General features: G+C 69.9%; 54 protein-coding genes, 2 tRNA genes and 1 pseudogene (1 of these 57 cut by a window edge). 44 read left to right on the top strand and 13 right to left on the bottom strand.

From position 1 onward, the window contains the following. From ABD716_RS06095 to fgd, 4 genes are all read left to right on the top strand, one after another. A protein-coding gene (locus ABD716_RS06095; protein ID WP_344774874.1) for a thymidine kinase crosses the window boundary here: on the top strand, positions 1–573 show its 3' portion. Its footprint begins 126 nt before the window's first position; only the last 573 of its 699 coding nucleotides appear in the window; its start codon lies off the left edge, out of view; the stop codon is at positions 571–573. A gap of 189 nt (positions 574–762) precedes the next feature. Continuing rightward, on the top strand, positions 763–921 hold the full coding sequence (locus ABD716_RS06090) for a hypothetical protein (RefSeq protein ID WP_344774872.1): 159 nt from the start codon (positions 763–765) through the stop codon (positions 919–921). 39 nt (positions 922–960) lie between these two features. Then, positions 961–2,526, top strand: a complete 1,566-nt coding sequence (locus tag ABD716_RS06085) for a LuxR C-terminal-related transcriptional regulator (RefSeq protein ID WP_344774870.1) — start codon at positions 961–963, stop codon at positions 2,524–2,526. Between the two features lie 501 nt (positions 2,527–3,027). Next, positions 3,028–4,044, top strand: a complete 1,017-nt coding sequence (fgd, locus tag ABD716_RS06080; protein ID WP_344774868.1) for a glucose-6-phosphate dehydrogenase (coenzyme-F420) — start codon at positions 3,028–3,030, stop codon at positions 4,042–4,044. A gap of 30 nt (positions 4,045–4,074) precedes the next feature. On the opposite strand, the gene ABD716_RS06075 is transcribed toward fgd, so the two are convergent. Continuing rightward, positions 4,075–4,722, bottom strand: coding sequence for a CPBP family intramembrane glutamic endopeptidase (locus ABD716_RS06075; RefSeq protein WP_344774866.1), 648 nt, complete (start codon positions 4,720–4,722; stop codon positions 4,075–4,077). Between the two features lie 111 nt (positions 4,723–4,833). Here ABD716_RS06075 and ABD716_RS06070 point away from each other — a divergent pair, with 111 nt between their 5' ends. The 8 genes and pseudogenes from ABD716_RS06070 (at position 4,834) to ABD716_RS06035 (ending at position 14,352) form a co-directional block, all read left to right on the top strand. Beyond that, positions 4,834–6,321 (top strand): tyrosine-protein kinase domain-containing protein, encoded by a 1,488-nt coding sequence (locus ABD716_RS06070; RefSeq protein WP_344774864.1) that lies wholly within the window; start codon positions 4,834–4,836, stop codon positions 6,319–6,321. Continuing rightward, on the top strand, positions 6,318–7,004 hold the full coding sequence (locus ABD716_RS06065) for an arsenate reductase/protein-tyrosine-phosphatase family protein (protein ID WP_344774862.1): 687 nt from the start codon (positions 6,318–6,320) through the stop codon (positions 7,002–7,004). The genes ABD716_RS06070 and ABD716_RS06065 overlap by 4 nt, the downstream gene beginning before the upstream one ends. Positions 7,005–7,149: 145 nt before the next feature. Continuing rightward, positions 7,150–8,634 (top strand): sugar transferase, encoded by a 1,485-nt coding sequence (locus tag ABD716_RS06060; protein ID WP_344774860.1) that lies wholly within the window; start codon positions 7,150–7,152, stop codon positions 8,632–8,634. A gap of 58 nt (positions 8,635–8,692) precedes the next feature. Next, the gene (locus ABD716_RS06055) at positions 8,693–9,907 is read left to right on the top strand and encodes a glycosyltransferase (protein ID WP_344774858.1); all 1,215 of its coding nucleotides are present in this window, start codon (positions 8,693–8,695) and stop codon (positions 9,905–9,907) included. Further along, the gene (locus ABD716_RS06050; RefSeq protein ID WP_344774856.1) at positions 9,907–11,001 is read left to right on the top strand and encodes a glycosyltransferase family 4 protein; all 1,095 of its coding nucleotides are present in this window, start codon (positions 9,907–9,909) and stop codon (positions 10,999–11,001) included. The genes ABD716_RS06055 and ABD716_RS06050 overlap by 1 nt, the downstream gene beginning before the upstream one ends. A 569-nt stretch (positions 11,002–11,570) precedes the next feature. Beyond that, positions 11,571–11,738 (top strand): annotated as a pseudogene (locus tag ABD716_RS16375) (DapH/DapD/GlmU-related protein); the annotation flags it as partial. Beyond that, a complete protein-coding gene (locus tag ABD716_RS06040) occupies positions 11,735–12,844 on the top strand; it encodes a glycosyltransferase family 4 protein (RefSeq protein WP_344774851.1) in 1,110 nt (369 codons plus the stop codon). The pseudogene ABD716_RS16375 and the gene ABD716_RS06040, both read left to right, overlap by 4 nt. Next, positions 12,841–14,352 (top strand): hypothetical protein, encoded by a 1,512-nt coding sequence (locus ABD716_RS06035; RefSeq protein ID WP_344774849.1) that lies wholly within the window; start codon positions 12,841–12,843, stop codon positions 14,350–14,352. The genes ABD716_RS06040 and ABD716_RS06035 overlap by 4 nt, the downstream gene beginning before the upstream one ends. Here the strand turns inward: ABD716_RS06035 and ABD716_RS06030 are convergent. Together ABD716_RS06030 and ABD716_RS06025 are read right to left on the bottom strand one after the other, a co-directional pair. Continuing rightward, a complete protein-coding gene (locus ABD716_RS06030; protein WP_344774847.1) occupies positions 14,301–15,413 on the bottom strand; it encodes a glycosyltransferase in 1,113 nt (370 codons plus the stop codon). The genes ABD716_RS06035 and ABD716_RS06030 overlap by 52 nt on opposite strands. Next, positions 15,410–16,330, bottom strand: a complete 921-nt coding sequence (locus ABD716_RS06025) for a polysaccharide pyruvyl transferase family protein (RefSeq protein WP_344774845.1) — start codon at positions 16,328–16,330, stop codon at positions 15,410–15,412. Before ABD716_RS06025 ends, ABD716_RS06030 begins: the two co-directional genes overlap by 4 nt. A gap of 218 nt (positions 16,331–16,548) precedes the next feature. Between ABD716_RS06025 and ABD716_RS06020 the strand changes: the two genes are divergently transcribed. The 9 genes from ABD716_RS06020 to ABD716_RS05980 all read left to right on the top strand — a co-directional run bounded on the left by ABD716_RS06020 (position 16,549) and on the right by ABD716_RS05980 (position 25,788). After that, complete coding sequence (locus ABD716_RS06020) at positions 16,549–17,601, top strand: polysaccharide pyruvyl transferase family protein (protein WP_344774843.1); 1,053 nt, start codon at positions 16,549–16,551, stop codon at positions 17,599–17,601. Beyond that, positions 17,601–18,482, top strand: a complete 882-nt coding sequence (locus ABD716_RS06015; RefSeq protein WP_344774841.1) for a hypothetical protein — start codon at positions 17,601–17,603, stop codon at positions 18,480–18,482. Before ABD716_RS06020 ends, ABD716_RS06015 begins: the two co-directional genes overlap by 1 nt. Positions 18,483–18,494: 12 nt before the next feature. Beyond that, on the top strand, positions 18,495–20,216 hold the full coding sequence (locus ABD716_RS06010; RefSeq protein WP_344774839.1) for an ATP-binding cassette domain-containing protein: 1,722 nt from the start codon (positions 18,495–18,497) through the stop codon (positions 20,214–20,216). 193 nt (positions 20,217–20,409) lie between these two features. Continuing rightward, complete coding sequence (locus ABD716_RS06005) at positions 20,410–21,153, top strand: hypothetical protein (protein WP_344774837.1); 744 nt, start codon at positions 20,410–20,412, stop codon at positions 21,151–21,153. 104 nt (positions 21,154–21,257) lie between these two features. Next, complete coding sequence (locus ABD716_RS06000; RefSeq protein ID WP_344774835.1) at positions 21,258–23,078, top strand: DUF4012 domain-containing protein; 1,821 nt, start codon at positions 21,258–21,260, stop codon at positions 23,076–23,078. Further along, positions 23,075–23,245, top strand: a complete 171-nt coding sequence (locus tag ABD716_RS05995; RefSeq protein ID WP_344774833.1) for a hypothetical protein — start codon at positions 23,075–23,077, stop codon at positions 23,243–23,245. Before ABD716_RS06000 ends, ABD716_RS05995 begins: the two co-directional genes overlap by 4 nt. 304 nt (positions 23,246–23,549) lie before the next feature. Beyond that, on the top strand, positions 23,550–24,029 hold the full coding sequence (locus ABD716_RS05990) for a hypothetical protein (protein WP_344774831.1): 480 nt from the start codon (positions 23,550–23,552) through the stop codon (positions 24,027–24,029). A gap of 122 nt (positions 24,030–24,151) precedes the next feature. Beyond that, positions 24,152–24,706 carry a hypothetical protein gene (locus tag ABD716_RS05985; protein WP_344774829.1) on the top strand — a complete coding sequence of 185 codons (555 nt, stop codon included), beginning with the start codon at positions 24,152–24,154 and terminating at the stop codon, positions 24,704–24,706. 59 nt (positions 24,707–24,765) lie between these two features. Further along, positions 24,766–25,788, top strand: a complete 1,023-nt coding sequence (locus ABD716_RS05980) for an LLM class flavin-dependent oxidoreductase (RefSeq protein ID WP_344774827.1) — start codon at positions 24,766–24,768, stop codon at positions 25,786–25,788. 43 nt (positions 25,789–25,831) lie between these two features. Here ABD716_RS05980 and ABD716_RS05975 read toward each other — a convergent pair whose 3' ends face one another. Beyond that, positions 25,832–26,281, bottom strand: a complete 450-nt coding sequence (locus tag ABD716_RS05975) for a MarR family winged helix-turn-helix transcriptional regulator (protein WP_344774825.1) — start codon at positions 26,279–26,281, stop codon at positions 25,832–25,834. Between the two features lie 185 nt (positions 26,282–26,466). Here ABD716_RS05975 and ABD716_RS05970 point away from each other — a divergent pair, with 185 nt between their 5' ends. Further along, a complete protein-coding gene (locus tag ABD716_RS05970) occupies positions 26,467–27,576 on the top strand; it encodes an IS1249 family transposase (RefSeq protein ID WP_344774823.1) in 1,110 nt (369 codons plus the stop codon). A gap of 129 nt (positions 27,577–27,705) precedes the next feature. Here the strand turns inward: ABD716_RS05970 and ABD716_RS05965 are convergent. From ABD716_RS05965 to ABD716_RS05950, 4 genes are all read right to left on the bottom strand, one after another. Continuing rightward, positions 27,706–27,779: transfer RNA gene (locus ABD716_RS05965), tRNA-Pro, on the bottom strand. Between the two features lie 58 nt (positions 27,780–27,837). After that, positions 27,838–30,228, bottom strand: coding sequence for a transglycosylase domain-containing protein (locus tag ABD716_RS05960; protein WP_344774821.1), 2,391 nt, complete (start codon positions 30,226–30,228; stop codon positions 27,838–27,840). Positions 30,229–30,319: 91 nt separating this feature from the next. Then, the gene (locus tag ABD716_RS05955) at positions 30,320–31,261 is read right to left on the bottom strand and encodes a metallophosphoesterase (protein WP_344774819.1); all 942 of its coding nucleotides are present in this window, start codon (positions 31,259–31,261) and stop codon (positions 30,320–30,322) included. A 2-nt stretch (positions 31,262–31,263) separates the two neighbouring features. Then, the gene (locus ABD716_RS05950) at positions 31,264–33,996 is read right to left on the bottom strand and encodes a transglycosylase domain-containing protein (protein WP_344774817.1); all 2,733 of its coding nucleotides are present in this window, start codon (positions 33,994–33,996) and stop codon (positions 31,264–31,266) included. Between the two features lie 87 nt (positions 33,997–34,083). On the opposite strand from ABD716_RS05950, the gene sp36 reads away from it, so the two are divergent. Together sp36 and ABD716_RS05940 are read left to right on the top strand one after the other, a co-directional pair. Continuing rightward, a complete protein-coding gene (sp36, locus tag ABD716_RS05945) occupies positions 34,084–34,242 on the top strand; it encodes a Sp36 family protein (protein WP_344774815.1) in 159 nt (52 codons plus the stop codon). Positions 34,243–34,245: 3 nt separating this feature from the next. Then, positions 34,246–34,716: a RidA family protein gene (locus ABD716_RS05940; protein WP_344774813.1), complete on the top strand. Its 471-nt coding sequence runs from the start codon at positions 34,246–34,248 to the stop codon at positions 34,714–34,716. Positions 34,717–35,131: 415 nt separating this feature from the next. Here the strand turns inward: ABD716_RS05940 and acs are convergent, their stop codons facing one another. Then, the gene (gene acs, locus ABD716_RS05935) at positions 35,132–37,105 is read right to left on the bottom strand and encodes an acetate--CoA ligase (protein ID WP_344774811.1); all 1,974 of its coding nucleotides are present in this window, start codon (positions 37,103–37,105) and stop codon (positions 35,132–35,134) included. A gap of 392 nt (positions 37,106–37,497) precedes the next feature. Between acs and ABD716_RS05930 the strand changes: the two genes are divergently transcribed. The 5 genes from ABD716_RS05930 (at position 37,498) to ABD716_RS05910 (ending at position 40,757) form a co-directional block, all read left to right on the top strand. Beyond that, positions 37,498–38,664: a TadA family conjugal transfer-associated ATPase gene (locus ABD716_RS05930; protein ID WP_344774809.1), complete on the top strand. Its 1,167-nt coding sequence runs from the start codon at positions 37,498–37,500 to the stop codon at positions 38,662–38,664. Then, positions 38,661–39,689: a type II secretion system F family protein gene (locus ABD716_RS05925; RefSeq protein ID WP_344774807.1), complete on the top strand. Its 1,029-nt coding sequence runs from the start codon at positions 38,661–38,663 to the stop codon at positions 39,687–39,689. Before ABD716_RS05930 ends, ABD716_RS05925 begins: the two co-directional genes overlap by 4 nt. Before the next feature lie 141 nt (positions 39,690–39,830). Beyond that, on the top strand, positions 39,831–40,025 hold the full coding sequence (locus ABD716_RS05920) for a DUF4244 domain-containing protein (protein ID WP_344774805.1): 195 nt from the start codon (positions 39,831–39,833) through the stop codon (positions 40,023–40,025). A gap of 37 nt (positions 40,026–40,062) precedes the next feature. After that, positions 40,063–40,425, top strand: a complete 363-nt coding sequence (locus ABD716_RS05915; protein WP_344774803.1) for a TadE family type IV pilus minor pilin — start codon at positions 40,063–40,065, stop codon at positions 40,423–40,425. Then, the gene (locus ABD716_RS05910; protein WP_344774801.1) at positions 40,422–40,757 is read left to right on the top strand and encodes an Rv3654c family TadE-like protein; all 336 of its coding nucleotides are present in this window, start codon (positions 40,422–40,424) and stop codon (positions 40,755–40,757) included. The genes ABD716_RS05915 and ABD716_RS05910 overlap by 4 nt, the downstream gene beginning before the upstream one ends. Positions 40,758–40,760: 3 nt before the next feature. On the opposite strand, the gene ABD716_RS05905 is transcribed toward ABD716_RS05910, so the two are convergent. Then, on the bottom strand, positions 40,761–41,003 hold the full coding sequence (locus ABD716_RS05905; protein WP_344774799.1) for a hypothetical protein: 243 nt from the start codon (positions 41,001–41,003) through the stop codon (positions 40,761–40,763). 161 nt (positions 41,004–41,164) lie between these two features. Here ABD716_RS05905 and topA point away from each other — a divergent pair, with 161 nt between their 5' ends. The 7 genes from topA to ABD716_RS05870 all read left to right on the top strand — a co-directional run bounded on the left by topA (position 41,165) and on the right by ABD716_RS05870 (position 49,907). Then, the gene (topA, locus tag ABD716_RS05900) at positions 41,165–43,906 is read left to right on the top strand and encodes a type I DNA topoisomerase (protein ID WP_344774797.1); all 2,742 of its coding nucleotides are present in this window, start codon (positions 41,165–41,167) and stop codon (positions 43,904–43,906) included. After that, a complete protein-coding gene (tmk, locus tag ABD716_RS05895) occupies positions 43,903–44,550 on the top strand; it encodes a dTMP kinase (protein WP_344774795.1) in 648 nt (215 codons plus the stop codon). The genes topA and tmk overlap by 4 nt, the downstream gene beginning before the upstream one ends. Positions 44,551–44,560: 10 nt before the next feature. After that, complete coding sequence (locus ABD716_RS05890) at positions 44,561–45,772, top strand: DNA polymerase III subunit delta' (protein ID WP_344774793.1); 1,212 nt, start codon at positions 44,561–44,563, stop codon at positions 45,770–45,772. A 53-nt stretch (positions 45,773–45,825) separates the two neighbouring features. Next, complete coding sequence (locus ABD716_RS05885; protein WP_344774791.1) at positions 45,826–47,382, top strand: alpha/beta hydrolase; 1,557 nt, start codon at positions 45,826–45,828, stop codon at positions 47,380–47,382. Between the two features lie 42 nt (positions 47,383–47,424). Continuing rightward, positions 47,425–48,078, top strand: coding sequence for a TetR family transcriptional regulator (locus ABD716_RS05880; RefSeq protein ID WP_344774789.1), 654 nt, complete (start codon positions 47,425–47,427; stop codon positions 48,076–48,078). Between the two features lie 71 nt (positions 48,079–48,149). Then, positions 48,150–48,222: transfer RNA gene (locus tag ABD716_RS05875), tRNA-Thr, on the top strand. Positions 48,223–48,380: 158 nt separating this feature from the next. Then, positions 48,381–49,907 carry a tyrosine-type recombinase/integrase gene (locus ABD716_RS05870; protein WP_344774787.1) on the top strand — a complete coding sequence of 509 codons (1,527 nt, stop codon included), beginning with the start codon at positions 48,381–48,383 and terminating at the stop codon, positions 49,905–49,907. Here ABD716_RS05870 and ABD716_RS05865 read toward each other — a convergent pair. Next, a complete protein-coding gene (locus ABD716_RS05865) occupies positions 49,904–50,269 on the bottom strand; it encodes a helix-turn-helix domain-containing protein (RefSeq protein WP_344774785.1) in 366 nt (121 codons plus the stop codon). The genes ABD716_RS05870 and ABD716_RS05865 overlap by 4 nt on opposite strands. A gap of 150 nt (positions 50,270–50,419) precedes the next feature. Between ABD716_RS05865 and ABD716_RS05860 the strand changes: the two genes are divergently transcribed. The 7 genes from ABD716_RS05860 to ABD716_RS05830 all read left to right on the top strand — a co-directional run bounded on the left by ABD716_RS05860 (position 50,420) and on the right by ABD716_RS05830 (position 54,476). Further along, the gene (locus ABD716_RS05860; protein ID WP_344774783.1) at positions 50,420–50,968 is read left to right on the top strand and encodes a hypothetical protein; all 549 of its coding nucleotides are present in this window, start codon (positions 50,420–50,422) and stop codon (positions 50,966–50,968) included. A gap of 270 nt (positions 50,969–51,238) precedes the next feature. After that, positions 51,239–51,721: a hypothetical protein gene (locus tag ABD716_RS05855; protein ID WP_344774781.1), complete on the top strand. Its 483-nt coding sequence runs from the start codon at positions 51,239–51,241 to the stop codon at positions 51,719–51,721. Further along, positions 51,714–52,193 carry a hypothetical protein gene (locus ABD716_RS05850; RefSeq protein ID WP_344774779.1) on the top strand — a complete coding sequence of 160 codons (480 nt, stop codon included), beginning with the start codon at positions 51,714–51,716 and terminating at the stop codon, positions 52,191–52,193. Before ABD716_RS05855 ends, ABD716_RS05850 begins: the two co-directional genes overlap by 8 nt. Further along, entirely contained in the window at positions 52,190–52,417 is a 228-nt protein-coding gene (locus tag ABD716_RS05845; RefSeq protein WP_344774777.1) for a hypothetical protein, read from the top strand. Before ABD716_RS05850 ends, ABD716_RS05845 begins: the two co-directional genes overlap by 4 nt. 81 nt (positions 52,418–52,498) lie before the next feature. Then, entirely contained in the window at positions 52,499–53,062 is a 564-nt protein-coding gene (locus tag ABD716_RS05840; protein ID WP_344774775.1) for a 5' nucleotidase, NT5C type, read from the top strand. Between the two features lie 468 nt (positions 53,063–53,530). Beyond that, on the top strand, positions 53,531–53,992 hold the full coding sequence (locus ABD716_RS05835; protein ID WP_344774773.1) for a hypothetical protein: 462 nt from the start codon (positions 53,531–53,533) through the stop codon (positions 53,990–53,992). A 43-nt stretch (positions 53,993–54,035) separates the two neighbouring features. Beyond that, positions 54,036–54,476 carry a hypothetical protein gene (locus ABD716_RS05830; RefSeq protein ID WP_344774771.1) on the top strand — a complete coding sequence of 147 codons (441 nt, stop codon included), beginning with the start codon at positions 54,036–54,038 and terminating at the stop codon, positions 54,474–54,476. On the opposite strand, the gene ABD716_RS05825 is transcribed toward ABD716_RS05830, so the two are convergent. Continuing rightward, a complete protein-coding gene (locus ABD716_RS05825) occupies positions 54,477–55,469 on the bottom strand; it encodes a tyrosine-type recombinase/integrase (protein WP_344774769.1) in 993 nt (330 codons plus the stop codon). 102 nt (positions 55,470–55,571) lie between these two features. On the opposite strand from ABD716_RS05825, the gene ABD716_RS05820 reads away from it, so the two are divergent. Next, positions 55,572–56,093, top strand: coding sequence for a hypothetical protein (locus ABD716_RS05820; RefSeq protein WP_344774767.1), 522 nt, complete (start codon positions 55,572–55,574; stop codon positions 56,091–56,093). 13 nt (positions 56,094–56,106) lie between these two features. Here the strand turns inward: ABD716_RS05820 and ABD716_RS05815 are convergent, their stop codons facing one another. Then, entirely contained in the window at positions 56,107–56,919 is an 813-nt protein-coding gene (locus ABD716_RS05815) for a hypothetical protein (protein WP_344774765.1), read from the bottom strand. Positions 56,920–56,971: the final 52 nt, after the last annotated feature.

Genomic DNA, 56,971 nt, shown 5'->3' with positions numbered 1-56,971 from the left:
AAGGGCGACGACCAGATCGTCAGCAGGCTCGGTCTCACGCGCGAGGTCGACTTCACCGTCGATGCGACCGACGACATCTACCTGCGCTTCCAGCAGCACCGCAGTCGCACCCTGGGCGGCAGCGGGCGGGACGTGAGCGCGCTCCTCATCGACGAGGCGCAGTTCTTCACCGAGGCGCAGGTCGACGATCTGCTGCGCATCGCGCTGCTCGAAGACGTCCCGGTGCTCGCCTACGGCATCCGCACCGACTTCCAGACGGTGGCCTTCCCGGGTAGCCGCCGCCTGCTCGAGATCGCGCACTCGGTCGAAGAGCTCAAGACCATCTGCCGCTGCGGCCGGAAGGCGATCTTCAACGCGCGCGTCGTGGGCGGCGAGTACGTCTTCGACGGGGCGCAGGTCGCGATCGATGAGGGCGCGGGGGAGGGCGCGCCGCAGGCATCCGTCACCTACGAATCGCTGTGCGGGCTCTGCTACCTGCAGGAATCGCACGGCACCCTCAACAACGGCCGCCGCCATTGGCCGGGCGGCGCGGCGCCGGCATACGCCGACGCGCCCGACGCCGACTTCATGTGAGCGCATCGGGCGGGGTGCAGGGGCAGGGGCGAGGGATGCCCGTTCGGACTGCCCCGTTGTGGGGGCACTACTGAGCGCAAAACCCCTGAACTGGGCGCATTTTCAGTATTGACCCGTTCGCACGGCTTTGACTGAATAGACCGAGCGGTACACCTGCTGCCTTCCCCGCTCGTCAGCCCGAGGAGTCCCATGCCGTTCAAGCCCCATGTCGAGGTCTATCTCGGCCGCGACGGCCAGCGCATCGAAGTCTCGTGCACGTGCCCCATCGGCCGTGACCACGACTACTCGCGCTGGGTCGAGCTCGTCGGCGGCGAGCGCTACAAGGGCATCGAAGAGGCCGCGGGCTGAACGCCGCGGTGAGTCGGCTGACGGCGGGATGAGGGCGACGTGTCGGAGCGTTCAGAGCCCGCCCGCGTGGCGTCGCTGATCTATCTCGCGCTCGCCGAGCAGCGCCATGACGATGCGATCGAGCTGGCCGAGACCAACTGGCCCGTGCTGATCAGCCACGACGTGGCTGCGCTGCGCGCGGTGGCCGACCGGCTGTCGCCCGCCGAGCTCGCCGAGCGGCCGGCGTGGGACCGCATCCGCCGCTATCTCGGCTTCCTCATGATCGAGTCCCCGCTGCGGCCCACCGCCTACGTCGAGCCGGTGCTGCCGCACCCGCCGCGCTCGCTCGCCGACACCCTGCTCACGCTCACCACCCGCGGCATCGCGGCGCGCACGGCCGGGCGCTTCTGCGAGGCGGTGCGCCTGGCGCGCAGCGCGCTCGAGCGGCTCGACGAGGCGTGCGACGCCGAGCGCGACGCGGTGCAGCACCGGCTCGCCGACGGCTACCTGCAGTGGGGGCTCTCGTTCGAGTTCGCCGCGCTCGAGACCGAGGCGATCGGTGCGTTCGAGCGCGCCTACGAGCTCGGCATCGCATTCGAGAACCTGAGGGCCGCGACGGATGCCGCGGGCGAGCTCTCCTGGGCGCACGCCGTCGCCGGCCGAGGCGGCGATGCCGATGCGTGGGGCGAGCGGGCACGCCGGCTCGCGGAGTCCGCCCGCTCGTCGGCGACGTGGCGCCGCACCGACATCCTCGCCGCCGCCGTCCGCCTCGCCGACCGGCTGCGACCCGATGCGGCGCTCGAGCTGCTGGCGACACGGCCGGACGGGGCGGTCGACGAGCACCGCCTGCCGGCCCTCGCGCAGTCGGTGAGCTTCCGGCTCACGGCGGGTCGCGCGAGTCCCACTCTGCTGCTCTCCGAACTGCGCCGTGCTGAGACCGTGGATGCCCCGCTGTTCGCCGAGTCGGGCCAGAACCTCGTCTCGTTCCGCTACATCGCCGCGCTCGTGCACCTGGCGGCGCACCGACCTGACCGCGCCGTCGAGCTGCTCGCCGCGCTCGACCAGGAGCGGGGCGGCGCCTGGGCGCTCGGTGTGCGGGCGGCGGCGCAGCTCGCCGTCGGCGCCGATCCTGAGGCGCGGCGCGACGCGGAGCTCGTCGTCGCCCGCTCCGAGCACCGGCCTCGTCAGCTGGTTCCGGCCCTCCTGGTGAAAGCGGTGCTCGCGCGGCAAGCAGGCGCGTCGGGCGCCGCGCTCGATGCGTTCGCGGATGCCTGCGCGCTCGCCGTCGAGCACGGGCTGCTGTCGTCGCTCGTCGTCATCCCGCACGCAGAGTTCCTCGACCTCTTCCGCCTCGCCGGCGACCGGCTCGACGACCCGCAGCTCGCCGATCTCGCCCGCATGCCGCTCGTGTTCGCGCCGCCGCGGCGCACCGCCGTGAAGCTCTCACCGCGCGAGCTCGAGGTGCTGCGCGAGCTGGCCGGCGGTGGCGCGCTGAGCAGTGTCGCAGCCCGGCTGCACCTGTCGGTCAACACGCTCAAGGTGCACAACCACGCGATCTACAAGAAGCTCGGCGTGGACGGCCGCGACCCCGCCGTCGCCGTCGCGCTCGAGCGCGGTCTCATCTGAGGCCCGCACGCCGACGGCCACTCAGGCGCGGGCGGTGGCGGCTGCCATGCACAGGGCTGCGTGGCGCGCGCGGGTTCGACGCGCGCGCCGGCTGCCCTGCCCGCCATCGTGCTGCCTGAGTGGCCGTGGGGGGACGGTGGGTGCCAGGGGGGAGTTCAAGGGGCCGGCACCCGTGGGGGCTGTTCGCCTCATCGGCGCAACCGACGAGGTTTTCGTTCGTGTTGGGGTTGGAGCTCGCCCCGCGTGCACGCGGGTCATCGGGTGGCCCACGTGCTGCACCTGTGCCTTCGGGTGACTCAGGTGATGCGCTCCGGCCGTTCGGGCGGCTCGAGCGCTGCGTGACTACTGAAAGTCTCTCAGCAGTAGAACGATCGGTCTGCCGCGTGGCGGTGAAATAGTCCCGGGGCTAATACTCGCCGGGCCGGAGTGTGCCCCGCTTGCGTGGCCGCGAAGCCGGGCGGATGCCCGAACCCGGCCATTCGGACGTAGAGTCGAATCGATATGACTCTGAAGCTCGGGTACAAGGCATCCGCAGAGCAGTTCGGCGCGCGCGAACTGGTCGAACTCACCGTCGCGGCCGAAGCGCACGGCATGGAGAGCGCGTTCATCTCCGACCACTTCCAGCCCTGGCGGCACGAGGGCGGCCACGCGCCGTTCGCGCTCACGTGGCTCGCCGCCGCGGGGGAGCGCACGCACGACATCGTGCTCGGCACGAGCGTCATGACGCCGCACTACCGCTACAACCCGGCCGTCATTGCGCAGGCGTTCGGCTCGCTCGGCGTGCTGTACCCCGGGCGCATCGTGCTCGGCGTCGGCACGGGCGAGGCGCTCAACGAGGTCGCCACCGGCTGGCAGGGCGCGGGCAACCAGGGCTGGCCCGATTTCAAGGAGCGGTTCGCGCGGCTGCGCGAGTCGGTGCGCCTGATCCGCGCGCTCTGGAAGGACGAGCGCGTCACGTTCGAGGGCGACTACTACTCGACGCATGACGCGTCGATCTACGACAAGCCCGAGACGCCGATCCCGGTGTACATCGCGGCGGGCGGCCCGACGGTGGCGAAGTACGCGGGACGCGCGGGCGACGGCTTCATCTGCACGTCCGGCAAGGGCATGGGGCTGTATGTCGACGAGCTGATCCCCGCCGTCGAAGAGGGCGCCGCGGCGGGCGGCCGCCAGGCATCCGACATCGATCACATGATCGAGATCAAGCTGAGCTACGACCGCGACCCCGAGCAGGCGCTCGAGAACACGCGGTTCTGGTCGCCGCTGTCGCTCAGCAAGGAGCAGAAGCACGACATCACCGACCCGCTCGAGATGGAGAAGGCGGCCGACGCGCTGCCCATCGAGCAGATCGCGAAGCGCTGGATCGTCGGCAGCGACCCCGAGCAGACCGTGGCCGAGATCAAGCAGTACGTCGACGCGGGCTTCACACACCTCGTCTTCCACGCCCCCGGTCAGGACCAGCGGCGCTTCCTCAGCCAGTTCGAAGAGGACCTGGCGCCGCTGCTGCGCGCGCTGTAGGGGTGCGGCGGCGCCGCGCCGCACCCGCGATCACCAGGGCCAGGTGATGAGGGCTGCGAGGCCGTTGAACACCGCGTGGCCGATGATCGCGGGGCCGAGACGCCTCGTGCGCTGCACCGCGTATCCCGCGATGAGCCCGTAGACGAGCATCGTCGCGATCAGGGCGACCGACCAGCCGTCGGCGATCGTGTGCACCAGCGCGAACGCGACGGATGTGACGATGAGCGCGGGCCACGGGCGGATGCCGCGCTCGAGCGAGCCCTGCAGCAGCCCGCGGAAGAACGGCTCCTCGATGAGCGGCGCGATGACGACGGGCGCGACCACGGTCGTGAAGACGTAGATGCCGGTGACATCGCCGACCATGAGGCCCGGCCCGGGCATCCGCCCCGTCATCGCGTACTGCACGAGGATGCCGGCGGCGCGCGCGAGGACGCCCACGATGACACCGAGGTAGACGTCGGCAGTGCGGAAGCGCAGCGACGGCCGCCAGAAGCGGAAGGTCGCAGCGAGCGCGATCACGAGCGGGCCCCACGTGACGAGGTAGCTCGCGGCGACTGCTGCGGGGTAGGTCAGGTGCCCCCGCCAGGACGGGAACGACAGGGCGAGTGCGACCGCCACGGCGAGCGCGCCGACGGCGACGAGCAGCGCGCGAAGCGACCGGTCGGGGGCCTTCGTCATGGCGACCACGCTAGGGCAACCCCTTGTCAGCATGCGACAGAACTGTGCACCATGGTCTGCACGGCCCCTGTTCGGGGTACGACAACTGCTCTTCCGACCAAAGGCAGGTTCGTGGAACTACACGACTACATCCGAGTGCTCCGCAAAGGCTGGCTCATCATCGCCGTCTTCGTCGTCGTGGGGGTGGGCGTCGCGGCGCTCTTCTCCACACTGAAGGCGCCGAGCTACACCGCTGATTCGAAGGTCTTCGTGAACACGCAAGTGGGCGGGAACGCGTCAGACCTCGTGCAGGGGCAGGCGTACTCGCAGGATCGGATCACGTCGTATGCCGGCCTGGTGAACACCCCCGCCGTGCTGCAGCCCGTCATCGTCGACCTGCACCTGAACGCCACCCCCGCCTCGCTGGCGCGCCAGATCTCGGCCTCGGCGCCGGCGAACACGACGCTGCTGCAGATCGAGGCGACCGATCAGGACCCGAAGATGGCGGCGAACCTCGCCAATGCGACGGCCGAGAGCTTGAGCACCGTCGTGCAGTCGCTCGAGACGACCGACGCCGACAACAACGTGTCGCCCGTGAAGCTCAGCCGTGTGCAGGACGCCGTCGTGCCGCTCAAGCCGAGCAGCCCCAACGTGACGCTCAATGTCCTGCTCGGCCTGCTCATCGGCCTCGCGCTCGGTGTCGCCGTGGCCGTCCTGCGCGAGACCCTCGACACCCGCGTGCGCACCGAGCACGACGTCGAGTCGATCAGCGCCGCGCCGATCGTGGGCGGCATCACCTTCGACCCGAAGGCGGCCGTGCGGCCGCTCATCGTGGCCGAGGACCCCTATTCGAACCGCGCCGAGGCCTTCCGCACCCTGCGCACCAACCTGCAGTTCCTCAACATCGGCGACGATGTCGAGCGCGTCGTCGACGAGGGCGACGGGTCGACGCGCCCCGGCCGCAGCTTCGTCGTGACGAGCTCTCTCGCCCAGGAGGGCAAGAGCACCACGACGGCGAACCTCGGCCTCGCGCTCGCGAGCACCTCGAGCAACATCCTCGTCGTCGACGCCGACCTGCGCCGCCCGAAGCTCGCCGGCTATCTCGGCCTCGAGGGCGCCGTGGGCCTCACCGACGTGCTGCTCGGCCGGGTCGACGTCGGCGACGTCGTGCAGCGCTGGGGGAAGACGAACCTCTACGTGCTGCCCGCCGGCCGCATCCCCCCGAACCCCAGCGAGCTGCTCGGCAGCGCGCGCATGAAGAAGCTCATCTCGGTGCTCGAGGAGCAGTTCGACTACGTCCTCTACGACGCCCCGCCGCTGCTGCCCGTGACCGACGCCGCGGTGCTCAGCAAGAGCACGACCGGCTCCCTCGTGATCGTCGCCTCGGGCCGCACGCACAAGAACCAGCTGAAGTCCGCGGTCGCGGCCATCGAGCAGGTGGGCAGCCGCGTGGGCGGCATCGTCATGACGATGGTTCCGACCAAGGGCCCAGACGCCTACGCCTACGGGCGCTACGGCTACGGCTACTACGGCGAGGAGCAGGGCGACGACCGCAAGAAGAAGCGCTCGCGTTCTCGCGCCAAGAAGGCCGAGGCGGCCGGGCACACCGCGAGCGCATGAGCGACGAGGCGCCCGCGGTCCTGCCGTTCCGCGTGCTCGCCGTGTGCTCGGGGAACGTGTGCCGCTCGCCGCTTCTCGAGCTGCTGCTGCGCCGTGCGCTCGGCGCCCGCGCCGACCTCGAGGTCGGCAGCGCGGGCACCATCGCCCGCCCCGGCATGCGCATGACGCGCGAGATGGTGCGGGTCGCGGCGCGCGCAGGTGTGGCCGAGACGGATGCCCGCGCGCATGCCGCCCGCCGCCTGGACGAGCACACGGTCGCGTCAGCCGGGCTGATTCTCGGCCTGACGCGCGAGCACAGGGCGGCGGCGGTCGAGCTGCACCCTGCGGCTCTGCGACGGGCCTTCACGCTGAGCGAGTTCGCGCGCCTCGCCACAGACGCGGCGGCCGAGACGCCGGCCCCGGGCGGCGCGCCCGACGAGCCGCGGCGCACCGCCGCCGAGCTGGTCGCCGAGCTCGCCGCGCGCCGTGGCGGCGCCCCGCCCGTCGCCCCCGAGCGCGACGACATCCGCGACCCCATCGGGCTGCCGCAGGAGGTCTACGACGAGGTCGGCGCCGAGATCGAGGGCGCCGCGCGAGTGGTGGCCGGGGCGCTGCTCGCGACCCGGGCGGGTGCGCCGCAGGCATCCGTTCTCACCCCGCAGAAGCGGGGACCCGCGCTGTCGTTCACGTTCCCGCGGCTGTGATCGGTGGGTCTCGCAACTTAAACCTGCGCGTAACCCGGCCCCATGGAACTGACTCAGCTTCTGTCATAGGCTTGTGCCCCACAAGGGGGGCGCTTCCGGGCACTCTCCCGACCACTGTGACCGACCACACAGAGGCGGAATATCCATGGCTGACCACGTGCTGGTCGGCGTCGAACCTATGGCGTCGTCCAAACGCATGACCGGGGACTGGCGAAAGGGCTATGCCCGCCGCCTGACGATCACCGACGCGCTCGCGTTGGTCTGGGTCGTCTTCGGCGTCCAGATCCTCTGGCTCGGAATCGACACCCGGGCGCAGACCGACGAGCTGCTCGGCTCGCACGCCGGCATCAGCTATTCGCTGATCTCGCTGCTCATCGTCGTGCTCTGGGTCGCCGCCCTCGGCCTCTACGACACCCGCAGCGCGCGCACGATCGGCACGGGAAGCGCCGAGTACACGCGGGTCGTCAATGCGTCGGTGCGTCTGTTCGGCCTCATCGCGATCGTCGCCTTCGTGCTCAAGATCGACCTGGCACGCGGCTACGTGCTGATCGCGCTGCCGGTCGGGGCGCTCGTGCTGCTCGCCATCCGCTGGATGTGGCGGCAGTGGCTGCACGTCCAGCGCGAGCTCGGCGGCTACTCGTCGCGCGTGCTGCTCGTCGGCTCGGCGGCCTCCGTCGCCCAGACCGCAGCCGAGCTCATCAACCAGCCCGACGCCGGCTATCGCGTCGTCGGCGCGTGCCTCTCGCCCAGCGACCGCGTGGCGCCGCTCGCCGAGCACGCGATCCCCGTGGTCGGAACCCTCGACGACGTTCCCGGCGCGATGGAGCTCAGCGACGCCGACACCGTGATCATCACGAGCAGCGACGAGCTGCCGAACGACCGGGTGCGCCGCATCAGCTGGGGGCTGCAGCCCGGCCGCCAGCACCTCGTCGTGGCGCCCAGCATCATCGACGTCGGCGGCCCGCGCATCCACACGCGCCCGGTGGCGGGGCTGCCGCTGATGCACGTCGAGACGCCCCGCTACGAGGGGGCGAAGCTCGTGGCCAAGCGCGCCTTCGACCTCGTCGTCGCGGGGCTGCTCGTCGTGCTGCTGTCGCCCGCCCTGATCGCGATCGCCCTTGCCGTGCGCGTCGACTCGCAGGGCCCGGTGCTGTTCAAGCAGGAGCGCATCGGCCTGAACGGCCGTCCGTTCCGCATGCTCAAGTTCCGCTCGATGGTGCCCGACGCCGAGGCTCGGCTCGCGGCGCTGCGCGGCGAGTCCGAGGGCAACGGCGTGCTGTTCAAGATGAAGCGCGACCCGCGCATCACCCGCGTCGGCCGCGTCCTTCGCCGCTACAGCCTCGACGAGCTGCCCCAGCTGTTCAACGTGCTGGGCGGCTCGATGTCGCTCATCGGGCCCCGCCCGTCGCTCGAGCGCGAGCTCACCCAGTACGAGGAGCACACCCACCGCCGCTTCCTCGTGAAGCCCGGCATCACCGGGCTGTGGCAGGTCAGCGGCCGCTCGAACCTGACGTGGGAGGAATCCGTGCGCCTCGATCTGTACTACGTCGAGAACTGGTCGATGACCGGCGATCTGACCATTCTGTGGCGCACCGCGAAGGCGGTGATCGCCCGCGACGGCGCCTATTGACGACCGAGCTGCGCGCCCGACCGCGCGCAGTGCAACACGGATGTGAGGGAGACGCATCGTGCCTTCTGTTGCCATCATCGGCTCGCGGGGCTACCCGAGCTATTACGGCGGTTTCGAGACGCTCGTGAGGCGGCTCGCGCCGCACCTCGCCGACGCCGGCTGGGATGTGACCGTCTACGGCCGCCCCGGCCTCAAGACCGACGACCCCGACCTCGACCCGCGGGTGCGCTCGCGCGTCACGGCCGGTATCGAGTCGAAGAAGTTCAGCACCCTGTCGTACGGCCTGACCTCGACGGTCGACGCGTTCGTGCGCAAACCCGACGTCGCGCTCGTGCTCAACTGCGCGGTCGGCTACTGGCTGCCCATCCTGAAGGCACGCGGCATCCCCAGCGTCGTGAACGTCGACGGCATCGAGTGGGAGCGCGGCAAGTGGGGCCGGTCGGCGCGCGCCGTGTTCCGTACGGGCGCCAAGCTCACCGCGCGGTACGCAGACGAGCTCGTCTTCGACGCGCGGGCCATCGGCGCCTACTGGCGCGAGAACTTCGGGCGCGACGGCGTCTTCATTCCCTACGGCGGCGACCCGAGCGGCGAGCTGCCCGTCGAGCCCGGGCTCGAGCATGGCAAATACGTGCTGATCGTGGCGCGCTTCGTCGCCGAGAACACGATCAATGAGTTCGTGGATGCCGCACAGCAGCTGGCCGCCGACCACGACGTGGTCTTCGTCGGGTCGTCGGGCTACGGCGGCGAGATCGAGGAGCGCGTCGGCCGGCTCGCGGCCTCGAACCCGCGGGTGCACTGGTTCGGGCACGTGAAGGACGACCGGCGGCTGCACAGCCTGTGGCAGCACGCGGGCGCGTACTTCCACGGGCACAGCGTCGGCGGGACCAACCCCGCACTCGTGCAGGCGATGGCTCTCGGCGCGCCGATCGTCGCCCGCGACACGGTCTACAACCGCGAGGTGCTCGGCGGGTCCGGGCTGCTGGTGCCGCCCGAGCCCGACCGCATCGCCGAGGCCGCCGACCGGCTCGTGCGCAGCAGCGAGCTGCGCGCGCTGCTCGGCGGCAACGCGCTGGCGCGCGCGGCCGATGCCTACACCTGGCAGGGCGTCTGCGAGCGCTACGAGTCGGCGCTCTGGGCGCTCGCGACCCGCACGGCCGGCAGCTCTGGCCGGCCGGTGCCGCAGGTGCCCGCGTCGGCGGCGGCAGACCCGGTGGCCGCCGAGCCTGTATCCGCCGGGCCGGTGCCCGCCGACGACTCGGTCGAGGTGCGCTGATGGGGCTGCGCGTGCTCTACGACGGGTACTGGCTGCACGACGGCCCGCCCTCGGGGCGGAACGTCGGGGCGTCCGTGCTGCGCGCGTGGGCGCAGGAGTTCCCGGGCGACGAGCTCGAAGTCGCCGTTCCGGTGCCCGACGACGTGCCGGTGCCGCTCGTCGACGCGCTGCCCGTGGCCCGCCGCCACGTGCCGACGCCCGTGTCGAACCACCAGCTCTGGGTGCGCACGCGGCTCGGTGCGGCGGCCGCGGGGGCGGACGCGGTCGTCAGCCAGAACTTCCTGCCGGGGCCGCAGCGGCACGGGGTGCCGAGCGTCGTGCTCGTCTACGACCTCATCTTCCGCGAGCACCCCGAGTGGTTCACCCTCGCCGAGCGTGTCTACCTGCGCGGCGTCGCGAGCGCCATGCGCGGCGCGTCCGCCGTGGTCACGATTTCCGAAACCGAGCGCCGCCGCATCCAGCGGCACTACCCGGCCGCGGCCCGCCGCGTTCGGAGCATCGGGCTCGGCCTGCCCTCCGGGCTGGAACACGCTGTCGCCCGGCCGGTGGAGCGCGGCTCCGACCGGCCCTTCCTCCTCTCGGTCGGGCGACTCAATGTACGCAAGAACCTCGGCAGGCTGATCGAGGCGTACACGTCATCGCCGGCGCTGACCGCGGCGTTCGACCTCGTCATCGTCGGCGAGACGAACGGCCGGGCGGCCGAGCTCGGCGCCGCGGCCGCCGGGCCGGGCCGCGTCGACTTCCTCGGCGGGGTCGACGACGCCCAGCTCAAGTGGCTGTATCGCAACACCGCGCTGTTCGCCTTCCCGTCGCTCGACGAGGGGTTCGGGCTGCCGCTGCTCGAGGCCCGCAGCCTCGGCGCACCGAGCGCCGTGAGCGACATCCCGGTGTTCCACGAGCTCGGCTTCGCCGACGCCTACTTCGACCCGAGCGATGTCGCATCGATCCGCGCGGTGCTCGAGGCGCAGCTCGCAGGCGGGCGCCCCGAGGGTGGAACGAAGGGCGACCCGTCGCGCTACGCGTGGGCCAACGTCGCGCGCGGCATGCGCGAGCAGCTCACCGCGGGCCGCGGCGCGCTGGAGGCCGCGTCGTGACCGCCGGAGCCCCGTCGGCGCGCGCCACCCCCTCCGAGGGCGCCGCGGCCCGCGGCATCCGCGCCCTCGTCGACCGCGCATACGGCAGGGAACGCGGCCTCGACGCGGGAATCGACGCAGACGTTCCCGTCGCCGACCTGGCGGGCTGGGTCGCCGAGAAGGCCGTCGCGCGCCTGCGCGCCGAGAGCCGGGGCGTGCGCGGCGGGTACCTCGGGCCCGGTGTGCGGCTGCGCGGGCGCAGCTCGCTGCGGCTCGGCCGCGCGGTGTCCCTGCAGCGCGGCGTCCTCATCGACGCGCGCTCGCGGCAGGGCGTGCAGCTCGGCGACGCGACGACCGTCGACCAGTACGCGGTGCTGCGCGGCAGCGGCGTCATCCGGAACCTCGGCGAGGGCATCCGCATCGGCGATCGCACCGCGATCGGCCTGCGCAACTTCCTGCACGGCGGCGGCGGCATCGAGATCGGCGACGACTGCCTGCTCGGCCCCGACGTGGCCGTCGTCAGCGAGAACCACATCGCCGACGACCCCGACGTGCCCATCCGCGCGCAGGGCGAGCGGCGCGCGCGCATCGTGATCGGCGACGACGTGTGGATCGGCGCCAAGGCGACCGTGCTCGCGGGCGTCACGATCGGCCGCGGCGCGATCGTCGCCGCCGGCGCCGTCGTCACGAAGGACGTCGCGCCCTACACGATCGTCGGCGGCGTGCCGGCGCGCGAGATCGGAAGGCGGAAGGAATGACGCGGGCGCCATCGCCGACCCCTCGGCCCGTCATCGTCGTCACGGGGGCGCCCGTCATGTGGGGAGCCGAGATCAGCCTGCTCGCGATCGCGGGGCTGCTGAAGGGCGCCGTGCCGCTGCGGCTGCTCAGCTCGAATCCGCAGCTCGTCGAGCGCTGGCGCAGCGAGCGGCTCGGCCCCGTCGCGCAGGTCGCGCCGCGCGCGGGGCGCGTCAGCCGCATGATCGGATTCCTCAGGCCGCTGCTGCGCGGCATCCCACGGCACAGCACGCTGCTGGTCTTCGACTTCTACCTGCTTCCGCTCGTCGTCGCGCTGCTTCCGCTCTTCAAGCTCAAGCGCGTGCGGGTCGTCGTCGACCTGCACGACTCCTCGCGCCGCAACCCGAAGCGACTGCCCTACTTCCAGCTGCTGCGGTTCGCCGACGCGGTCATCTGCATCAGCGACTACCTCGCGGGGCAGGTGCCGCCCGGGCCCGCCGTGCACGTCATCCACCGCCCCGTCGGCGACCGGGCGGCGGCGGTGGCCGCTGCGGCTGCCGTGCGCGCTACCGCAGAGGACGTCGACGCGCCCCGACTGCACGTCGGCCTCGTCGGGCAGATCACACCTGACAAGGGCGTCGCCGAGGTCGTCGAGTGGTTCGCGGCCGCGCCGGCCGACGCCGTGCTCCACATCCGCGGTGCGGCCCCGGGCGACGACGGCGGCTTCGCCGAGCGCACGCTCGCCCGTGCCGCCGCGACCCTCGGGCCGCGCTTCGTCTACGACGGCATGGTCGCCCGCGACGAGGTGATGCGCGGGCTCGATGCGGTGGTCGTCGCGAATCCCGACGAGCCGTTCGGGCGCACGGTCATCGAGGCGCAGCTCGCCGGCGTCGTGCCGCTCGTGCCCGACTCTGGCGGCTCGCGCGAGCTCGTCGAGCCCGGCGAGACCGGCCTCGTCTACGGGGCGGGCGACGGCGCGAGCTTCGCGGCGCAGCTCGCGGCTCTGCACGGCGATGCCGGGCTCCGATCGCGGCTGCGGGCCGCGGCGCCGGCCCGCGCGGCACGGCTGGCCGACCCGCATCGCATCTCGCGGCGCTACGCCGCCGCACTGGAAGGGAAGGCCGCATGACGCAGCTCGCACCCCGCCCCGACACGCAGGAGCGCCGACCGGATGCCTCGACGCGGCCCGCCCCCGCGCCGAACCCGCATCGGCGGCCCCCGCGCCGCGCGACGCTCGCCGCGTGGTGGTGGGCCGTCATCAGCGCACTCGCCGTGGTGGGCGCCGTCGCGGGCGGCCTGCCGCAGACGGCCGAGCTCGTGCTCGTCGTCGCCTTCGGCCTCGTGCTCGTCGCCGTCTGCCTCGTCTACGAGGAGATCGCGTGGGCGGCGCTCGTGCTGGCCCTGTCGGCCAACGGCATCAAGTTCCAACTCGGCGGGCTCACGATGCTGCCCGAGCACCTGGCGATCATCCTCGCCGCCGTGCACCTGGTGCTGAACGCCCGCGCGACGAAGGTGCGGCCGCTCAGCGTCGGGAAGGCGGTGCTGGCGGGCGCGGCGCTCATCGTGCTGTGGTGGGTGCTCTCGTTCGGCATCAGCCTCGCCGCGGCGCTGCAGCCCGAGCAGAGCGTGCGCCTGCTCACCTGGGTGCTCGCGAACATCGTCGCCGCCGTGCTGGTCTGCCTGCTGCGCACGCCGACGGTCGCGCTGGTGCGCGTCGGCGTGACGGTGGCGACCGTCGCCGCCGTCATCGACCTCGTGGGCTGGCTCGCCTCGAGCAAGGCGGGCGCCCTCTCGGTGTTCACCGAACGGGACTACGCGAGCAACCAGTTCCGGCTGCAGGGCCTCGGCAGCGAGCCCAACGTCGCTGCGGCGTTCTTCGTCATCTGGCTGTGCGTCGCCTACGCGGCGTCGAAGCGGATTCCTGCTCCGCTCATCTGGACCTATCTGGTGCTCTCGGGCGTGTGCGTCTACCTCACCTACACGCGCATCGCCTGGCTGATGTTCGCCTTCGTGGCGCTGGGGCTCGCGCTGCGCATGCTGCGCGGCAGTCGCTTCTTCCTTGTCTTCGCCGTGCTCGGCGTCGCGGTCGCCGTCGCGCTCGTCGCCTATGTGCTGTCGCTCTCGTCGACCTCGGGCTCCGGTGCGGCCGCGTTCCTCGCCCGGCTCGACAGCCTGCAGAACCTGGACTCGGGAACGGGTGCGCTGCGGCTGTCCACGGCCAATGTGGCGGTCGCCGATCTGAACACGCTGCACGGGTGGTTCTCGGGTTTCGGCTACAACGCGTTCCCGCAGCACCACGACACGGGCGTGACCTCGTATGCGACGCCGTACCTCGCGCTGCTGTGGCTGGCCCTGTTCTACGACTCGGGGTTCGTGGGGGCCGTGCCGTTCATCCTCGGCTACCTGCTGCTCTGGGGCGGCACGGCGCGAGCGCGCAGCACCTGGTTCTTCCTCGTGTTCGCGCTCGCGAGCACCACGACCAACATCATCTGGTTCGCGTTCCCGTGGGTGGCCGGCGCGCTGCTCGTGCGGCTGAGCTCGAAGGAGGCGCAGGACACGCAGGACGCGCCGGCCGAGGAATCCGCTCAGTCGACGGGCGCCCCGCGCGCCGCCCGCACGGCACTGACGGCGCGCTGATACGCGTCGCGGTGCGCCGCGGCGATCGCGGGCCAGTTGCGCGCGCTCCAGTCGGGCAGGGCCGCGCGCGGTGAGGACCGCAGGGCGTCGACGGCGGCCGTGAGGGCCTCGGGCGTGAGCTGCGCCGGCAGCGGCTGGATCCATTCCGCGCCGAACTCCGCCCGCAGCTCGGCCATGCTGGGGGAGTCCGTCGCCGCCACCGGCCGGCCCACCGTGAGCGCCATGAGCGCGGCGCCGCTGTTGTACATGCGCTCATACGGCAGCACGACGACCTCGCAGTCCTCGATCAGCCCGATCAGCTCGTCGTGCCCGAGGAAGTGGTCGGCGCGCACCTCGACGCCGGGGCGGGCGGCGGCGAGCTCACCGAGCAGCCGCTCGTAGTCGGCGTCGATGGCCTTGCCCGCGACGAGCAGGCGCAGCCCGCGGTCGTCGCCGATCTCGCCGAACGCCTCGATGAGCCGCTCGATGCCCTTGTAGCGGCGCAGCATGCCGAACAGCAGCAGGCGGCCGGTGGGCGCCGCGGCCGGTGCCGCGGGGCCGGCGGGGCGGTGCCGGCGCACGTACTCGGCGTAGTCGCCGTGGGGAATGACGACGCCGCGCTCGTCGCCGGCCTCCGCGAGCCCGGCGTGCGTGAGGTAGATGCGCACGGCGCAGGACGCGAGCCAGGCGCGCAGCACGGCGTCCTCGGCGGGGGAGCCGCTCTCGTGTGGCGAGAGGTTGTGGATCGTCGAGACGTGCGCGCGCCGCCGCAGCCGGTCGAGCGCGATGAGCAGGCGGAAGAGGGCGAGCTTCCCGGCGTGCTTCCACCTGCTCGGCGAGCGCACGAGCGCCTCGGGCCAGTGCAGGTGGATCACATCGAAGCGCCCGAGCAGGGCGCGGGCCCAGGTGAACTCGCGCACCTGCAGCAGCGCATCGGTGTGCGCGGCGAGGGTCGAGACGTAGGGGTTCGCGCTGAGGTCGTCGCCGCCGCGCGTGGTCAGCACGCGCAGCGCGCGGCCGCCGCTCGCGGCGCTGCCGCCGGCTTCCGCGCCGACCGCCGCTGTCGTCGTCGTGCCGGTCATCGTGCCGTCTGGCGGGCGGATGCCGGCGCCGCAGCCGCCGCCGTGGGGCCGGCCGCGCCCCACACGTCGTAGGGGAAGGCGTCGAGCAGCGGCTCGGGCGCCCACTGCGGCCCGGGCACGGCGGCGCGCGCAGCCGTCGCGTCGGCGACACTCTCGGCGAGCCGCACGCCCGGCCGCCCCGTGCCCTCGTAGTAGTCGGCGTACTTGAGCGGATGCTCCTCGCGGCTCACCACCGCCACGGCGGGAACCCCCAGCGCCTCTGCGACGATCACGGCGTGCAGCGAGCTGCCCACGACGCGCTCGCTGCGCGCGATCTCGCGCAGGCACTCGAGCAGCGGCCGCTGCGGGTCGAGCACGTCGGGCACCCCGCGCAGCGCCTTGCGGTCGTTCATGTTGGGCGCGATGAGCGTGCCGCGCACCTTGCTCGCGGAGGCCTCGCGCAGCCACGGGAAGAGAAGTGGCGCGAGCAGCGCCGGGTCGCCGTAGACCTCGGGTGACTCGATGCCGAGGCCGTGCAGCACCGCGCGCGTGCGGGGGCCGCGCACGGCGCGCACGTCGAGCTGCGACAGCGCCGGCAGCTCGGCCATCGACTTCCCGTTCATGCCGCTGCCCCAGACGACGTCACCCGCTCGCGCGAACTGCAGCACTGAGCCCACGGCGAGCACGCGCCGGCCGCCCGCCCCCGCGGGAGCGGGGGCCGCGGGCGCCACCCCGGCCCGCTCGAGCATCGCCGCCACGATCACCGGCCCGAGCAGATCGCCGAAGTTCCCGATGCGGCGCGGAACGACGAGGCGGCTGCCGCGGCGCTCGGGGATCAAAGGCCGATGCGGATTCCAGCTGAACACGGTCACGCCGTGCACGGTCGTGCGGTCGCCCCGGTTGCGGACGCGCGGAAGTGCCTGAGGCTGTGCCGTCACCACTGCTCCCTCACCCCGCGAGTGGTCGGCTCTCGGGGGTTACGGGCCACGATAATGTGCCCCTCTTTGTGGTGACAAGTGTGTCGTGTGCGCCAGTCACCATATGGAAACGTGGCTGCAACGGCTCGTGTATACACTGAGCCACGCGTCCGACCACGCATTGTCGATCTCGAGGCCCTCGCGCGCCCCGCGGTCGTCAAGGAACCTAGGAGGCCACCGTGCGCCCAGATGACCTTGAAACCCTGACGGAGCTGCGCTCCGCCACCACCGCCGTGCTCACCGAGGCGATCGGGCACGGCGCGACCGTCGCCCTGCTCGACGCCCCCAATCAGCGCAACGTGGGCGATTCCCTGATCTGGGCGGGTGAGCTCGAATACTTCCGCACGCTCGGCCTGAGGCTTGCCTACGTCGCCGACAGGCGCACCTACGACGCGGCCGAGCTGCGCCGCGCGCTTCCACCCGACGGCGTCATCCTGATCCACGGCGGCGGGAACTTCGGCGATCTGTGGGACGGGCACCAGCAGCACCGCGAGCAGGTTGCGCGCGACTTCCCCGACCGGAAGATCGTGCAGCTGCCGCAGTCGGTGTGGTTCGAGTCGCCCGAGAAGGCGGCGCTCGCGAACGCCGTGCTGGGCGGCCACCCCGACTTCACGCTGCTGGTGCGCGACTCCGAGTCAGAGGGCCGCGCCGCGGCGCAGCTGCCCGATGTGCGTCGGCGCTACTGCTGGGACATGGCGCTCGGCTGGAGCGCCCCGACGCGGGCCTCTGCAGCCGCCCCGGGCGCGGCGCCCGTGCTCGTGATCGCGCGCACCGACCACGAGGGGTCCTCCGGCCTCGGCGATCTCGACCTGGCCGACGAGATCGGCGCCGAGGTGCACGTCGCCGACTGGACCAGCGCCGAGCTCGACACCCTGTCGTGGCGGCTCGCGCGGCTCGTACCGCGGGTGGCGCACAAGTACCGCTTCGTGCGCGGCCCGCTGCTGCGCCCGCTCGTGAACGCCAGCTTCCGGTGGATCAACGCGGCGAACATCCGCGGCGGCATCCGCCTCTACCGCGATCGCCGCTACGCGATCGTCGATCGCCTGCACGCCCACGTCCTCGCGGTGCTGCTCGATCTCGACCACGTGCTGCTCGACAACAACTATGGCAAGCTCGGCGCCGTCTACCGCGACTACTCGAGCCGGTTCAGCACGGCGTCCTACGCGGACCGGCCGCAGCAGGCGGTCGAACTCGCCGCCGAGGCGCTCGGCAGGGCACGGGCGGTGCGCTGATGCTGGCGTTCATCACCTCGCTGCGGCATCCGCTCAACTCCTCCGACTACGCGCACGTCGAAGAGCTGCTCGCGCAGACACTGGGTTCCGTCACGGCGCAGACGAGCGACGATTTCGCGGTCTTCGTCGTGGGCAATCGGATGCCTGACTTCGAGCTTCCCCGCCGCACCACCTTCGTGCCCGTCGACTTCCCGCCGCCCGTGGCGACCTCGGGCCCGCGGTTCGCCCTCGGCCCCTTCGTGCGCGACAAGGGCACCAAGATCGGCATCGGGCTCGCCGCGGCGCGTGCCGTGCACCCCGATCACGTCATGATCTTCGACGCGGACGACTTCGTGCACCGGGGCCTCGCGGCGCTGTCGCAGAGCGCCCCGACCGCACCCGGCTGGGTCGTCGAAGAGGGCCTGATCTACTCGCGCACCCGGCAGGCGTGGCGCGTGCAGCGCGACTTCAATCGCACCTGCGGCACCTGCCACGTCGTCGCGTGGGAGGCATACGGCGTGCCCGACGACCTCGAGGTGACGGCAACGCAGGACGAGGTGGCGGCGGCCTTCGGCGAGCGCCTCGAGCGCATCATCGGCGCACACCGCCAGGGGCGCGAGTGGCTCGCCGAGCACGGCTACCCGCTCGAGCCGCTGCCGTTCCACGGCGCGGTCTACCACGTCGACACCGGCGAGAACCACTCGGGCAAGGGCCTGCGCGGCCTCGCCCGACCGCTCAGCGACCGGGTGGTGCGCGACTTCGGCATTCCCCGCCTCGCGAGCCCCTCGGCGAGCATCGGCCGCGCGCTCGACCCGCGCGAGCTCGCGTACACGGCGCAGTCGGCCCTGAGCCGGGCGACGCGCATCACGAAGGGCGCGCTCGCGCGCCAGGCCAAGGCGTAGGGGAGAGGGAACATGATCACGAGCATCGGAAAGCTCATGGGCGGCTCGGCCGGACTCCTGCTGCGCGGCATCCCGCGCTCGCGCATCGCCATCGTGCTGGTGCTGAGCGGGTTGGGCGGGCTGTTCGAGGCCGGCCTGCTGATCCTCATCGTGCAGATCGCGACGCAGGCGACCGGCGGGTCGGCCGCCAGGAGCTCGACGAGCGGCGGCGTCATGTCGGCCCTGCTCGGCAATCTGACGATCATGCAGGGGGTGCTCATCGGCACGCTCTGCGCGCTGCTGTCGATCGCGTTCCAGCTGATCTCGAGCCAGCTCATGATGCGGGCGGCCTCGCTCAAGCTGAACATGGAGCGCGAGCGCCTCGTGCGCGCCTTCTATTCGTCCTCGGTCGTCGCGCAGACCAAGATGTCGGCCGGGCATGTGCAGGACCTCGCGGCCAACGGCGCCAACCGCATGGCAGAGGGCGTATTCCTCACCGGGCAGTCCGCCGCCGCCTGGACGAACCTCTTCGTGCTGCTCGTGGCGGCGTTCATCGCGAGCCCGTGGACCGCGCTGGCGCTCGTCGTCGTGGCGGCGATCATCGGAGCGGCGTTCGCGCCGGTGACGGCGGCGATCACCCGCTCCAGCCGGAACTGGGCGCTGCAGGTGCGCGGCTACTCGAGCTTCCTCGCGATTTACACGCGCATGTTCATCGAGATCCGCGTCTTCGGCGTGGCCCGGCGCGTCGAGTCGCTCGCGCTCGACGGCGCCCGCGACGCGACCGAGTCGTGGCGCCGCGGGCGCGCGCTGCAGCAGGGAACGCCGATCGTGTTCCGCAACTCGGCTCTGCTGCTCGGATTCCTGTGCATCGGCGTCGTGGCGATCATCGCCCCCGCGGCGGTCGGCGGCATCGCCATCACGGCGCTGCTGCTGGTGCGCGGCCTCGTCTACCTGCAGCAGGTGCTCGGCACCCGGCAGAGCATGAAGGCGATGTCGGTCTACGCCGAGATGGTCGACGAGACGGTCGCAGAGCTCGGGCCCGACACGGCGGTGTGGGGCGAGCGGCACCTCGGGCGGCTCGAGACGCTGCGGCTCGAGGGCGTCGGCTTCGACTACGAGGACGGGACCCCCGTGTTCACGGGCGTCGATTTCGAGGCGCGCCGGGGCCAGTTCGTCGCGATCGTCGGGCCGTCGGGCGGCGGGAAGACGACCCTGCTCAAGCTGATCATGCGCACCCTCGACCCCTCGTCGGGCGAGGTGCTCGTCAACGGGACGCCCATCGAGGAGTATCGCCAGGCCGACTGGTACTCGCAGGTCGCCTATCTCTCGCAGGAGGTCAGGCTCGTGCCCGGCACCATCGCCGACAACATCCGGTTCTACCGCGACGCGAGCGACGAGCAGGTCGAGCGGGCGGCGCTCGCCGCGGCGCTCGAGCTCGACGGCAGGGCGTTCCCGCAGGGGCTGGACACGGTGGTCGAGCAGGAGGGGCTCAACCTCTCGGGCGGCCAGCGCCAGCGCATCGGGCTCGCCCGGTGTCTGCTGCTCAACCCGCAGATGCTGGTGCTCGATGAGCCGACGAGCGCGCTGGATGCCAGCACCGAGAAGTCGATCATGGACACGATCGCCGGCCTGCGCGAGAACCTGCTGATCGTCATGGTGACCCACCGGCCGTCGACCCTCGCCCTCACCGATGTGCGCTACCGCATGGAGGACGGGGTGCTGACGCGCCAGGAATCCGCACCCGTCACCGCCTGAGCCGAGCGGCTCTCATGTCCCCCATCCGAGGGATGTTTCCGGCGGGTAAACAAGCCTTGCGTTTATCAAATTCCTAGATAGCGTGGAGGAGTCCGGACCGACCTCCGGGTCGATCCGCTAGTGGGAACGGAGAAACGAAAAACCCACGCCAACGCATTGCCCAAATCCACACCGACCTGCGGATAGGACAGAGATGCACAAGATTGCAAAGACGGCGCTGGCCCTCGCGGTCGGAACCGCACTCGCACTGGGCGTTCCGCTCGCGGCGAGCGCGACTCCGGTCGCCACCTCCAGCTCCGTGTCCGTCAACTCGGCCGCGGCTCCTGTGGCGCTTTCCCACAACGATGGGAAGAACCACGGCATCGGGTGGGGCGCTTCGCACCACCAGCCCAAGCCGACCAAGCCGGCATACCCGCCGACGAAGCCGCCGAAGCCCGGCCACCACCACCCGCACCCCTTCTGGTGGGGCGGATTCTGGTGGTTCCCGTTCACCTTCCCGGCTCACACGTTCCACCCGGGCTCGATAGTCCACATCCTCATCACCGGTTTCGGGGGCTTCTCGTTCTTCGGCACGTTCACTGCCGATGAGTCGGGCAGCATCAACCTCGGTACCGCGGCTGCTGACGGGTCGCTGACCGCTCAGCTGAAGGCAAGCGGGGCCACCGACCTCGCCGGCCAGACGCTGAACGCCACCGTGACCGACAGCTCCGGCACCTCCGTGACGCAGAGCGTCACGGTCCCTGCTGACGCTGCGAAGAGCGCTGCGACCACCAAGGGCGCCTCTTCGGTGACGGCCGCCGACCCGGGCTCGCTCGCGTCGACCGGTTCGTACATCTCGCTGGCAACCGTCTGGGGTGCTGTGGGGCTCGTCGCCCTCGGTGCCGGCTTCGTGACCATGCGGGCGGTCGTCCGCCGCAAGGATCGAGCCAAGGCCTAGCGTCCTCACGCTGATGGGGGTCGCCCCGCATGCCGGGGCGGCCCCCATCAGACTGTCGAGGGCCGCGCGGGCCCCGTCGAGGGCCCTCTGCTTAGATGGAGCGCATGTCGTCAGCCGCCGCCGACCGCCGAGCACGCCGTAGCCACGACGGCCGGGCCTGGGTCTGGTGGCTGATCGCCGCCGTGCTCCTCATCATCGTTGCGATCACCGCATGGGTTGGGGTGAGGGGAATGCTCGCAGCAAAGGAGCTGCGGCAGGCACTGCCGGTCGCGAGCACCATCCAGTCCGCCGTCATCGGCGGCGATTCCGCGGGCGCCGCAGCAGGCGTCGCCCAGCTGCGCGACCACGCCGACAGGGCGCACGCGCTCACCTCCGACCCTGTCTGGCGCCTCGCCGAGAAGGCGCCGTGGGCCGGCCCGAACCTGCGCGCGCTCAGCGGCGTGTCTGCGAGCGCGGCGGCCATCGCCGACAACGGGCTCGACGCGGTCGCGAGCCTCTCGGGCAAGCTCAGTGCCGACACGTTCCGTGTGAAGGGCGGCGCGATCGACGTGGCACCGCTCGTCGCCGCGGCCCCGGCGCTCGCCAAGGCAGACGCCGCCATGGAGTCGGGCGCACGCATCTCGCGCTCCGTCTCGACGCGCGGCGTCATCGCCCCGCTGGCCGGCGCCGTCGCCGATTACAAGTCGAAGATCGCCGAGGTCTCGACCTTCACGGATGCCGCGAGCAAGGCGGCCACGCTGCTGCCGGGCATGCTGGGCGACAGCGGCCCGCGCACCTACCTCGTGCTCGTGCTCAACAACGCCGAGCTGCGCTCCTCCGGCGGCATCCCCGGCTCGGTGGTGCACGTCACGGCCGACCACGGCAGGGTCACCTTCGACGGCCAGTACTCCGGCGGCAGCTTCGGCCCGTACGACTCTCCGATCACGAAGCTCACGGGCCCGACCAATGAGCTGTTCGGCGAGATCACCGGCGAGTACATGCAGGACGTCACGCTGACGCCGCGCTTCGACCAGTCGGCGAAGCTCGCCGCGGCCATGTGGCAGCAGCGCTTCGGCCAGCAGGTCAGCGGCGTCGTGAGCCTCGACCCGGTCGCCCTCAAGTACATCCTCAAGGCGACCGGCCCGGTCACCGTGGCCCCGGGAACGCCGGCTGCGACCGAGCTCACCGCGCAGAACGTGGTCAGGTCGCTGCTCTCCGACGTGTACTCCCGGTTCAGCCAGCCGCAGCAGCAGGACGCGTTCTTCGACGCGGCATCCGCCTCGATCTTCGCCAAGCTCGCCGAGGGAAAGTTCGCCCCGCAGACGATGCTCGGCGCGTTCGCGCGCATCGGCGACGAGCACCGCCTCAACGTCTGGAGCTCCGAACCGAAGGAGCGCGCCACCCTGGCCGAGACGACGCTCTCGGGCGGCCCCGCGAAGTCGGGGCCCGGTGAGCAACGCTTCGGGGTCTACCTCGCCGACGGCACCGGCTCGAAGATGGACTACTACCTGCACACCAAGGTGGCCCTGGGGCAGCCGGTGTGCTCCACGGTCGGCCCGCTGTACGTGCTGCAGGTCACCCTCACGAACGGGCTCACCGCGCAGCAGGCCGCGAAGCTTCCCGCCTACGTGAGCGGCGACGGCACCTATGGCGTCTCGGTCGGCACCATCCGCACGCAGGTGAGCACCTATGGCTCTCCCGACGTCGAGTTCGGCAACGCGGTCACCGCGACCGGCGCTGCCGAGCCCGTCAAATTCGTCAAGGACGGCGACCGCAGCGTCGCGCAGTACGTCGTCGATCTGAAGCCGGGCCAGAGCTCGACCGTGCGCCTCGTCTACAACCCGAAGAAGGGCAAGAGCGGCCGCATCGCGGCCGACATCACGCCCCAGATCAACCCCGTGTCGGTCACGAAGCGCACCTTCGCCTGCGACGAGGTCGTGAAATGAGCCGGATGCCGGGCCGCGCGCTCGCCCTGTCGGCGAGCGCGTCGGGGTCCCTCGCGTCGACCGGCTCGAGCATCGCCATGTGGGTGGTCTGGCTCGCGGGCATCCTCGTCTTCCTCGGCGTCATCGCGCTCCTCATCGCGTCCGCCCGCCATCGCTCACGCGGATAAGCCCTCGCGGCGGATTCCGCAAGGGGCGTCCCCCGTTCGGGGCGCGCGGCTAGCTTGGCCCTGTCACGATGCGCAGACACCGACCGGTCTGCGACCGTTGCTCTTCCCTGGGGAGTATGCGTGCCGCAGCACTCTGCGTGCTGCGCGCGCACCTTATGCAAGGAGGAGCATGAACAGGGTTCTGAAATCTCTCGTCGCGCTCGCGATAGCGGGAGCGGCAGCGCTCGCCGCACCGATGGCGGCGAACGCCGCGTCGACCTATCCGCCCTGAACGCCGACGATCACGGGTGCCGCCGCGGGAACCGTGGTCGGCTCGACGGCACCCGGCGGAACGTTCACCGTGCGCTTCAACGCGATCTTCATCGCGCAGCACGACCTGACGGTCTACTTCACCAGTGCGGGCAGCGTGCCGACCTCACTCGCCGACTTCCGTGCGGCCGAGTCGCCGGCTCTCGCAACGGTGACCGACAGCGCGGGGGCCGCCAGCATCACGGCGACCATGCCGGCGGATGCCAGTGCGGCCGTCACCGTCGTGGCGACCGACGGCACGACGACCGCAGCGATCACCATTCCGGTGGCCGGCGCCGCGACGGCGGCGGAGACCAGTGCGGGCGGGGGCGGCATGCTCTCGCAGACGGGGACCTACGTCTCGCTCGCGACGGTGTGGGCCGCGGTCGGGCTCGCTGCTCTGGGGGCGGCGTTCCTCGTCGTGCGAACCGCGAGCCGCCGCCGCACGACGCCGGCAGAGGCGGCACAGACCGGCTCTCCCGCACACCGCGCATGATTCGCACCTAGAATAGTGAGGGGTGCTCGACTATCACCGAGCACCCCTCGCTCGGGGCATACCCCTCGGTCTACGCCAGGCTAAAATGAGAAAACCTCACAACAGCCTGGAATGAGACCCGAATGTCATTTCTTGCCCGCGCGTTGGTCGGCGCCGCTGCCGCAACGCTTCTCGCGGTCGCCGCCCCACTCAGCGCGGCCGCCGCGCCCGCGCCCTACGCCCCGTACAAGCCCGATAGCTGGAAGCGCACGATCGTTCCGGATACCTCGGTGCATCACGCCGTGCCCGACAGCACTTTCGACCCGTGCGAGCCGCTGCAGATCAGCGTCACGAGCGAGTCGCCCTCGCCGACCTTCGCCGCGTTCACCGCTTCGCAGCTGACGGGCTCGCTCACGAGCAGCTGCGACGGGGGTGGGGCCGTCGTCAAGCTCGACTTCGGCGCCGACACCCGGGGGGTCTACGACGTCACGGTCAAGCAGCCGGGCACCGATCACTACTCCTACGGCGTGGTGACCGTGATCCCCGCCACGACGGCCGCCGTCGCAGACCCGGGCCTGCTGGCTCGCACGGGCACGTCGATCGACGTGGGCGTGCTGTCGGCCGCGGCCGCCACCGTCGTCGCGGGCATCGCGCTCTGGGTGGTCTCGCGCGTCAGAGTGCGTCGGCGGACACGCTGATCGCGGGCAGGGCGGCGCGGGCAGGAATCCGCCGCGCCGTCCCTGCGTTGCGATGAGAGATGACTTCACTCGCTGACGTGCCCCTGAACGTGCTCGACCTCGCCTGGCGCGGGTTCGGGCAGACCAACGCCGACGCGGTCGCCGGCTCGATCGAGCTGGCGAAGCACGCCGAGGCGCTCGGGTACGGCAGGTACTGGTTCGCCGAGCATCACGGCATGCCCGGCATCGCCTCGTCGTCGCCGGCGATTCTGATCGGCGCGGTGGCGGCGGTCACCTCGAAGCTGCGGGTCGGCTCGGGCGGCGTGATGCTGCCCAACCACGCCCCGCTCGTCGTCGCCGAGCAGTTCGGCACCCTGCGGGCGCTCTACGGCGACCGCATCGACCTCGGCATCGGCCGCGCACCGGGCACCGACGGTGTCACCGCGTTCGCGCTGCGCCGCACACAGGAAGGTCTCGACGCTTCGGCCTTCCCCCGTGAGCTGATGGACCTGATCGGCTTCTTCCACGGCATGTCGCCGAACAACCCGATGGCTCAGCTGCTCGCCGTTCCCGGCCTCGGCGACGCCCCCGAGATCTGGCTGCTCGGCTCGTCGGGGTTCTCGGCCGAGCTGGCCGGGACGCTCGGGCTGCCGTTCGCGTTCGCGCATCACTTCTCGGGCGAGAACACCGAGCGCGCGCTCGAGATCTACCGCGACTCGTTCCGCGAAGGCGGATTCCTGTCGGCGCCGCATTCGATGGTCGCGGTCTCGGTCATCTCGGATGACTCGGCCGAGGCGGTGCGGCGTGAGATGCTGCCCGGCGCGATCACCTTCATCCGGATGCGGCAGGGCCAGAAGCCCTCACCCGTCTCGGTCGACGAGGCGCTCGCCTACGAGTTCTCGCCCCTCGAAGAGGATTTCATCGCGCACCGCAACGCGCGCCAGGCGATCGGCACACCCGAGGTCGTGCGCGCTCAGCTCGCCTCGCTGCTCGAGTCGACCGGCGTCGACGAGCTTATGGTGCAGCCGGCCGGCGCGACGCGCGAGGGCCGCAAGCGCTCCCTCGAGATCGTGAAGGAGCTGCAGCGCCCGGCGGTCGAGTAGCTCGCTCTGCGACGGCGTCGGGGTCCGCTCTTCGCGCGACACCCTAGACCTTCGGCTCCTTCGAGTTGTACCGGTCGAGCAGCTGGGCGAACGTCTTCAGCTCGTCTTCGCTCCAGTCCGCGAGGCGCTCGAAAGACGCCTTGCGCTGCTCGCCGCGTGCAGAGTTCAGACGGCTCTTGCCGTTGTTGGTGAGCCGCAGCTCCCGACCGCGGTGGTGTGCGTCCTCGCTGCGCGGTGCGTACTCGACGAGCCCCTGCTCGAGCAGCGAGGCCACCTGGCGCGAGACGGTCGAGCGGTTCAGGTGGAACGAGCTGGCGATGTCGGTGGCGCGGCAGCCCTGGGTCGCGCCGATGAACTGCAGCAGCGAGTGCTCGACATAGCTGAGCGGGGCCGCCAGGCGCCGGGCGCGGGCCGTGCCGCGTCGGGTGACCACGTTGATCTCTTCGAAGATCGTGTCGAGCAGCTGTGCTCGCGATGCCTTGGGCCGTGCCATGGCACGAACCTAGTGCGTGCGCGGGTGTGATGCATCACGCATCCGCCCGATCCGTCAGCCGCAAACGGGGCATTTCGTTGTAACGCAGCAAGTGGGTTATAGGCAGAAACGTGTGGATGGGATGACGGTTCTGCCGCGGGATTCCGCGGCGGAACGGGGGTAGTCATACCCGGGCATGCTTAGCCGTGCCGAACACCTCGAATTCGACTGTCTGTCTGGTATGCGCCTCGAGGCTGGTGAAGAACGGACGGACCAAGGCCGGCACGCAGCGGTGGCGGTGTCCCGAGTGCGGGTCTTCCAGCGTGCGCCGCCGAGAGGACGTGAGGCGCCGTCACGAGCTGGCCGAGTTCCTCACCTGGCTGGTCGGCAAGCACTCCCAGGCCGAAGCCGGCGGCGGCACCGGGCGCTCCTTCCGCGACCGCACCGCCTGGTGCTGGGACGTGCAGCCGCGCCTGGGACCCGTAGAGTCCGGCCATCACCAGGTGCTCATCGACGGGGTCTGGATTGGCACCTGGTGCCTGCTGATCGCCGCGACCGAGAAACTGCAGGTGCTGGCCTGGCAGTGGTGCGCCCGCGCGTCGATCGCCGCCTGGGAAGCCCTGTTCCGGCAGATCCCCGCCCCGCAGGTCGTCGTCTGCGACGGCGGCACCGGAATCGCTACCGCCGTGCACACGATCTGGCCGGACACGAAGATCCAGCGCTGCCTGTTCCACGTCCAGCTGAACATTCGCCAGCACCTCACGATGAAGCCGCGCACCGATGCGGGCCGGCGGCTGCTGGGCCTGGCCAAGGCGCTCTCGGACGTGCACGAGATCGACGAGGCGATCGACTGGCAGAGACACCTGGACGCTTGGTGGAGAGCACACGGGCACCTGACGAAGGAGCGCACCTACTTCCGCAACGGACAGTGGGGCTTCACCCACGAGCGCCTGCGGAAAGCATGGCTGCTGCTGCGCAAGCTCGCCCGGTCAGGAACCCTGTTCACCTACATCGAGCACGGCAACATGCGCACGACCAGCCCGTTGGAAGGAGGCATCAACTCCCAGATCAGGCACGTGCTACGCGCCCACCGCGGCATGACGGAGGAGCACATGAAACGAGCCGCCGAATGGTTCCTCACCCTGCACGAGATCGCGATCAGCGACGCCCACCAGCTCATCACCCCATCACCGCCGCCCGCGCCCGACGACGAGCCAGAAGCCCACGACGACCTCGAACTGCCAGCCCGCTACGACACCGGCCTCGACGCCAACGAAGGCCTCTGGCAACGCACCGGCTGGGCAGGACGCGGCTGACACGCCCGAACCCATCCACACGTTTCTGCCGATAAGCCCAGCAAGTGGATGCCGCAACGCGCGCCCGGAAACGAAAGGAAGCCCCCTCCGTGATGGAGGGGGCTTCCGATGTCCCGAGACATCACACTGTCGGGGTAGCGGGATTTGAACCCACGACCTCTTCGTCCCGAACGAAGCGCGCTACCAAACTGCGCCACACCCCGATGGCCCTAAGGCCTCAGCCAGTCTACCTGATTCGCGACGGCGGTTCGAACCGAGGGCTCAGCCACTCGGCGTCGCCGGAGCGGTCGACGTCGGCGGCTGCGTCGGCTGAGTCGGCTGAGTGGTCTGGGGCGGCTGAGTCGGCTGCTGCGTCTGCTGCGGCGTGCTCGGCGTCGCCGGAACCGTCGGCGCGGTGGGCGCCTGCGTGGCGGGGCGCTGGTAGTAGTTGCTGCCGTAGATCATGCTCGTCGGGGGAGCGTCCCAGTCCTCGCCGCCGTACTGGGCGTTGAGCGCTGCGATGATCGGCTGGGCGACCCAGAGCTTGGCGTCACCGCCCGAGATCCACTTCCCGTTCGTCGTGCCGACGAAGTGCTCGCGGCGCAGGCTCGTTCCGGGGTTCTGGTCCAGGTTGCCGACCCACGTCGCCTGAGCGACCTTCGAGGTCGACGTGACGATCCAGTTCTGCAGCGCGCTGTCGGAGGTACCGGTCTTGCCGAACAGCGGGACGCCGTCGTGCGGGTTCGCGATCACACCGGTGCCCGAGGTCATCACGGTCTTCAGCGCATAGATCACGCCGTCGGCGACCTCCTTCGGAATCGCCTGGGTGCATTTGGTCTTCGGCACAGTCACGTTCGAACCGTCATCCACCCGCGTGATCTTGTCGATCGCGATCGGCGTGCACGTGACGCCGCCGTTCGCGAACGCCGCATACGCCTGCGCCATCTGGATCGGCGAGACCGAGTTGATGCCGATCGCACTCGACGGCACGAGCTTCCACTCATAGTTCGGGTTCGCGACATCGACACCCATCGACTGGGCGAGCTTGTGGACGTCGCAGAGATTCAGCTTCTGCGCCATCGCCATGTAGATCGTGTTGATCGACTGGGTCGTTCCGTAGAGCACCGATCTGACGCCGTTCTCCCACGGCTCGTCGTTCTGAGTGTCGACGACGCCGGTGCCGTAGGGCTGATCGGGGTTGGTGCAGGAGGTGTGATAAGCGGACTCGGGCGAGTAGTCGCTCGCGCCGTTCACGGTCTGATTGAGCGTGTAGCCCTTCTCGAGCCACTCGGCGAGCACGAAGGGCTTGAAGGACGAGCCCGTCTGGAATCCGCTCGAGCCGCCGTATTCGAACGGGGTGTTGAAGTTCACGGCCGAGGCGCCGGGGTCGCTGGTGGCCCCGTCGGTGTAGGTCTTGTTCTCGGCCATCGTCACGACGCGGCCCGTGCCGACCTCCAGCGAGACGTTCGACGCTCCCAGCTTGAAGGCGGGGTCGCCGGTCGAGTGCGGAATGTACTCGTCGATGGATGCCTGCGCCGTGCTCTGCAGGTCGAGGTTGAGCGTCGTGTAGACGTTGATGCCGCCGCGGCGGAAGAAGCGCTGCCGGTCGGCCGGCGTCTTGCCGAAGGTCGAGTCGTTCAGGATGACGTCCTGGACGTAGTCGCAGAAGAAGCCCGAGTTCGAGGGTGCGCCGGTGCACCCGCTCGTCGTCGGCGTGATCGTCGGCTTGATCGGCTGCTTCTTCGTCTCGTCGGCCTGCTTCTGCGTGATCTTGCCGTTCTTGACCATGCGGTCGAGCACGTAGTCGCGCCGCTCCTTCGTCGCCTTGAAGCCGTTCTTTGCGTTGTTGCCCGGGTTCTCCTTCTCGTTCTGGTCGATGCGCAGGTTCGCCGGGTTGTTCAGGATCGCGACGAGGGTCGCGGACTGGTTGAGGTCGAGCTTCGCCGCGGTGGTGTTGAAGTAGTAGCGGGCCGCAGCCTCGACGCCGTAGACCTGGCCGCCGAACCCGACGAGGTTCAGGTAGCCGAGCAGGATCTGCTGCTTGGAGTACTGCTTCGAGACGCCCGTCGCATAGCGGATCTCTTGGATCTTGCGGGGGATCGAGACGCCCGCGGCATCCTGATAGCACTGGTTCAGCTTCTTCTGCTGAGCGGTGCGCGTCTTGTCGGGCGCGTTCGCGTCGACGGGGTAGTCGGCCTCGCAGCGCTGCACCAGCACGTTCTTCACGTACTGCTGGGTGATGGATGAGCCGCCCTGCGTTCCGTTGCCGGAGACGGTGCTCGCCGCACCGCGCAGGATACCGAGCACATCGACCCCGCCCTCGGTGTAGAAGCGCGGGTCCTCGGTGGCGACCGCCGCGTCCTTGACGGACTGAGAGACCTGGTCCCACTTCACGTCGATGCGGTTCTGGTAGTAGAACTGCGCGATCTTCACGGGCTGACCGCCCTGCGTCGCGTAGAAGGTCGTGTACTGGTCGGGCGCCTCGATCTTGAGATAGTCGGGCAGGGAGTTGAACGACTCGATGCCCGACTTCGTCACGGTCGTGCCGGCGATCGCCGCGGGGGCGACGAGAATGCCCACGAGCACTCCCGCGATGACGCTCATGCCCAGGAATGCGCTCAGCGCCTTGAGCAGCTTGCTCCGACGACCCGGTTCCGACCCAGACAATGACACGATTTCAGGCTAGCCCGGGCGAATCAAAGACTCCCTAGAGGCCCGCCGCATGCGAACTGAACGTTCCGAATGCGTTGCGCAAGCGCGTGATCTAGACGGATGCCCGACCCTCGGGCACGAGCGTGATGAGACTCGCCTCGGGCCGGCATGCGAAGCGCACGGGTGCGTAGATCGAGGTTCCGAGGCCGGCGCTGACGTGCAGATACGCGGCGCGTAGCGAGTGCCGCCACATGCTGAGGCCCTTGACCTGCCGGCGGGGGATGTCGCAGTTCGTGACGAGCGCTCCGTAGCCCGGCACGCAGACCTGCCCGCCGTGCGTGTGGCCCGCGAAGATCAGCTTCGCACCGCGGTCGACGAAGTCGTCGAGCACCCGCTGGTAGGGCGCGTGGGCGACGCCGATGCGCACGGCGGGCTGCTCGTGCTCGGGAAGGGCGGCCAGGGCATCCGCCATCACCTCGAGTCGGTCGAACTCGCGGTGCGGGTCATCGACGCCGAACAGCTCGAGACGCGTGCCCTTGATCTCGAGAGACGCCGCCGTGTTGTTGAGCTCGGTGAGGCCGAGGCCGTCGAGATACGCCTTGAGCCCGGCGATGTCGAGCGTCGGCGGCTCGTTGTGCAGCTTGCTCGGGCCCGTGAAGTACCGCAGCGGATTCCGCGGCTTCGGCCCGAAGTAGTCGTTCGAGCCCCATACGTAGACGCCGGGTGTGCGCCGGAACGGCTCGAGCGCGGCTCGGATTCCGTCGATGCCGTCGGGGTGGCCGAGGTTGTCACCTGTGTCGACGATCAGGTCGGGCTGCAGCTGCGCGAGCTGCGAGACCCAGAGCTGCTTCTCGCGCTGCCACGGGGCCATGTGCAGATCGGAGAGGTGGAGCACCCGGATCGGCTCGGCGCCTGCGGGCAGCGCCGGCACCGTGTACTCGCGCAGCGTGAACTGCTTGCGCTCGATGAGCGAGGCGTAGGCGAGGGATGCCGCGCCGACGGCGCCGACCGCGAGTGCGGCGGCGCCGGTCGTGCGCAGTGCTCCCTTGGCCACGGTCAGTGGCCGCCGTTCGTCTTGCCGCCCGGTTTGGACCCCTGCTTGGTGGAGCTCGCGTTGACGGTGAGCTTGATCTTCGCGCCCTTGTCGGCCGCGCTGTCAGCCCCGGGGTCCTGGCTCTTCACCGTGGCGTTCGGGTCGGTCACCCCGCCCGGCACCTGCGGCACGAACCCGGCCCCCATGAGCGTCGCGACCGCATCCGAGAGCTTCTTGCCCACCACGTTCGGCACCTTGGACTGGCTGCCGTCGGAGGTGAACACCTTCACGGCAGAGCCCTTGCTCAGCTTGGTGTTCGCCGGCGGGTCCGTGCCCGCCACGCTGCCCTGGGCCTGGTCGGACTTCTGCGACCCACCGTCCTGGTAGGTGAAGCCGAGGCCCGCGAGCACCGACTTCGCCTCGTCGACCGACTTCCCGGTGAGGTCGGGCACCGTGATCTGCGGCCCGGTGACCGTCTTCGAGTCGGGCGCGGGGAACGCGTCGCCGTGGTAGGTCGCGTTCAGTGCCTGGAGGATGGGCTTGACCTCGTAGAACTTCACGTTCCGGCCCCAGACGTTGCCGGCAGGGCCCGGGAAGTACAGGTTCTGGAAGCTCGTGGAGCCTTGCACGTTGCCGACCCAGACCGCGTTCGCGACCTTGGTGGTCGAGGTCACGAGCCAGTTCTGCACCGACTTGTCGGTGGTTCCGGTCTTGCCCATGATCGGGACGCCGTCACCCGGGTTCGCGAGGACACCGGTGCCCTGCCCGTTCGGGCCCGAGACCAGCGGGCCGTTCTCGAGGGCGTAGGTGACGCCTGCGGCGATCTTCGGGTCGATGGCCTGGGTGCAGGTGGTCTTCGGCACCGGCAGCGACTTGCCCGAGGCATCCGTCACCTTGTCGATGTAGACCGGAGAGCACGTCTTGCCGCCGTTCGCGAGGCCGGCGTAGGCGACCGCCATGTCGACCGGCGCGATGTAGTTCGTGCCGAGGATCGAGGCGGGGTTGGTCGCGAGCTGCGAGGCCACGGGCTTGCCGTTCGCGTCGGTGACGTTCACGAGCTGGCCCTTCGAGTTGTATGTCTGCTCGTAGGGGTAGGCGGGCTTCACGCCGAGCGCCTTCGCGTCGTCGCGCATCTGGCACAGGTCGAACTGCTGGCCCATGACCGCGAAGGCGGTGTTGACCGAGAGCGCCGTGGCCTTCATGACCGACATCGGGCCGCCCTCTCCGGCGGCGTCGTTGCCGACGTTCCACACGCCGCCGTAGCTGTCGCACGAGCCGTGGAAGCTCGACTGGGCGAGGGTCGTCTTGTTCAGCGGCGCATTCACGACGTCGTTGAGGGCGTGGCCCGTCTTGAGCCACTCGATGAGGCTGAACGCCTTGTAGGTCGAACCGGTCTGGAACCCGCTCGACCCGCCATGGACGTAGTCGAAGGGGTAGGCGACGGTCGTGGAGTCGGGCTGCGGCTTGTTCGTCGTGTTGTAGGGCCGGTTCTGCACCGCGAGCACCACGCGCCCGGTGTTCAGCTCGACCGAGACGTCGGCCGAGCCGAGGTCGAGGTCGCCACGACTCGCCGGGATGTACGCGTTGATCGACTGCTGCGCCGTCTGCTGCAGGTTGAGGTTCAGCGCCGTGTAGATCTTGAGTCCGCCGTGGTTGAGCAGGGCGTCGCGCTCGTCCTGCGTCTTGCCGAAGACGGTGTTGGTGCGCATCTCGGCCATCACGGCGTTGCAGTAGAACGCCGCGTCCTGGCTGGCGGCCTGGGCGCAGCCGGATGCCTGCGGCGTGATGTGCGGCTCGATCTTGGTCTTGACCGCGGCGTCGTACTGCTGCTGAGTGATCGTCTTGGCCTTGAGCATCGAGCGCAGCACGTAGTTGCGCCGGTCGAGGGTCTGCTTGTACCCGTTCTTCGCGCCGTTGGCCGTGCTGTTCGGCACGTCGATGCGCAGGTTGTTCGGGTTGTTCACGATGGCGATCAGCGTCGCGGCCTGCGGCAGGTTGAGCTTCGCCGCCGTCGTGTTGAAGTAGTAGCGCGCGGCCGACTCGATGCCGTAGACCTGGCCGCCGAAGCCGGCGATGTTGAGGTAGCCGAGCAGGATCTGTTGCTTGCTGTACTTCTTCTCGACGCCGATCGCGAGCTTCATCTCCTGCACCTTGCGCGAGATGCCGTCGAGACCGTCGGCGTCGGTGTAGGAGTTGTAGCAGGCCTGGTACTTGGCCTTCATCGCGGCCTGCGCCTGCTCGGCGGTCTGCGTGGCCGTGGCATCCGCCACGACGTTGTACTTCTCACAGGTCTGCAGGCGCACGTTCTTCACGTACTGCTGCGTGATCGACGAGCCGCCCTGGGTGTTGCCGCCCTTGTTCAGCAGGTCGTTGGCGAGCGCACGGGTCGTGCCCTCGACGTCGATCGCGCCGTGGGAGTAGAAGCGCGGGTCCTCGGTGCTGACCGCGGCGTCCTTCACGACCTGGTTGATCTGGTTCCAGGAGTCGACGATGCGGTTCTGCGAGTAGAAGGTCGCGATCGGGACCGCCTTGCCGTCCTTCGTGGCGTACATCGTCGAACGCGTCGCGAGCGGGTCGATCTTGAGATACTCGGGCAGGCCCTGGAACACGCCGATGCTGTTGTTCGCGGCCATGCCGGTCACTGCGACGGCAGGGGTGACCGCTGCGGCGACGAGCAGCCCGCCGATCGCACTCATGGCGACGAAACCGAGCAGCCCACCGATCACACCTCTGGCAGTGAGTTTTCGGGCAGACATAGGATGCAGGTTACAGGCGCGAACCTGGCAACCGGCTTGCTCGGGCGTGTCTGCGCCGCTTTCTCGGTCAACCCGTCAGGAGATCAATTGCCCCGCTGGGAGTACGTCACCACGCCCCTTCTGCTGCACCGCGAGACCGCGATCCTGAACAACTGGGGCTCAGAGGGCTGGGAGCTCGTGCAGGTCGTCACCGGCGCCGAAGGCGGCATGATCGCGTTCTTCAAGCGGCCGGTCGCGGAGGGCTGAGCGGTGTCCGCCGAATCGCGTCTCGAGTCCCTCGGGATTTCCCTTCCCGACGTTCCCGCCCCCGCCGGCGCCTACGTTCCGGCCCTCATCTCGGGCTCATACGTCTACACGGCCGGCCAGTTGCCGTTCGTCTCCGGCGAGCTTCCCGCGACGGGCAAAGTCGGCGAGGGGCACGGGCTCGTCCCCGCTTCCGATGCCGCGGGCTACGCACGACTTTCCGCCATCAACGCGCTTGCCGCCGCCCGCTCGGTGCTCGGGTCGCTCGACCGGGTCACGCGCGTGGTGAAGGTCGTCGGGTTCGTGGCATCCGACCCCTCTTTCACCGGCCAGCCGGGCGTTATCAACGGCGCCTCCGAGCTGCTGGGCGAGGTGTTCGGGTCCGAGATCGGAGCGCACGCGCGCTCTGCGGTGGGGGTGGCGGTGCTGCCGCTCGATTCCCCGGTCGAGGTCGAGCTGATTCTGGAGTTCGCCTGAGTTCTGCGCTGCGCGCCCCCTGCGCGGCGGCCGCGTCCCGTGTCCGCCGGGCCGCACGTCGATGACGACACCGCGTTTGACGCTCAAGCCACCTTTGGGATCTTGAGGGACGTGCGCCGGGGCAGGGATCCGCTGCGTCGGTTCCGGGCCGACATGTCCCTCTCGGCGCGCTTGAACGACAGCACCGTTGGTTCGCGCTAAGCACCAACGGTTCGCGCTGAGCACCAACGGTTCGCGCTGAGCACCAACGGTTCGCGCTGAGCACCAACGGTTCGCGCTGAGCACCATTGGTTCCCTCGTTGCGAAAGAGGGTTCTCTCGTTGCGAAAAATGGTTCCCTCGTTCAAGTGCCGGCGAGGCATCGCCCGAGGCCGGCGCCTCGCCGGCACCGGTGACGGCGGCTCGGGGCGCGCCGCCTACTTCACCGCCGTCGCGATGACCTGCATCACCGCCGTGTCGGCGAGCGTCGTCGTGTCGCCGACCTCGCGCCCCTCGGCCACGTCGCGCAGCAGGCGCCGCATGATCTTCCCCGAGCGCGTCTTCGGCAGCTCGTTGACCACGAAGACCTGCCGCGGCCGGGCGATGGGGCCGATCTGCTGGGCGACATGGTTGCGCAGGGCGACTGCGACCTCGTCGGGCGTGCCCGTGTTCGCGCGCTGCGAATCCTTGATGATCACGAACGCCACGACCGCCTGACCGGTGGTGTCGTCGGCCGCCCCGACCACCGCGGCCTCGGCCGTGAGCGGGTGTGCGACCAGCGCCGACTCGATCTCGGCGGTCGAGAGACGGTGCCCCGACACGTTCATCACATCGTCGACGCGCCCCAGCAGCCAGATCTCGCCGTCCTTGTCCTTCCGAGCGCCGTCGCCGGCGAAGTAGTAGCCCTTGTCGCGGAACATCTCCCAGTAGGTGGAGATGAAGCGGTCGGGGTCGCCCCAGATGCCGCGGGCCATCGACGGCCACGGCTCGGTGATCACGAGGAGACCGCCCTCGTCGGGGCCGACCGGCTCACCGGCATCCGTCACCACATCGACCGAGATGCCGGGAAGCGGGACCTGCGCGGAGCCCGGCTTCAGCGTCGTGATGCCGGGCAGCGCGCTGACCATGATCGCGCCCGTCTCGGTCTGCCACCACGTGTCGACGACGGGGGTGCGGCCGGCACCGATGATCTCCCGGTACCAGATCCACGCCTCGGGATTGATCGGCTCGCCGACCGAGCCGAGCAGCCGCAGCGACGAGAGGTCGCGGGCCTGAGGGATCTGGCGGCCCTGCTTCATGAATCCGCGGATCGCGGTCGGCGCCGCATAGAACAGCGACACCTTGTACTTCTCGATGATGTCCCACCAGCGGCCGGGCCCGGGGGTCTCGGGCGTTCCCTCGTAGATCACCTCGGTGGCGCCGTTCGCGAGAGGCCCGTACACGACGTAGGTGTGCCCCGTGATCCAGCCGATGTCGGCGGTCGACCAGTAGACGTCGCTCTCGGGGTGCAGATCGAAGACGTTCTTGTGCGTGTAGGCGGCCTGCGTCAGGTACCCGCCGCTCGTGTGCAGAATGCCCTTCGGCTTCCCGGTGGTGCCGCTCGTGTAGAGGATGAACAGGGGATGCTCGGCGGGGAACGGCTTCGCCGTGTGCTCGTCGGAGACCTGCGCGATCTCGTCGTGCCACCACAGGTCGCGGCCGGGCGTCCACTCGACATCGTTCTCGCCGCGCTTGATGACGAGCACGTGCTCGACGGATGCCGCAGGACCGTCGCCATGATCGAGGGCGATGGCCTCGTCGACCGCAGGCTTGAGCGGGGCGACCTTGCCCTTGCGCCAGCCGCCGTCGGCGGTGATGACGAGCTTCGCCTGGGCGTCGTCGATGCGGGCGCGCAGGCTCTCGGCCGAGAAGCCGCCGAACACCACGGAGTGCACGGCGCCGATGCGCGCCACGGCCAGCATGGCGACGATCGCCTCGGGGATCATCGGCAGGTAGATCGCGACCCGGTCGCCGGCTTCGACGCCGAGCGCGGTCAGCAGGTTCGCCGCCTTCTTCACCTCTGCGGTGAGCTCGGCATAGGTGATGGCACGGCTGTCGCCCGGCTCGCCTTCCCAGTAGAGGGCGACCCGGTCGCCGTTGCCCGCCAGCACGTGCCGGTCGAGGCAGTTGTAGGCGACATTGAGCTCGCCGTCGTCGAACCACTTGGCGAAGGGGGCGTTCGACCAGTCGAGGGTGCGGGTGAAGGGCTTCGACCAGTGGAGCAGCTCGCGCGACTGCGCGGCCCAGAAGGCCAGCCGGTCTTTCGCGGCTTCCTCGTAGAGCGCCGGGGTCGCGACCGCATGTGCGCTGAATGCCTCGTCGGGCGGAAAGCGGCGGGATTCGTGCAGCAGGTTGTCGATGGTGTCGACCATGCGAATTCGCTCCTTTGCGAGACAGGTGTGGGCCGTCGGGATGCCGCCAGGGCACGACGATTTTGACCCTACGCCACCCCACGGCCGAACCTCGACGATTGAATAAGTTGCGCGCGGTGCGCTATCGCGTACACTGATCCTGGCTCGGTCAACGAGCTCGCGGCGTGCGTGGTTCCCCCCAACTATCGCGTCGCTGTGGCGGCACCAGTTCCCCCCAATTGGTGCCGCCCCCTTCTGTTTAACGGGCGATCTGCTCGGGCGACGCGCGCGCGGCCGTCGAGGCGCAGCGTGCGGCACCTCTTCCCGCTCACAGGGCGAGTGGCGGATGCCTCGTCCACGGATCGGAGCGCGCGGGTGCACGCCACGCCCGCCGCTCTTCGTAGCGTGCTCGCGTGACCGATGGATTCGCACCCTCAGCCTCGCCCGGCCCCTTCGTTCCGCGGCGGGGCGATTCGAGTGCCCGGTCGCGCGGCGGCCCGACGGCGACGCCCCTGGAATCGAGCAAGGCGCGGGGCGGGGCCGGGGGAGCGGTCGGGCCGCCGCCCTTCCCGCCCGCCGTCGTCGTGACGCCGCGGGGGCGGGCGCCGGATGCGGAAGCCGCTGTGCTCGACCCCGCGCTGGTGCCCGTGGCGCCCGAGTTGCTCGCGGCCTTCGGGCCGCTCGGCCCCTACCTGGCGCTGCCGGCCGTCACCGACGTGCTCGTCGCGCCGGGCGGGGCGATCTGGGTCGACGAAGGAGCGGGCCTGCGCCGTGACGTCTCGCGTGCGCTGCCTGAGGTCGAGGTGCGCGCTCTCGCCGTGCGGCTGATCGCGCTGGGCGGCCGCCACGTCGACGATGCGGCGCCGCTCGGCGATGTGCGGCTCGGCACCGGCATCCGCGTGCATGCCGCACTGCCGCCGGTGTCGGTCGGCGGCACGGTCATCTCCGTCCGCGTGCCGCGCACCGTCGGGCTGTCTCTCGACGAGCTCTCCGCTCGCGGCATGGCGACGCAGGCGCAGCGCGCGGCGCTCGCCGGCGCGGTCGCCGCCCGGCGGAACCTGCTGATCACCGGCGCCACCGGTTCGGGGAAGACGACGCTGCTGGCCGCGCTGCTCGCTCTCGCGCCGCCCGACGAGCGCGTCGTCATCGTCGAAGATCTCGCCGAGCTGCAGGTGCGGCATCCGCACGTCGTCTCGCTCGAGGCTCGGCACGCGAACCTCGAGGGCGCCGGCGAGATCGGCCTGGCGCGCCTGGTGCGCGAGGCGCTGCGCATGCGGCCCGACCGGCTCGTCGTCGGCGAATGTCGCGGGGCCGAGGTGCGCGAGCTGTTCGCGGCGCTCAACACCGGGCACGAGGGCGGTGCGGGAACGCTGCACGCCAACTCTCTCGCCGACGTGCCGGCGCGCATCGAGGCGCTCGGCGCGCTGGCCGGGCTCTCGCCCGATGCCGTCGCCCGGCAGGCGGCTAGCGCGATCCACCTCGTCGTGCACGTGGCGCGTGTCGACGGTCGTCGCGCGATCGCGGCGATGGGCGCTCTCGCGGTGGATGCCTCGGGCCGGCTGCGCGTGGAGGCCGTATGAGCGGCGTCGCCGGGGCTCTCGACGAGGTCGCCGCTGTCGCGCAGCGCCTCGCCGTGCTGCTCGCGGCCGGGGTCACGCCCGAGCGTTCATGGGGATTCCTGAGCTCGAGCGAGCCCCGAGAGCACGCCGCCGAGCCCGCCCCTCGAGCAGGCGGCGCGGGCGGCCCGCGCTCGGAGCCGCCGCGGCAGAGCGCGGACATCGTGGCGGCGGCCGCGGCAACCGCCGCCCGCGCGGGCGACGTCGCCGCTGCGATCACCGCCGAGTGCGCGCAGGCGCCGCCGTTCGGGGCCGCCCGCCACCGTGCTGTCGCGTGGGGGCTGCTCGCGGCGACCTGGGCGGTGGCGATGAGCTCGGGCGCGCCGCCGGCTGCCGCTCTGCAGGGCTTCGCCACAGGAATCCGCCGCGCCGCGGCGCTCCATCGCGAGTTGGGCGTCGCCTTCGCCGGGCCGCGCGCCACCGCGCGCCTCGTCGGCCTGCTGCCGCTCGTCGCCCTCGGCTTCGGCGCGCTGCTGGGGTTCGACACGGTGCACGTGCTCACGGCGACGCCCGTCGGCTGGGCCTGCCTCGGCGGAGGGCTCGCGCTGATGGCCGGCTCACGGCGGTGGAGCGGCCGGCTGCTCGCGGCGGCCGAGCCGCGCGAGCTCGTGCCGGGGCTGCTGCCCGAGCTCGTCGCGGTCGCGATGCAGTCGGGTGCGCCCGTCAGCCGGGCGCGGGCGCTCGCGGCATCCGCCCTCGCCGAGCATGCGCCGTTCCTGACGGGCGAGGCGATCGAGGCCGACGAGGAGGCGGTCGAGGTCGTGCTCGACCTCGCCGCCCGCGCCGGCGCCCCGACCGTCGGCCTGCTGCTCGCCGAGGCGGAGCGCCGCCGTGCCGACGCCGACGCTGCCGGGCGCGCGGCCGCGGCGTCCGTGGCCGTGCGTCTCGTCGTGCCGCTCGCGGTGTGCGTGCTGCCGGCCTTCATGCTGCTCGGCGTGGTGCCGGTGCTGGTCGCACTCCTTTCCGGAACGGGCATCCGATTCGGATGAGCGCGTTGCGGGACTCTCCGCTCACAGCGTCGGAATCGGCCCTCTGTCCCCGATTCGCAGGCGCCGGCGCCGCGCCGAGTCGGGGGCGCGGGACACCATCGACTCACCCGCGCCGCAATCGGGAACCGAAGGGAATCAACGATGGATCTCATCCGTATCATCTGGGCACGCGCACGCCGGCTCACCGACGAGGCGGGCTCGGCGACCGCCGAGTACGTGGTGGCGACGATGGCCGCCGTCGGGTTCGCCGGGCTGCTCGTCGTGATCCTCAAGGGCGACGAGGTGCGCGGCATGCTCACCGACCTGGTGCATCGTGCGCTCACGGTCGGCAGCTGAGCGATCGGCACTCGGGTGCGACGGCGAACGCGGCACAGTGACCGCCGAGTTCGCCGTCGTGCTGCCCGGCGTGCTGCTGGTGCTCGCGCTCTGCCTCGGCGCCGTGAACGTGATCGGCCAGCAGGTGACGCTCGGCTCGCTCGCCGCGAGCGGGGCGCGGATGCTGGCGCGGGGCGACGATCCGGCCGCGGTGCGCGCGCAGGTGGCGGCGGCCGCGCCGGGCACCAGCCTTGCGCAGAGCTCGCAGGGGGCTTTCGTCTGCGTCGCCCTCGAGCGCACGGCGCAGTTCGGGCCGGTGGGGCTCGGCGCTCTGAGGCTCTCGGCGCACAACTGCGCGCTGTCATCCGACTCCGCGCCGCTCGGGGCGGGCGCGCGGGATGTCGGGGGAGGGGCGCAGTGAACGAGCGCGGCTCCGGCTCCGTTCTCGCCGTCGCGGTGCTCGGTGCGGTCGCGCTTGCGAGCGGCGCGGCATTGCTCGTGCTCGGCGCGCTGTCTGCGCAGCAGAGCGCTCAGGCGGCGGCCGACGCCGCGGCGCTCGCTGCGGCCGACACACTGTCGGGGCGGGCGTCGGGCTTTCCGTGCGAGAACGCGGAGCGGGCAGCGGCTCTCGACGAAGCATCCCTCGCCTCATGCCAGACCGACGGCCTCGTCGCCGTCGTCGGCGTGTCCCGGAGCTGGTCGCGCCTCACCCTCACCGCTCGGGCGCGGGCGGGGCCGCCCGGCACCCCGTGAGCGCTAGTCGAACTCGGCGCCGAAGTAGCGGTAGTCCACGGCGCCCGGTGCTCCGGTGCCGTCGGCGAACTCGCTGATCTCGCCGCTGCGGCGATAGACGTACTTCTTGCCGCGGTCGTTCGCCGGCAGCACAAGGCGCCCCTGCGGGGTGCCGCCGTCCAGGAAGCTGGTAGCGATGGTGCGGCCCTCGAGTGGGCCGTCGAGCAGTTTGGCGGTGTAGGTTTCGCCTGCCGTTGTAGTACCCATGCCGCCCATTGTGCTCAGCACGACGGGAGCGGCAAGCCCCTGGGCATCGGCCTTTTTCGAGGATCGGTGCGGTCGGGTGTGTGTATTCTCAGCCTGCAAAGGCTCAATGGCGCGCCCTATATATACGGCGTCCTGCCGTGCCTTAAGAAATAAGGAGTCTCTTGCCGAGCAACAAGAAGCTGGTCATCGTCGAGTCGCCGACGAAGGTCAAGTCGATCGCGCAGTACCTCGGCGACGGCTACACCGTGATGGCTTCGGTCGGGCACATCCGCGACCTCATCGAGCCGAAGGACCTTCCGGCCGATCAGAAGAAGGGGCCGCTCGGCAAGTTCGGCGTCGACGTCGAGAACGGCTTCAAACCGATCTACGTCGTCTCTGACGGGAAGACGAAGGTCGTCAGCGACCTCAAGCGCGAGCTCAAGAACGCCGACGAACTCATCCTCGCCACCGATGAAGACCGCGAGGGCGAGGCCATCGCCTGGCACCTGCGCGAGGTGCTCAACCCCAAGGTTCCCGTCAAGCGCATGGTCTTCCACGAGATCACCCGCGAGGCCATCGAGGCAGCCCGCGACCACACTCGCGACCTCAACATGGAGCTCGTCGACGCGCAGGAGACGCGCCGCGTCCTCGACCGGCTGTACGGCTACGAGGTGAGCCCCGTGCTCTGGCGCAAGGTCGCGCCCGGTCTCTCGGCCGGCCGAGTGCAGTCGCCCGCCACCCGCCTCGTCGTCGACCGCGAGCGTGAGCGGCTCGCGTTCGTCCCCGCAAGCTACTGGGACCTGACGGCGCAGTTCACCCCCGGGCAGGAAACGGCTCCGTTCGAGGCGCGGCTGCAGCGGGTCGACGGCACCCGCATCGCGCAGGGTCGCGACTTCGACGACTCGGGCAAGCTCACCGGGAAGGTCACCCAGCTCGACGAGAAGACCGCGACCGCGCTCGCCGAGGCGCTGCGTGCCGACTCGACCACCGTCACCGTCTCGAAGGTCGAGTCGAAGCCGTATTCGCGCCGCCCTGCCGCACCGTTCACCACGTCGACCCTTCAGCAGGAGGCCGCGCGCAAGCTGCGCTTCAGCGCCCGCCAGACCATGAGCGTCGCGCAGTCGCTGTACGAGAACGGCTACATCACGTATATGCGAACGGATTCCCCGTCGCTGTCGCAGCAGGCGACGAAGGCCGCTCGCGCCCAGGCCGCCGCCCTCTACGGCGCCGACACGGTGCCCGAGAAGCCGCGCGTGTACACCGGCAAATCCAAGAACGCGCAGGAGGCGCACGAGGCGATCCGCCCCTCCGGCGAGACGTTCCGCACCCCTGACCAGGTGCGCTCCGCGCTCTCTGCCAACGACTTCAAGCTCTACGACCTGATCTGGAAGCGCACCGTCGCGAGCCAGATGGCCGACGCGAAGGGCTCGACCGCGTCCGTCGCCATCGAGGCCAAGGTCGTGGGTGGCGAGCTCGACGGCACGGTCGCCGAGTTCACGGCATCCGGAACCGTGATCACATTCCGCGGTTTCCTGCACGCCTACGAGGAGGGACGCGACGAGGAGCGCAACAGCGACAGCGCCGCCGAGGCGAAGCTGCCGCCGCTCACCGTCGGCCAGGCGCTCGAGAGCGCCGGCGTCGAGGCCAAGGGCCACGAGACCACGCCGCCGCCGCGCTACACCGAGGCATCCCTCGTCAAGGCGCTCGAAGAGCTGGGCGTGGGCCGCCCGTCGACCTACGCGCAGATCATCTCGACGATCATCGACCGCGGCTATGTGACTCTGCGCGGGCAGGCGCTCGTGCCGAACTGGATCGCGTTCTCGGTCGTGAAGCTGCTCGAGGACCACTTCGGCGACCTCGTCGAATACGACTTCACGGCCGACCTCGAGAACGACCTCGACAGCATCGCCAACGGCGCCGACGAGGGGCGCGAGTGGCTGAAGGGCTTCTACTTCGGCACCGATGCGCACCGCGGTCTGCGCGGTGTCGTCGACAACCTCGGCGAGATCGACGCGCGCGAGATCAACTCCGTTCGCATCGACGACGGCATCACCCTGCGCATCGGCAAGTACGGGCCCTACCTCGAGGTCACCGACCCCGAGGCCGGCCCCGACGCCGCGCCGCGGCGCGTGAACATCCCCGAGGGGCTCGCGCCCGACGAGCTCACGCCCGCGAAGGCGCGCGAGCTGGCGGAGGCGCCCGAGCAGTCCGACCGGGTCCTCGGCACCCTCGACGACGGGAAGCAGATCGTCGCGAAGGACGGGCGCTATGGCCCGTACGTCACCGAGGTGCTGCCCGAAGAGTCCGCACGCGCCGAGGCGAGCGCGGCCGCGGCATCCGATGAGGCGAAGCCCAAGAAGCGCGCCGCGAAGAAGCCGGCCGCCCCCAAGCCGCGCACCGCGTCGCTCTTCAAGAGCATGAGCGTCGACACGATCGACCTCGACACGGCGCTCAAGCTGCTTTCACTGCCGCGTGTCGTGGGCGTGGACCCCGAGTCGGGCGACGAGATCCTCGCGGCGAACGGCCGCTACGGCGCCTACCTCAAGAAGGGCACCGACACCCGCAGCCTGCCGAACGGCGAGGACCAGATCTTCGAGATCACCCTGCCCGAGGCGCTCGAGCTGTTCGCGCAGCCGAAGTACGGCGCGCGCCGGGCCTCCAGCGCGCTCAAGGAGTTCGAGGCCGACCCCGTCAGCGGCAAGCCGATCCGTGTGCGTGACGGCCGGTTCGGCCCGTACGTCACCGACGGCGAGACCAACGCGACGATCCCGCGCGGCGAGGACCTCGAGGCCGTCGACTTCGCCCGCGCGGTGCAGCTGCTCGCCGACAAGCGCGCGAAGGGCCCTGCGAAGAAGCCGGCGCGGCGCTCGTCCCAGTCCGGGGCGAAGAAGACCACGACGACCCGCACCCGAGCGAAGAAGTGAGCGGCCTCTACATCACGATCGAGGGTCTCGACGGATCGGGGAAGACGACGCAGCTCGAGAAGCTGGCCGAGTGGCTGAGGGATGCCGGCCACACGGTCGTCGCGACGAGGGAGCCCGGGGGCACTGAGCTCGGGCAGCTCGTGCGCGACATCGTGCTGCACCACCGGGGTGACATCGCGCCGCGGGCCGAGGCGCTGCTGTTCGCCGCCGACCGCGCGCACCACATCGCGACGAAGGTGCGGCCGGCGCTCGAGCGCGGCGAGGTCGTGATCCAGGACCGCTACATCGACTCGTCGGTGGCGTTCCAGGGCGCGGGCCGCGTGCTCGACCCCGCCGAGGTGCGCCGCCTGTCCGAATGGGCGACCGAGGGGCTCTACCCGACGCTCACCGTGCTGCTCGACCTCGACCCGGCACTCGCGCGCGAGCGCATTGACGCCGCGCAGAAGGTGTTCGACCGCATCGAGGCCGAGGCGGCCGAGTTCAGCCGGCGCATCCGCGCGGCCTACCTCGAGTTCGCCGCCGCGCAGCCCGAGCGCTGGCTCGTGCTCGATGCGACGTTGTCGGCGGACGAGCTCGCCGCCGCGATCCGCAGTCGCGTCGCCGCCCTGTTGACAACCGACGGGACTGTCGGCGGCGCCGGGTAGCCTGAAGCCGATGAGCGTGTGGGCCGAGCTGACGGGGCAGCGTGAGGCGATCGCAGTGCTGCGCGCCGCGGCGGGGGTCGACCCGGGGCGAGCCGGCTCGGCCGAGGCATCCGATTCGCCGGCATCCGCGCCAGAGGCGGGCGGCGCGGGCAACGCGATGACCCACGCGTGGCTGCTCACGGGGCCGCCGGGTTCCGGTCGCTCGAATCTCGCGTTCGCGTTCGCGAGCGCGCTGCTCAGCCACGCGGGCCCCGACGGCGACGAGGCGACCGACCGCCAGGTACAGGCGCGCACGCACCCCGATCTGTCGGTGCTCGCGACCGAGAAGGTCATCATCACGATCGACGAAGTCCGCGAGCTGGTGCGCTCGGCCCAGTACTCGCCGTCGGTCGGGCGCTACCGCGTGCTCGTCATCGAAGACGCCGACCGCATGACCGAGCGCACGAGCAACCTGCTGCTCAAGTCACTCGAAGAGCCGCCAGAGCGCACCGTCTGGGTGCTGTGCGCGCCGAGCGACGCCGACCTGCTGCCAACGATCCGGTCGCGGGTGCGCACCGTGCGGCTCACGGTTCCGACCATCGACGACGTCGCCGAGCTGCTCGTGCACCGCGACGGCATCGAGCCGGCCCTCGCCGAGCAGGCGGCACGCCACGCGCAGTCGCACATCGGCATGGCGCGGCGGCTCGCGACGAACGCCGAGGCGCGGGCGCGCCGTGACGAGACGCTCGACCTCGTGCTCGGCATCCGCTCGATCTCGGCCGCGGTGCTCGCGGCGGCGCGGCTCGTGCAGATCGCGACCGACGACGGCAAGGCGATCACCGCCGAGCGCGACGCGGAAGAGCGCGAGCACGCCCTCAGATCACTGGGCGTCGAGCCCGGTGGAACGATCCCGCCGGCGCTGCGCGCCCAGCTGCGCGCTCTCGAAGAGGACCAGAAGCGGCGCGCGACGCGCAGCCTGCGCGACGGGCTCGACCGGATTCTCGTCGATCTGCTCTCGCTCTATCGCGACGTGCTGATGCTGCAGCTCGGCAGCGATGCCCCCCTCGTGAACCGCGAGCGTGAGGCGGCGCTCGGCGAGATCGCGCGTGCATCGAGCCCCGCGCAGACGCTGAAGATGATGGATGCCGTGGCTGAGGCGCGCACCCGCATCGACGCCAATGTGAACCCGACGCTGGCCCTCGAGGCGATGCTGGCCACCGCGGTGCCGGCGGTGGCCGCGTGAGGGCGGGGCGCATCGCGGGTGGCGCGCGCTCGGCGCGCGGGCTGGCTCGGGCGGTGACATCGCGCGGCGCACGCGCGGTCGCCGCCGTGGTCACCGCGGCCGTACTGCTTGCCGGCTGCACGTCGGCCTCGCAGCACAAACTGCCCACGCAGACGTCGACCCCCGTGGCTTCGCCGGCGGCGACCGACGGGCTCTCGGGCGCCGACGCGGCGGCGCAGCAGAAATACTACGGCCAGGCGCTCGTCTGGTCCGACTGCGGCGGCGGCTTCCAATGCGCTACGGCGAAGGCCCCGCTCGACTGGGCACACCCGAGCCAGGGCGACCCGATCAGCCTCGCGCTGATTCGGAAGCCCGCGACCGGCGCCAAGCAGGGGTCTCTGTTCGTGAACCCCGGCGGCCCCGGCGTCTCGGGCGTCGACTTCGTGCGCAACAGCGTCGGCGCGACCTCGGCCACCCTGCAGAAGCACTTCGACATCGTTGGGTGGGACCCGCGCGGGGTCGGGAAGTCCTCCGCCGTCACGTGTTACGACGACAAGGGGCTCGACGACTTCCTCTACGGAATCACCCCGGGCGAGCGGGGCAGCGACGAGTGGCTCGCAGCCAGCAAGAAGTCTGTGAGCGATCTCGGGCAGGCCTGCCTCAAGAACACCGGCCAACTGCTCGGGCACGTCGACACGGCGACGACCGCGCACGATCTCGACATGCTGCGGGCCAACGTCGGCGACCAGAAGCTCAACTATCTGGGCTTCAGCTATGGCACCATGATCGGCGCGATCTACGCCGACCTGTTCCCGAAGACCGTCGGCCGCATGACTCTCGACGGCGTCGTCGACCCGGCATCCAGCTACGACGAGCTGACCGAGCTGCAGGCCAAGGGCTTCGAGTCGAACTTGCGCGCATATGCGCAGTGGTGCCTCGGCCAGGACAAGAGCTGTCCCTTCAGCGGCTCGGTCGATCAGGTGATGAACACCATCGCCGGCATGCTCGACACGGTGCAGAAGCACCCGATCAAGAACTCCGACGGGCGGATGCTGGGGGCAAGCACCCTGCTGCTCGCGATCATCACCCCGCTGTACTCGACGTCGAACTGGCCCGCGCTCGACACGCTCTTCAAAGACGTCGAGCGCGGCAGCGCCCGGGTGGCCTTCATCCTGGCCGACGAGTACAACGACCGCGACTCGAACGGGACCTACACGACCAACACGGCGGTGGCGTTCCAGTCGATCGACTGCCTCGACTACACCTTCGACACCGACCCGGCTCACATGGCCGCCGAGGCGAAGCGCGTCGCGCAGGTCGCACCGGTGATGGGGCCGTTCTTCAGCTACGGCGGCATCACCTGCTGGAACTGGCCGTTCAAACCGGTGCGCACGCCGGCGCCGGTGCACGCGACGGGGTCGGCTCCGATCCTGGTGCTCGGCACCACCAACGACCCCGCGACTCCCTATCAGGAATCCGTCAACCTCGCCAACGATCTCGACAACGGCCATCTCGTCACCTGGAACGGCTCAGGCCACACCGCCTACGGGCGCTCCAACTCGTGCGTGTCAAACACCGTCGACGACTACTTCGTGAAGGGCAGCGTGCCCGCGAGTGATCCCCACTGCTGACATGTGGTGCAAGTTTGCAGGCACTGCAACGATAATGGTGGCGTGACTGATCTCAAGGAACCCGGCCTGAGGGAGCGCAAGCGCGTCGCGACGCGGCACGCCATCGAACGCGCAGCGATCGACCTGTCGATCGACAAGGGCTATGAGAACGTCACGGTCGACGAGATCGCCGAGGCGGCGGATGTCTCGCCCCGCACTTTCTTCAACTACTTCCCGTCCAAAGAGGCGGCGGTCGTCGGCCAGCTTCCCGAAGGGCCGCAGCCCGAGACGATCAGTGCCTTCCTCGGGGCGCCTGCCGAGCAGCCGATCCTCGACGGCATCCGCGCCATGCTCACGAGCTTTCTCGATGCGAAGAGCGACGAGGACACTCGGGCGGCCCACGCGCTGCAGGAGGAACGGATGCAGCTGATGCTGCGGCACCCGCACCTGTTCCGCCAGCGCATGGAGAACATGGAGGATCTCACGAACCAGATCATCGAGATCGTCTCGAAGCGGCTCGTGGTGCTCGACCCCGCGCTCGAGTCCGAGCCGACGACCCTGCGCGAGCGCGCGCGGCTCGTCGTGTTCGTGTCATTCGCCGGGGTGCGCAATGCGTGGGCGAGCTGGGCAGACCGCGGCGGGAAGGGGCGTCTCTCGGAGTGCGTCGACCGCTCGTTCGAGCAGCTGCACCAGCTGGCGACGCAGGTGAAGGTCTAGGGCGCGCTTCGGCGTCGTTTGCACTCCGGTTCGTCCTGTAAACTCTTCAATCGTGTGCGGTTCGCCGCCACGCCGCCTTAGCTCAGTCGGCAGAGCGATTCACTCGTAATGAATAGGTCGTCGGTTCGATTCCGACAGGCGGCTCGGTACAAACGGCCCCGGATCATTGAGAAATCAAGGATCTGGGGCCGTTTTTCGTTGCTACAAAAGTGTGCCCAGGCACCAGATGAAGCACCGAAATGCACCATTACGCACCCGTTTGTGGTGCAGCTTGTGGTGCATGTGGTGCCTACTATGTCGACGTGGCCCGTAGAAAGAACCCTCTGAACGTCGCTGCGGTGCGCGAGAACCTGGGTCCGGCGGAGGTCGCTGAGCTCCGCAAAGCGACTCCGGCGAAACGAAAGGTAGCGCCGCGGACCCGTGGAAAGACAGGGGAGTGGACGGCCAGCGAGTACAAGCCGGGCCAGTGGCGCGTGCGCCCGTCGATCACGATCAAGGATCGTGAGGGCATCATCCAGCGCGATGAACTCGGTAAGCCGTTGCGGTTCGCGCAAACCTTCTACGGCAGAGGCCCGGCAGAAGGCCGTCAGGCGGACGCCGAGCGCCAGGCGTATGAGTGGGCTGCTCAGATCCGCACGGAGTACGCGACATTCGGTGAGGTCTCTGACAAGGAGATGACCCACCGCGCGTTCTTCCGAGAGTGGTACGCAGAGCGACGAGACGTGTACTCGCTCTCCGCCAATACGCTGCACACTGACGAGTGGATGTTCGGTCTCATCGAGCCGGTGCTCGGAGACAGGCCGCTGGTCAGTGCACGCTGGAAACAGCTCAGCGACCTCTGTGCCGACCTGCTCGCCGTCACCGGCGACGACAAACGGGCACAGCTGAAAGCAAGCTCGTTCGACCGTTTCTGGGCCGCGCTTCGCAAGTTCTACAACGACGCCGCACTCCGGTATCACTTCGTCAGCCCGCTTCAAGGGCACGGGAAGCCTGTCGCTGCGGACACGGCGTATGCAGGCGGTCTCGACGACGACGCGATTCCGGCTCTGCAGTTCGAGCAGGCGATGGCTGTGATTCGGCGCGCAATGGAGGAGCCCGAGGGCATCAAGTGGGTGATTTCGGTCCTGTTCGGACTTCGACAAGGAGAGCGAACCGGGCTGACGACGGACGTGTTCGACTGGGGATCGGGGTTCCTGACCCTGTCCTACTCGTTGCAAGAAGTGCCATACCGCCACGGATGCTCGGCGGCGTCGCCTTGCGGTGAAGCTAAGCCCTCGAAGTGTCCAGCTCGCAAGGCGAACCTCGGTCCATGGCCGCTTCGTCACGGACGCCACGTTCAAGACGATCTGTGGCTGTTGCCGTTGAAGGGCAAGAAGAGGCGCCTGATCCCTGTCATCGACCAGATCCGAGAGCCGCTCGAAGCCTACGTTCGGGCGATCGAGGCCGAGCCATTCGAGCACGGTCTCCTCTTCCACCGCCAAGACGAGAAGGGCTCACCCTGGCGCGCGCCGATGGACCTCAACCAGTGGCGCAAGATCCTCCTCGACGTTGGACTGGTCACGGAGCCGCAGCTGGCGAAGAGCGCGCGGCAACGCGAGATCGACAACGACCCGAAGGTTCCTGGGACGCACCTGCTACGGCACACGGCGGTATCGGTGTTGCGCGGACTCGGCGTTAGCGACCCCTTGATCATGCAGCTGGTTGGGCACACCCATATCCGGACGACCGATCGGTACACCCATCAGCAGGCCGACCTTCTCTACCAGGAGATCTCGAAGGTCGGAGTCCACTACGCCGAGGCGCTGCGCGCAGCGAACCCTGCCGCTTAGGCGGCGTCGCGCATAGCTCTCGCCTTGGCTTCGGTGACCAACGTGCGCAGTGCCTTGGGCTCGGGGACGCGCGGCAGCTCAAGGACCGCTGCTGCGAGCTCGGCGACCGCGTACCGGGGCGAGCCACCGACATAGCGGACAGGGATGCGACCGAGGTCAGTAAGCAGTTGCAACGTGCGCACCGAAATCGCAAGAACCACGGCGGCTTCTTCGACGGTCAGGAGTACTGGCGAGTCCGTCGTCGTGGTCGTTACGGTCTTCGAGCCGTCAGGGTGGATCGTCTCGGTAGTCGTCACGCTGAGCGGCGCGAAGTTTAGGTTGATGGTGATCTGGGGCTGAGCTTCGGCGTCGTTGTTCTTCACCTCCCGCCTATGCCGTCAGTTTCTGGTCGGGCGGGACCCATTTCTGCCACTGCGCTTCGAAACCGCCCACACGCATATGTATGCGTCCCGCAGCCCGCCGGCTGTAACCGAATCCGGCCCGATGGCGCCGCGGCCGCGCATAGACGGCGTATGCGCCTCCTTCTCGAGAATCAAGTCACGATCCCCGGCGACGTTCGACACCCGGACGGCAGCGTCTACGCAATGGAATGTCGAGCGGGTCGTGACACGCTTCTCGCCGACACAGCCGCTGAGATGCTCGACCTGCTGTTGGAGGACATCGACTACCCGTGCGGCGAGTTCGCGACCATGGACGAGATCGAGCGGGCGTTCAAGATCCGCCGCGACGTCGGTGCTGCCATGGCAGAGGCGATGCAACGGCAGGCGCTCGACGTCGCGCGCCAGACGCGGCCGCGGATGTACGAGGCGCTCACCGAGCGCGAACATCAGCTTCTGACCGCCAGCAAGCGGAGGGTTCCGGCGACTCGCACCTGGGACGGACCGGCTGCCTTGTTCCTGCTTGAAAGCTCGATCTTCCTGAGCCGCGGGGCGCGCGGGGTCAGTGGTCGACGGGTGATCGTCGTGCACGATCTGGACGAGAGGGAGCTCATCGACGAAATCGTGGCATTCCGCGGATACGTGCTGACATCGAACGCCCGGTCAGAAGACCAGCTGTGGTGAGCTTCCTCTTCCATCTGGTCGCGGCCGTGATCATCGGCAGCTTCCTTGGGGCGGCCGTCGCGTTCGTGTGCCACCGCTGAGCCCGGCGTCGCCGCGAAGCGCACCGTCAGCGTGGCGGTCGTCGGCGGGGCGGACGCGGGCCGCGGGAGCTCGACGTCGTCGAGTTCCTGAGGCTGCCGGTACGGCGGCCGAGAGGGCGTAGCGCCTGTTGGCGCGGAGCCCGGCTCAACCCGTCCGGATTTCCGACTGGTTGCTGCGCATAGGTGGGGCATGACCGAGCCCGACGAGCTGCTGCAGCTGACCACCGAGATCCGTGCGCTCTTCCCCGACCTCCACCTCGACCTGGTGACCGTGGCTCGCGCCGAGGTTGCGCTCGACTGGGCGCGTAAAGCTCACGCGCGCGACGACGATCTGATTGCGATCCGCGAGGACGACGGGGAGGCTGCGCTCCGCTTCACCTATGGCGATGAGGTGGCCGGGTCGATCTACCGCATCCACACCGCCGAGTACGGAATCGAGTTGCCCGACGCCATGATTCGGGACCAGTGGGCGCGTGTCGTCGCGAGCTTCGCGGCGATCGGCGTGAAGCCTCCCGCGGAGTGGGTCGCCGAGCAGGTCGCGGTGTGGATCGCAGAGCGCGAAGCTCGCATCGACCGGACGATCGCCCAGGTCGCAGCGGACCGGCGCATCCCGGTCCCGCCTCACGTGATCGAGGACGCTCAGCGGGAGATCCGAGGGCTCGACCATGCGTGAACCGCAGCCGGTCCCAGTTGAGCGGGCACGCACCCAGATTCAGAAGCTCCATCCCGGGTGCATCGTCGATCTCGAAACCGCGCGCATCGCCGGACTCGCTGTCGAGGTCGCAGAGCTCCGAGCGACGCAGGGCTCGCTGCTCACGTCTGCTGTCGAGAGCAGCGATCACAGCCTTCAAACGGCGACCGCCTCATGCGATGTCGCAAGGATCGTGCGCCGCCACGTCGACGCACACGGTGAGCCGCTCTTCTCGGATGCCCGTATCTGGTGGCTGTGGCGCCGGATTCAGCTGACGATGTCGCTCAGCGGGAAACCGCTCGGCGACGAAGCCATCAGCCGGGAGATCCAGCGGGGGATCGACGAGCGCGACGCCGCGATCGAGGAGACGATCTCCCGCATCCTCGCTGAGTCCCCGGACATCCCTGGGGAGCGGGTCGCAACAGCTCGACGCATCCTGCGAGGTGAGCGGTGACCGAGGAACTCGATCAACTGATCGAGGCCCTCGACGAGCTGGCGGATCGCATCGAGGAGATTGCCGTCTGGGTGGAGGCAACGAGCTTGGTGACGCCGGAGTTTGGGCGGATTTTCGGTGACACGCCCGAGATTCGCATGGGGCGCAGGATCAGCGGGCTGCGAGGCGCTGCCCGATCAGTGCAGCACGCCTCGGTGCTTCTGGCAGACGCGGGTGAGGACTGACCGCCGATCGGCGCTTCGGAGTAGATAGCTCGGGTCCAGTTATATGACCCAGCCAGGACGAGCGCCGCGCATAGAGAGAGCATGAGCCCGCAGCAGCCGATCGTCCTCATCGACCTCGACAACACCACTGCCGATTTCACCGGCCATCTGAACGCCGGGCTCGCGCGCCTCTACCCGGACCTCGCGCCCCACGACGGGCAGCAGTTCGCAATCTGGGGCGACGACGCTGATCGCAACGCGGCGATCCGCGACGTGATCTCCGAGGCAGACTTCTTCTCGACGATGCCGGTCTACCCCGGTGCGCGTGACGCGCTGATCGAGATGCTGCGCGCGGGTGTCGATGTGGAAATCTGCACGAGCCCGATGACCTCCAACGTGCTGTCGGCCAGCGCGAAGATCGCGTGGGTGCGTCGGTTTCTTGGACGCCGCTTCGTTGAGCGGACCACGATCATGGGGAGGAAGGACTTGATGGCCGGTGACCTCCTGATCGACGACCGCGATTACGGCAAGCTCAGGGTCGAGCCGCTCTGGGATCAGGTCTACTTCACCCAGCCGTACAACGTTGCGCTGCCCGGTCCTCACCTCGACCGATGGGCCGATTGGGAGCAGGTCGTCCTCCCGCTGCTTGGGGACGACTTCCGGTGAGCGCCGTCGAGATCCGCGGGGAGATTGAGCGCCTGCACCCCGGCATCCAACTCGACGAGATGACCGTCGAAGAGCTGCGCACCGCTCTCATCGCGGCGCGCGGCGGGACGCAAGCAGTCGGCGCGCTTGACGTCCAGCGAGCGGATCGACGTGCGAGCCGGCGGAGGTCCGTGGGGTGCGTGACAGGAGCGGCGCGACATACGAGGCGAACAGCGGGACGTGGGCGCGCTGGGACGTCCGCGCATAGAGCGATGGCGCGTGCCGCGTCTTGGGGCTGTGGCGTCGTGCAACTCGGACGGCAGGCTTGCAGCAAAGGAGACCACTTCGCACATGCAACACCGAGCGACCACAGCCGCCATCGCAGCATTGGCTGTCGCCCTTCTCAGCGGCTGTTCCGCGAGTTCGCACGATGACGCGCGCGTAGCAGTAGTTGCTGAGAAGCGGCAGGCCCCGGCAACTCCGTCGGCGATGATCACTCCCGGCGTGCACATTTCCGCTGGCGCCAAGCTCCCCGACGGCTTCGTCGCATACCCGATGGCCGACGGTTCGAAAGTCGCCGTGTCGGAGAGCGCGCCGGTTCCCGCAGCGGTCATCGCCGACGCGGGTAAGCAGGCTGGCGCGATTGTTAAGGTCTCAGGTTCCACCGTCGAGTCGCAGGAGGCAGTGGTGTCCGCGGCTGACAGTCGGGCCAGCCTCATCAATGTCCAGACGGGCCACGCTGTCGTCTTGATCTACCGCGGCCTTGCCGTCACCGGTACCGGCGCCAACATGTCATACATCCAGGCGTGGGTCATGCGAGGCGCAGTTTCCGAGTTCCCGACGCTGGTTGCGGGCAATCTGCATGGCTGGGGCTCGGCAGAAGCTGCGCAGGCCGCCGCGACTGCGGCCGTCGGTGCCAACACGTCAGTTGTCGTCGTGGTCGCCCAGTGACCTGCGGGCTCGCTCAGGTGGTCACCGGAGGGGGAGGCAATCCATGAGCGCTCACGCTGCGGAGATCCTCGCCGCCGTCCTGCCGGCGCTGCTCATCGCCGGCCTGTTGTCCCCACAGTTCGCTGACTATGGCAAGTCGCGAATGGTTCGTTGGATCGGTTTCGCATACGTGATCCTCGTTGTCGCGGCTGAAGCCGTGTGCTTGTTCTCCGTGGTCGCCGAGATCCCGCTCGGCAGCGTCTTGTCCAAGATCGTGTTCGCGGGGACCTTCGCGGCACTGGTAGGGATCGCGTTGGCGGCCTTCTTCTGGGCGGCCAGCCAACGAAAGGCCGATGCTGTCAGCAGTGCTGCGCAGGATGATCGACCGGAAACAAACGCTCGCGGGTACTCCGCCGCTCGCTACGCGAACGCGATGAGGGGCCGCCGTGGCACTCGGAGCACCTTGACGCGGCAGCCGCGATGGGCGCGCGGCGCAGGCAAGTAGTCATAGGCCGAGCCCCTTCGCGCTGGTCTGATCCAGAGCTTGCTGCCCCCGGACGTACCTCGCCGTCGTCCCGGAGCTCGCGTGATCGAGCTGTCGTTGGATGCGGTCCAGCGGGACGCCGTTCGCGAACGCCGTCGACGCGTGGCCGGCGCGCAGGCCGTGCGGAGACAGCGACGAGAGCGAGATCCCAGCGCGGACCGCACGCCGTTTCAGCATCCGGTCGATGGACTGGCCGCCGAGCCTGTCCTCGAGGATTCGGCCGCCCTTCGTCATCTGACGGAACAGCGGCGACTGCGGTGTCGCGCCCGGGATGAGTGCGAGCCACGCCTCGAGCGCGCCGCGCGGGTCGGTGAGCTGGCGTGTGCCGCGAGCCACCGCGATGTCGGTTCCGTGGCCGTACTGGTCAGTCTTCCCGCGACGCAAGCGCAGGAGGTAGCCGTCTGCTGTTAGCCGCGCGTCGGACACGAGGAGCTCGGACGCAGCTCCGCGGCGGATCGCTGACCCGAAGAGCAGGAGAAGGAGCGCTTGGTCGCGGATGTCGATCGGCCGGCCGGCGGCGCAGGTCCCGAGCAGCTCTTCGAGCTCGGGCAGCGTGATGGCTCGGGCCTCATCGATCGAGAAGGTGCCGGCCGTCTCGCGACGGAGACCGGCGACCACCCGACGCACACCGGCGGAGAGCGTTGGCGACGGCACCCCTCGCTCCTCCGCACGCCACCTGACGGCCGAGAGCATCGAGCTGATCGTCGTTGGTTTCGCACCGCACCGATCGACGCGGTCGACGATCCAGTCGGCGACGCACACGGGGTCGAGCGGATCGAGGCCCACCGATTCGGCGAATCGGTCGAGCTGGCGCAACTGGTTCTCGTAGTTGCGCCGGGTGTTGTGTGCGATCGCCTTCCCAAGCAGCTCGACGCGGCGGTCGATCCGACCTGATAGGGCGACATTGGCGTTCTGCCCTCGTTCTGGGGCCAGGATTTCGAGCTCTTCTTCCACGCCCCGCCTATGCGCGGAATGGGTACCGATTCGTCACGGAATCGGTACCAACGAGTGAAATCGTCACCGGCGCGGACGCCGTCATCCGCGCATAGGGGAGACGTGCAGACCGAACCGCTCGCGAGCCCCCGAATCCAGACGAAGCCCGACGTCGACGAGCAGCTCGGGGTCGAGCTCGTGCAGCTGCCTGCTCCCGAGCCGTTGATCCTCGAGGCCTCTTTCCTGCCGGACGGCCCGTTCGTTCCCATCGCGACTGCCGCGGTCGCGACCATCCTCAGCGAAGTCCGTCGAGGCGGTGAGGAGTATGCCTGGATTCGCCACGTCGAGACCCACGCCGAGATCCAAGCGGCAGGCGACAGTTCCCGCGGCTTGTTCATCGAGGCGCGCACCCCTGCCACCTGGTGGCAACGGTTCATGGTGCCGGGCGGCTCGCGGGCGATCCGCTACACGAGGGCGAAGCGGGGATTCGTGCACCGGGCGCCAGAACGCGAGTGCCTGACGTTGGCGGTCGGGACGGCCGCGGCACAGCTGTGGTGCATGGAGAAGCTGATCTTGGACGGCCTGACTCTCGATGAGGCGGAGCTATGGGACGAGGAGTACCGCGCCGGGATGCGCCGGGGGTGACGGCGGCTGCCTCTCAGAAGCGGGAGCGCTCCCCGTCGATCAGGACTCCGACCTCGCGGACGTCAGCGACGTGGACGAGTGTGCGGAGGAAGCCCGCGGCGTTGCCCCAGCGCAGTTCGACGATCGGTGTGTCGAGCCATTCGTCGAATCCCGGGTGATCGGCGAACTGGGCGTTCATCGCCATCACGTTCCCCTCCGTCGCCACGAGGATCGGAGCATTGCGCGGCCAAGGTGCGGTGAGCCGGATGAACGGTACACGGGCGCCTCGAAGGAGGGCGCGGCGGACGTCGTGCCGCAGTCCTTCGAGCGCTGACCGGCGGCGGTGCCCGGCCCACTTGACGATCGCTTTGCCTCGCAGGTCCGCGATGAGCTGAGGCGCCCATGCTGCACGGCGCGCCCATGCCTGGCGCTCAGGCGACCAGGTGCGCGAGTACTCGCGGAGCCCAGGGACGCGGCCGCGGGCCACAAGCCGCTCGATCAAGTCGTCTGGGTCGTCGCCGATCGGTGTCCGACCGGATCGAAGCTCTGCGTAGAAGTCGCAGAGGCCGGGGAGCAGCGCATCGGCCTCTGGATCGAGCGCGGCGAGCACGGCGTTGAAGCATTCGGCGACCGCCGCTGCGATGCGGGCGATGGCGCGCTGCTTCCACTCGGGCCGGCTCGGGAGGGTGAAGGTCCAGCTGGGACGTCCGTCGCGAGGTGCGAAGCGGCCGGCGCCGAGCGCCCATGTCTTCGAACTCCACAGCTTCGACGGACTTGGCGTGAAGACGCTGATCGTCTGGCGCCCGGTGACACGGTTCTTGCCCAACTCGTATTGGGCGAGTCCCATAGCGTGGTGTCAATTCCCGCGGGGGTTCTCGTCGTTGTAGACGATGACGGGC

Source organism: Gryllotalpicola kribbensis, assembly GCF_039538245.1.
Lineage (GTDB): Bacteria > Actinomycetota > Actinomycetes > Actinomycetales > Microbacteriaceae > Gryllotalpicola > Gryllotalpicola kribbensis.
This window is presented reverse-complemented; position numbering and strand designations above follow the sequence as displayed.

Coding starts and splice junctions, on each gene's coding strand:
- ABD716_RS06090 (WP_344774872.1), top strand. CDS start 763: ATGCCGTTCAAGCCCCATGTCGAGGTCTATCTCGGCCGCGACGGCCAG.
- fgd (WP_344774868.1), top strand. CDS start 3,028: ATGACTCTGAAGCTCGGGTACAAGGCATCCGCAGAGCAGTTCGGCGCG.
- ABD716_RS06075 (WP_344774866.1), bottom strand. CDS start 4,722: ATGACGAAGGCCCCCGACCGGTCGCTTCGCGCGCTGCTCGTCGCCGTC.
- ABD716_RS06065 (WP_344774862.1), top strand. CDS start 6,318: ATGAGCGACGAGGCGCCCGCGGTCCTGCCGTTCCGCGTGCTCGCCGTG.
- ABD716_RS06060 (WP_344774860.1), top strand. CDS start 7,150: ATGGCTGACCACGTGCTGGTCGGCGTCGAACCTATGGCGTCGTCCAAA.
- ABD716_RS06050 (WP_344774856.1), top strand. CDS start 9,907: ATGGGGCTGCGCGTGCTCTACGACGGGTACTGGCTGCACGACGGCCCG.
- ABD716_RS06040 (WP_344774851.1), top strand. CDS start 11,735: ATGACGCGGGCGCCATCGCCGACCCCTCGGCCCGTCATCGTCGTCACG.
- ABD716_RS06035 (WP_344774849.1), top strand. CDS start 12,841: ATGACGCAGCTCGCACCCCGCCCCGACACGCAGGAGCGCCGACCGGAT.
- ABD716_RS06030 (WP_344774847.1), bottom strand. CDS start 15,413: ATGACCGGCACGACGACGACAGCGGCGGTCGGCGCGGAAGCCGGCGGC.
- ABD716_RS06015 (WP_344774841.1), top strand. CDS start 17,601: ATGCTGGCGTTCATCACCTCGCTGCGGCATCCGCTCAACTCCTCCGAC.
- ABD716_RS06010 (WP_344774839.1), top strand. CDS start 18,495: ATGATCACGAGCATCGGAAAGCTCATGGGCGGCTCGGCCGGACTCCTG.
- ABD716_RS06005 (WP_344774837.1), top strand. CDS start 20,410: ATGCACAAGATTGCAAAGACGGCGCTGGCCCTCGCGGTCGGAACCGCA.
- ABD716_RS06000 (WP_344774835.1), top strand. CDS start 21,258: ATGTCGTCAGCCGCCGCCGACCGCCGAGCACGCCGTAGCCACGACGGC.
- ABD716_RS05995 (WP_344774833.1), top strand. CDS start 23,075: ATGAGCCGGATGCCGGGCCGCGCGCTCGCCCTGTCGGCGAGCGCGTCG.
- ABD716_RS05985 (WP_344774829.1), top strand. CDS start 24,152: ATGTCATTTCTTGCCCGCGCGTTGGTCGGCGCCGCTGCCGCAACGCTT.
- ABD716_RS05980 (WP_344774827.1), top strand. CDS start 24,766: ATGACTTCACTCGCTGACGTGCCCCTGAACGTGCTCGACCTCGCCTGG.
- ABD716_RS05975 (WP_344774825.1), bottom strand. CDS start 26,281: ATGGCACGGCCCAAGGCATCGCGAGCACAGCTGCTCGACACGATCTTC.
- ABD716_RS05950 (WP_344774817.1), bottom strand. CDS start 33,996: ATGTCTGCCCGAAAACTCACTGCCAGAGGTGTGATCGGTGGGCTGCTC.
- acs (WP_344774811.1), bottom strand. CDS start 37,105: ATGGTCGACACCATCGACAACCTGCTGCACGAATCCCGCCGCTTTCCG.
- ABD716_RS05925 (WP_344774807.1), top strand. CDS start 38,661: ATGAGCGGCGTCGCCGGGGCTCTCGACGAGGTCGCCGCTGTCGCGCAG.
- ABD716_RS05920 (WP_344774805.1), top strand. CDS start 39,831: ATGGATCTCATCCGTATCATCTGGGCACGCGCACGCCGGCTCACCGAC.
- ABD716_RS05905 (WP_344774799.1), bottom strand. CDS start 41,003: ATGGGTACTACAACGGCAGGCGAAACCTACACCGCCAAACTGCTCGAC.
- ABD716_RS05890 (WP_344774793.1), top strand. CDS start 44,561: ATGAGCGTGTGGGCCGAGCTGACGGGGCAGCGTGAGGCGATCGCAGTG.
- ABD716_RS05860 (WP_344774783.1), top strand. CDS start 50,420: ATGCGCCTCCTTCTCGAGAATCAAGTCACGATCCCCGGCGACGTTCGA.
- ABD716_RS05855 (WP_344774781.1), top strand. CDS start 51,239: ATGACCGAGCCCGACGAGCTGCTGCAGCTGACCACCGAGATCCGTGCG.
- ABD716_RS05850 (WP_344774779.1), top strand. CDS start 51,714: ATGCGTGAACCGCAGCCGGTCCCAGTTGAGCGGGCACGCACCCAGATT.
- ABD716_RS05840 (WP_344774775.1), top strand. CDS start 52,499: ATGAGCCCGCAGCAGCCGATCGTCCTCATCGACCTCGACAACACCACT.
- ABD716_RS05835 (WP_344774773.1), top strand. CDS start 53,531: ATGATCACTCCCGGCGTGCACATTTCCGCTGGCGCCAAGCTCCCCGAC.
- ABD716_RS05830 (WP_344774771.1), top strand. CDS start 54,036: ATGAGCGCTCACGCTGCGGAGATCCTCGCCGCCGTCCTGCCGGCGCTG.
- ABD716_RS05815 (WP_344774765.1), bottom strand. CDS start 56,919: ATGGGACTCGCCCAATACGAGTTGGGCAAGAACCGTGTCACCGGGCGC.